Origin of the sequence: Halorubrum halophilum (assembly GCF_000739595.1) — an archaeon.
GTDB classification, from domain to species: Archaea; Halobacteriota; Halobacteria; order Halobacteriales; family Haloferacaceae; genus Halorubrum; species Halorubrum halophilum.
On the sequence record NZ_BBJP01000005.1, the window covers coordinates 55359 to 110006 of the forward strand.

Below are 54648 nucleotides of genomic sequence, written 5' to 3' on the forward strand. Positions count from 1 at the left end.
CATCGCCAGCCCGTCGACCCGGATCCGCTCGGCGAGCGCGGAGAGGTGCGGGGAGGTGTAGAGGCCGACGGAGAGCCCGGACTCGCGCAGGATCGACTCGGTCATGCGCGCGGTGCTTCCCTTCCCGTTCGAGCCGGCGACCTGCACGAACGACACGTCCTCCTCCGGGTTCCCGAGGTGGTCGAGCAGCGCCGCCACGCGCTCGGTCCCCGGCTTCACCGAGAAGCGGCGGAGGTCGAAGAGGAACGCCGCCGCCTCGTGGTAGTGCATACGCCGTGGGTCGGCTCGCCGTCGCTTAGGCGTAACGGACCGGGACGATCGCGGATTCCGCGGCTCCCCTCGACTTCCCGCCCGCCCGGAAGAGCAACCCTTACGCGCGCGGCACCCCGACCGAGTAGCATGAACGAGACTGCGGCCGCGTCGGCGTCCGCGGCCGAGGACGGAGAGACGGATCGCGGCACGACCGACGCCGCGGGTGTCGACGCCGCCACCGACTCCTCTCCGGTCGTCGTCGGCGAGGGCGTCCGCAAGTCGTACGGCGAGGTCGCCGCGCTCGACGGCGTCGACGTCCGGGTCGAACCCGGCGAGGTGTTCGGGCTCATCGGTCCCAACGGCGCGGGGAAGACGACGCTGGTCCGCGCGCTGACGGGGACGACCGAGGCCGAGGGCAAACTTCGGGTGTTCGGGGCCTCGCCGCGCGAGGTCGACCCGCAGCGGATCGGGCTGCTCCCGCAGTCGTTCGATCCGCCGGAGCGGCTCACAGCGTCCGAACTGGTCGACTACTACGGCGGGCTGTACGACGCGGCCCGCGACACCGAGCCCGTCCTCCGGGACGTGGGGATGGCCGACGACGCCGACGCATGGTACGAGACGCTCTCGGGCGGGCAGCAGCGTCGGACCTGCGTCGCCACCGCCATCGTCAACGACCCCGACCTCCTCTTCCTCGACGAGCCGACCACGGGGATCGACCCGGCCGGCCGGCGGTCGATCCACCGGCTGATCGAGCGGCTCGCGGGCGACGGGACCACCGTCTTCCTCACGAGCCACGCGATGGACGAGGTCGAGCGACTGGCCGACCGCGTCGCGCTCCTCCGTGACGGCGCGGTCGTCGCGGTCGGCGCCCCTGACGAACTCATCGCCGAACACGGCGGCGAGCCGAGCCTGGAAGTCGCGCTCGACGGCCCCGCCGACGAGGCGGACGCCGAGTCGGTCCGAGATGCGCTTTCGGACGGGGCTGCGGGTGCGTCCTCGCCTGCAGTCGAGTCCACCCGCGAGGGCCTCCGGATCGGGGGCGTCCGACCCGAGGAGATCGGCGACGCGGTCGACGCGCTGGAGGCTGCCGGGGTCGCCTTCGAGTCGCTCGCGTGGTCCGAACCCTCGCTGGAGGACGTGTACCTCCGGCTCACGGGCGAGGAGTACTCGCCGCGGTCCGGTGAGTTCGGTGAGACCGCACCTGACGGGGGGGACCGATGACCCGCGTCGGGCGGATCGCGACCGAGGCGAGCGCGGCGTCGCGGTCGTTCCTCCGCCGACGGACGGCGGTGTTCTTCACCTTCTTCTTCCCAGTCATCCTCGTGCTGATCTTCGGCGCGCTGGTCCAGACGCAGCCGACCGGGGGCGGGCTGTTCGCGGAGCCCGCCGGCTACTACGTCCCCGGCTATCTCGCTGTCGTCGTCCTCTTTACGCCGCTGTCGCGCGTCGGCTCCGAGATCGCTCGCCACCGCGACGGCGGCCGGTTCGAGAAGCTGGCGACGACGCCGCTCTCGCGCGCCGAGTGGCTGCTCGCGCACACGCTGGTCAACGTCGCGATCATCGGCGCGGCGAGCCTGCTCATCCTCGCGCTCGTGGTGGTCGTGACCGACGCGAAGCCGGTCGTCTCGCCAGCCTTGGCGGCGCTCCCCGTCTTCGTCGCCGTCGCCGTCGCGCTCTTCTGCGGGCTCGGCGCGCTGCTCGGCGCGCTCGCGGACTCGCAGGACGGCGTGATCGCCGCGAGCAACACGGTCGCGCTCCCACTGCTCTTCCTCTCCGAGACGTTCGTCTCGCCCGGCTTGCTGCCGGAGTGGTTCCTGCCGGCGGTCGCGGCTTCGCCGCTGACCTACTTCGCGCGCGGGACGCGAGCGATCGTCTACGAGCCGGGGCCGTGGGTCGGCGATCTGGCGGTGCTCTCGGTCCTCGCCGCCGTGTTCCTCGCGCTGGGGGCGTACGCGGTTCCGCGGACGGACTGAGTGGTCGGGTGGTAGAGGGACGAGAGTAGAGGGACGAGAGCGGAGTGGCGCGCGGTCGTCGGGACGCGGACGCCGGGATATTCCGGGGTTTAGACGCGGATTCCCGGCCCCCGAAACGGAAGCCGGTCATTTATATCGCCCGACGCCATCTCCGTCAACGAGAGAAGCGTGCCCACCGTTCAATTCACCTGCTCGGACTGCACGCAGACGATCGAGGTCAACGACGAGATGCGGGAGACGATCCTCGACACCGGCTGTCCGGTCTGTACGACCCCGGCCAGCGAAGACGACTTCGACGACGAGTAGCGGCTTTACCGTCGATATGCGGGTGAGCCTGTACTCGATCATTTATAAGCGATCGACGATTCTGCGGTGACCGCCTCCAAAGCTCTAGCCGCTTGCTTATAAACAGCTGCTGGCAGATCGGCGGTGAACACTTCCAAAGCCCCAGCCGGTGAGGCGGGCGCACGCTCGCTGCGCGCTTCGGTCGCTCGCGCTGCTCGCTCCCTGCAGTGCTTACGTCACCTGCGCCCGCCTCGCCGGCTGCCCCTTTGAGTCCCACCCCGCACGGCACCGCCCCGCACCTCACGCCTCCCCAGCCTCGTCGGTCGTCCTCCGCGTTGCTCCGGACGACCGACTCCAGCGAGAGACCTTCGGTCTCTCTCTACTCGCGCCCTTATCAGGGCGCTCGGAGGCGCGCAGGGCGAGAGCGAAGCTCTCGCTTGCAGCCGGCGCGTAGCGCCGGCGACGCCGACCGCACATCTGCTTATAAGTGTTCGTCTGCGATCACGAGAGAATCTCGACCTCGTACCCGTCGGCTTCGAGCGCGTCGACGATGTCGGCGGCGTGCTCGGCGTCGTCGGTCTCCAGTTCGAGTTCGAGTTCGGCGGCGTTGACGGCAACGTCCCGCGAGGTGCGGTCGTGGTGGACTGCATACACGTTCGCGCCGGTGCGGGCGACGATGCTGGAGACGCGCTCCAGTTCGCCGGGTCGGTCCTTCAGGTCGATCGTGATCTTGAGGTATCGGCCCATCTGGACCAGTCCCCGCCGGATCACGGTGCCGAGGCGGTTGAGGTCGATGTTGCCGCCGCAGAGCGCGGCGACGATCGTCTCGTCCTCGTCGTACTCGAACGCCTCCGAGAGGACGGCCGCGAGCGCGACCGCGCCGGCCCCCTCGACGAGCGTCTTCGAGCGCTCTAAGAGGAGCGTGAGCGCGAGGGCTATCTCGCGGTCGTCGACCGTGACGACCTCGTCGACGTACTCGGCCATTACCTCAAAGGTCTGCTCGCCGACAGATCGGGTGGCGATCCCGTCGGCGATCGTGTCGACGCTGTCGATCTCGCGGACCGCTCCGGCCTCCAGCGACTTCGCGGCCGAGGCCGCGCCCTCGGCCTGCACGCCGACGACCCGCACGTCCGGGAGCTGTTCTTTGATCGCGACCGCGACCCCCGAGATGAGCCCGCCGCCGCCGATCGGGACGACGACCGTGTCGAGGTCGGGGCAGTCGTCGACGATCTCGAGGCCGAGTGTCCCCTGCCCAGCCATCACCACGGGGTCGTCGAACGCGTGGACATAGGTCCGGCCCTCCTCGCGTTCGAGCTCGTGGGCGTACGCCTGCGCTTCGTCGTAGTCGACGCCCTCCAGCCGGACACTGGCGCCGTACCCGCGCGTGGCCTTCACCTTCGAGACGGGCGCGAACTTCGGCATCACGACGGTGGCGTCGACGCCCGCGCGGTCGGCCGCGAGGGCGACGCCCTGCGCGTGGTTGCCCGCGCTCGCGGTGACCACGCCGGCCTCGCGCTCGCTCTCGGAGAGCGTGGCGATCCGGTTCATCGCGCCGCGGATCTTGAACGCGCCGGTGCGCTGGAAGTTCTCCAATTTGAGGTGCACGTCCGCGCCGCTCATCTCGGAGAAGGTCCGCGACCGCTCTAAGGGCGTGTGCCGGGCGGCGTCGCCGACGCGCTCGCGCGCCTCGCGAACGTCGGAGAGACTGATCATACGCTGGTGTCGCCGCGCCGGGAGCTAATTGGTTCCGGTCCGTTCCGTTTCGCCACCGAACAACGCGAACGAGACCGCGCCTCGATCGAGCCGCGGGCTCGTCGTCTGTGAAGGGGGGAATGCACGCGTGTGACGTGCAAGTAGAACGAAACGTGCCGAATACAAAAAGGTAGGGCTAGCGGAGTGAAAGTGAAAACGCACGACTGCGGCGCCGTCATCGCTCCGTCAGACGGGATCTCAGGGGGTCAGGCGTACTCGGACCTCTTCTCGTTCGAGGTAGCGATCGACTCGATCGGCGAACCCGAGACCGTCGCCGTCGTCCTCACCCGGCCACGCCGCGTCCGCGTCGAGTCGGTCGGGATCGCCGACGTACACCGCCGCCTTCTCCGGGTGCCCGTCTGGCGCGTCGAGGGGGATCGCTACCCGCAGATACAGTCCCGCTCCGACGCCCTCGTACTCGTCGAGGGCGTCCAGCTCCTCCGTGCGGAGGAGCCGTCCGGCGGTCTCACCGCCCGGTGCGAGCGTCGGGTACTGCCCCTCGACGAGGTGAAGTCCGAACAGCGTCGCCGGCCCGACGTACACGTACGAGCCGAGCACCTCGGCGACCCGCTCCGGCTCGGTCAACGTCCCGTACACGAAAACGTCCATACTGTGTGTGTGTGTGTCGTTCACATGTTTCAACGTTCGGGCGCCGGGTCGGGTACGGACCTCAACCCAAACGATTTTGGCCGTTCCGCCGGTGGCAACTGGCATGTGGCGACCCCGCGGCCACCGACTCGTCGCGGGAGTCGGGGTTTTCCTGCTATTCGCCGCGACGGTCCACCACGGGACCGAAATCGGCTCCGTCACCCGCTCGGCCGGGCCGCTGCTCGCGCTGGCGCTCGACGGCGGGATCGCCGTCGGCGTCGTCTACGCCGGGTCCCGGATCGCCGCGCTGGAGTTCGCACCCGCTGAAGAGTACCGTATCGCCCGGTGGACGGTCGCCGGCGCGCTCATCGCCATCGGCGCAATCGGTGCGACGCTCTTCGTTCGCGCGTTCGAGGGACGCCCGCTCGTCGAGCCCGCGTTCCCGCTTCTGGTCGCCGCGGGCGCCGGCGCGCTCGCCGGCACGGTCGCGGGCTACTACGCGGTCCGGAGCGCGGGCGAGGCGCGACGCGCGCGGGACGCGACCCGCGCCGTCGCCTTCGTGAACCACCTCCTCCGTCACGACCTCCGAAACGACCTCTCCGCGATCCGCGGGTACGCCGACCTCTTGGACGGGGAAACGGATTCCCACGGCCCGGCAGAGCGGCTCCCAGACGCCGACGCTGACTCCGGTTCCGACTCCGCGTCGTCGCCGTCGGCCGTCATCGCGCGGAAGGCGGACGAGGGCTCGACCGGGTCGAGGCGACGGGCGCGGTCGCGGACGCCCTCCTCGGGCGGGCGTCGCTCCGGCGTATCGACCTCGCCGAGACGACTGGGGACGTGCTGGCCGGGACCGCCGATCACCCCGGAGTGACCGTCGACGCCGACATCGCCGAGGCGGCTCCGGTCAGGGCCAACGAGGGGCTGCGATCGGCCGTCGACAACCTCGTCGAGAACGCGATCGAACACGCCGGCCCAGAGGTCACCGTCCGCGACGGCGACGAGCGAGTCACGCTGACGGTCGCTGACGACGGCCCCGGGATCCCGCCCGAGCGCCGCGACTCGCTTCTCGACGAAGGCGGCGTGACCGGGCTCGATCGCGGCGACGACGGTTCGGATGAGGGCGATACCGGGGACGGCGCGGTCGGCGGCCTCCAAATCGTCTCGACGCTCGTCGACCGCTACGGCGGCGACCTCGCGATCGGTGAGTCCGACCTCGGCGGGGCGCGGATCCAAGTCACACTCCCGCGGGCGGAGCCGAGATAGGGATCGTGAGCGGCCTCGGCGAGCGAGCGCTTCGCGGAGCGGCGAGCCGACTGCGTCCGGCGGGGGCCGCCGGCTCCGACACGTAAAAATCCCGGCCGCCCCTCCGCGGTGACACATGGACCTCCCGCGGCTGCGGCGCGTCTGGACGCGCGTCTTCTCGCTCGCGTGGCCGGTCATGGCGGAGCAGACGTTCCGCACCGCGATGCGGACGACCGACGTCCTCGTCACCGCGCTGTTCTCGCCGGCGGCCGTGGTCGCGATCGGGCTCGCCGACCTCTACGCCCGGTTTCCACTCCGGATCGGGCTCGGCCTCGGGGGCGGCGCGATCGCGCTCTCCTCCCAGGACACCGGCGCGGGCGCGACCGACACCCGCGACGAGGCGGTGACGCAGGCGGTCCTCGTCGGCGCACTCGCTGGGATCCCCTTCGCGCTCTTCGGGCTCCTCTTCGGCGAGTACGCGATCGACGTGTTCGGGCGGCTCGTCGGCGAGCAAACCTCGCCGGAGGTCGTCGCCCTCGGCTCGACGTACCTCGCGATCGTTTTCGCGACCGCCCCCGCGCGCCACGTCGCCCTGGTCGCCGCCCGCGCGCTCCAGGGGACCGGCGACACCCGCACCCCGATGTACGTCAACGTCGCCGCCAACTCCGTCAACATCGCGGGCTCGGTCGCTCTCGGGCTCGGCCTGTTCGGCCTCCCGCGGCTGGAGGTCGTCGGCGTCGGCCTCGCGACCGCCGGCGCCAACGTGCTCACGGCCGGGCTCCTCTGTCTCGCCATTCGGGGCCCTTGGACCGAGGCGTCGTTCGCGCGTCCCCGGGACCTCACGATCGCGAGCCAACTCCTCCGAGTGAGCACGCCCCGCGTGCTCGAAGGATTCGGCTCGGAGATCGCCGAGTTCCCCTTCAACGCGCTCTTGCTCGGCTTCGGCGAGGCGGTCAACGCCGGGTTCCAGATCGGGCGGCGGGTGTACCAGCAGGTGACCGGCCCGCTCTCGCGCGGGTATAACGTCGCCGCCTCGGTGCTCGTCGGCCAGTCGCTCGGCGCCGGCGACCCGGAGGAGGCTCGGTTCAACGGGTGGGCTGTCGCCGGGCTAGGCGTGTTCACGGTCGGGTCGATCGGGATCGCTCTAGTCGCGCTCGCGCCCCGACTCGTCCCGCTCTTCACCGACGACGGCCCCACGGTCGCGTACGCGGTCGACTTCGCCCGCGTCTACGGGCTCGCCGGCGCCGCCTTGGTCTGCTTCTCCGCGCTCTCCGGGGCGCTGCAGGGGGCGAGCGAGACCCGGATCCCGCTCGTCGCTCGCGTGTCCGGCATGTTCAGCCTCTTCCTCGGGGCGTCGTGGCTGCTCGGACGCACGGCCGGATTCGGTCCGCAGGGCGCGTACGTCGGCGTGTCCCTCGCGTACGCGTGGATGGCGCTCGTCGTCGCCGTCGGCTTCCGGTACTCTGGATGGGCCGACCGCGCCGCGGAGATGATGGCGGAACGGGGGATCGACGGCGCGAGCGACACGTCGCAGTCGAACGGTTCGTCGCCAGACGACGGTCCATCGACGGACGATCCGGCTCCCGACCGCGCATCGGAGTGACCGACCGAATCGCTCGGGCTTTTAAGTATGAGACGGTCGAATCGGTCCGCATGGACCTGTCAGCCGCGGTCTCCGCTACTGCGTCGACCCTCCGGCGGCGACCCGCCGACCTCCTCCCGTTTTATTTCCTCGGCACGGCGGTCCCCGTCGTCGCCCGGATGGGGCTCTTCGTCGCGCTCGCCGGAACGTACCTCCACTACGAGCTGACCGGTCGGCTCGACGACGCGCGCCAAGCGCTCGCCGAACTGGACCTGACGCCGCCCGACACGCAGGACCCCGAGGCGGTCCAGGCGTGGGTCGACAGCGCGGCGCCGGCGCTCGAACCGCTCGCGTCGCCGACCGCGATCCTCCTCGTGGCCGCCGGCACGGTCGTGACGCTCCTCTTGGCGCTCCTGACGTACGCCGCCGTCTCCGCCGGACAGATGTCCGCGGTCGCGGGTCGGGTCCGCGGCGGGCGCGGGCTCACGGCCGGAATCGCCGGCGTGCGAGGGCGCTGGCTCACGTTCCTCGGCCTCTACGTCGCCGAGTTCCTGCTGTGGGTGGGGATGTCGCTGCTCGCCGCGCTCGCAATCGGCGGCGCGTTCCTCGTCAGCCCCTTCCTCGGTGCCGTCGTCGCGCTGCTCGCGCTGCTCGTCGGGCTGATCGTCCTGCTCCTCGTCCGCGCGGTGTTCGCGTTCGCCCCGGCTGCGGTCGTCGTTGACGACGCGGGCGTGGTCGGCGCCGTCGAGGGAGCCGGCGGGTTCATCCGAGCGAACCCCGTCGACGCTCTCGCGTACCTCGTCGTCGCCGTCGGCGTGCTCGTGGCGGTCTCCTCGGCCGCATCTGCGCTCGCGTTTGTCGGGGGCGGAGCCGCCGTCGCGCTCGCCAGTGCGGTCGTCGCCGCTCCCGCCCTCGATCTGCTCAAAACAGTCTTGTACGGCGACCACCGCGGGGTAGTCGCGCCCGTCGAGCCGGTCGACACCCGGCTCCGCGACCAGTTCGTCGGGGGCGTCCGCCGCGGCTGGCGGGAGATGACCGGGTTCGTCCGGCGAACCCCCGGCCTGCACGCGGTCGCGATCCTCGTCGGCGTCGGATTCGGCGCGATCGGCTGGCTCGCCGTCGACCCCTTCGTCGGCGCGGTCACCACGTCCATCGAGTCGCGGCTGGTCGGCCACCTCCCGCCGACGGCCGCGCTCAACTTCTTCGGGAACAACTGGTCGGTCGCGATAGCGACCTCGTTCGGCGGCGTCGCGCTCGTGGTCCCCGCGCTCTCGTCGATCGCGTTCAACGGTCTCGCGCTCGGCGCCACCGCGGCGTTGGAGGAGAACCTCGCCGCGCTGCTCGCGTTCGTCGTTCCCCACGGGATCCTCGAAATCCCCGCGCTGTTCGTCTCCGGCGCGCTGGGGATCCACCTCGGGATCGTCTCGTGGCGGGCGTTCCGCGGCCGCCTGTCCCGAGAGGCGTTCGCCGACGCGCTGGAGAACGCCTTTTGGGCACTGATGGGCGTCGGCGTGTTACTCGCGGTCGCCGGCGTCATCGAGGGATTCGTCAGCCCCTACTACTGGCAGCCGTTTCTCTAGGCGACGACCGCTCCCGATCTGTCTCCGTCCGTTTTCCGCGCCTTCCACTCCCGCCCGTACGTTCAAGTCTCTCCGCCTCGAATCCTGACCTGTATGACGCGACGCGATCCATTCACCGAGATAGAGGACCTGATCGAACGGATGGGGCGGGAGTTCGAGGAGCTCGGCGGCACGCTCGACACGCCTGGGCCCGGCGTCCCCGGATACCCCGCCCGCCGCGACGTCGCCGTCGACCTGATCGAGGGCGACGAGGAGATCACCGTGCTCGCCGACCTCCCCGGCTTCGACGCCGACGAGATCGAGGTGGAACTCCACGACGACGCGCTCTCGATCGCCGCCACCCGCGAGGAGACGCGGGACGCGGAGGCGACCGTCGGCGAGAGCGATCCGGATGCTGATGATGCGGCGGGCGAAGGGGACGTTCGCTATCACCGGCGCGAGCGCCGCCGCCGCGCGGTGTCGCGCCGGATTCCGATCCCCGAGCCGGTCGAACGCGACGGCACGACCGCCTCGTACGACGACGGCGTACTCACCGTCACCCTTCCCAAGCGGTCGTCGCCGGACGACGCCGGTCATAGCATCGACGTGAACTGACCGGCCGGAGATCGGGTTCTCTCGTCGTCGTTTCGTACCTCTGGAGTCGGCTGCCACGGGCTATCAGCTATCCTGTTGTCTTTAATACCACAGATCACGTCCCTATGGGTGATCATCATGAACAGAACCAACCCCTTCGACGAGATCGAGCAGTTCCTCGGCCGCGCCTCCCTCGGCGGCGACCGCGCGTGGGGGCGTGACCTCCGGACCACCGATATCGACGTGGCCGAGTACGACGACGAGTTCGTCGTCGTGGCCGACCTCCCGGGATACGACCGCGAGGACATCGACGTACGGGCGACGGAGGGGCGGCTCACGATCACCGCCGAGCGCGACGCGGAGCGCGAGGACGGAGAGAGCGAGGACGCGGACCGACGGTATCTCCGACGCGAGCGGCGTCACGAGTCGACCACCCGGTCCGTCGACCTTCCGAGACCCGTCGTTGACGAGGCCGCGAGCGCGACGTACCGCCACGGCGTGCTCACGGTCACGCTCCCGAAGGCCGTCGAAGAGGCGGACGACGGCCACCCGATCGACGTGGCGTAGGGTCCGAGTCCGGTTTTTTTCACTCCCCCCGACGTTCTCCCTCCCCGCCGACACCTTCTCCACGCGCCCCGTGCTACACGAACACATGGCCGACGCCGACCACGAGACGGCGCGCCGCGAACTCGTCGCCGGGCTCCGTCGCCGGCTTGACGTCGACGACCGAACGCTCGCGGCGCTCGAGTCGGTGCCGCGCCACGCGTTCGTCCCAGAGCGCCTACAGTCCCGCGCCTACGCCGACCGGCCGCTCCCGATCGGCCACGATCAGACGATCAGCGCGCCGCACATGGTCGCGGTCATGACCGACCTGCTCGACGTGGAACCCGGCGACAGGGTGTTCGAGGTCGGCACGGGCTGCGGCTACCACGCCGCCGTCGTCGCCGAAGTCGCCGGTCCGGAGAACGTCTACAGTGTCGAGTACGTCCCGGAGCTGGCCGAGGCGGCCCGCGACCGGCTCCGGCGGCTCGGGTACGACGTGACTGTCCGCGCCGGCGACGGGCGGACGGCGTTCCCCGACGAAGCGCCCTTCGACGCCGCGTACCTGACCTGTGCGCCGACTGACGGGGTTCCCGATCCGATTGTCGACCGCGTGCGGACGGGCGGTCGGATCGTCGCGCCGGTCGGTCGCGCCGGCGCACAGCGGCTCGTTAGACTGACAGTCGGGGATGATGGCGTCGACCGCGAGAACCACGGGGGCGTCCGGTTCGTTCCGATGCAGTGAGGGACGGTGCGGTGTGGTGACTGTTGCGATGACGAGCAGTGCGACGCCGAGCGAGCGCTTTTAGAGGGCCGAGCACCGAGTCGGGCTATGGACGAGGCGTCGCTTCGGGCCGACATGATCGAGGGGCTCGAACACCAGATCGGCGAGACGCTGGACGAGCCCGTGCTGGCGGCGCTCCAGCGCGTCTCCCGGGACCCGTTCGTCGACGACGCTCCGACGACCGGGGGCGAGACCGGCCGGGGTAGCGGGGGCGGCGGGAACGGAGACCGGTCGCTCGAGCTCGCGACCGTCGTGCGGCTGATCTCCGCGCTCGACGTCGCCGAGGGCGACGAGGTGCTCGTCGTGGGTGCCGGCGTCGGCTATTCGGTCGCGCTGCTCGCCGAGATCGCGGGCGCGAAGCGCGTCCACGCAGTTGACATCGACCGCGAGGCAGTCGCGATCGCTCGCTCGAACCTCTCGACGGCCGGATACGACGCCGTCCTCGTCGACCGACGCGACGGGGCGAACGGGCTGCCCGAGTACGCTCCATACGACCGGATCCTCCTCGAAGCCGGCGTCGTTGAGCCGCCGCGCGCGCTCCGCGAGCAGCTCGCCGACGGGGGTCGGATCGTCTATCCCCGCGGGACAGCGGTCCAGACGCTCGCCGCGATCGAACCCTCTCCGGACGGAACCGCGTCCGACGGCGTCACCGCCGACGCGGCCGACGACGATGACGCACCGTCCGGGTTCCGGACCGTCGAGACGGCCGGTCCGGCGCGGCTCCAGCCGATGCTCGTCGACGGAGAGCAGCGCGGCGTCGAGCGAAACCGCACGCACCGTGAGGACGCCGAGCGCGCCGAGCAAGGGCACTTCGCGCGGCACGGCTGGGAGCAGGACTGGATCGACTGGGACGACCGGCTGTAAACTACCCTACTCGCTCACGGCGTTGCCGTTCGCTTTGTTGAGGATGGGGCTTTCGCGTGGACTCCCGTTCTGGCCATCGCTGGCAGGTTCGTAATCACCATTCACGTTCAATGTCCCGCGATTCAAGCGCACGTTTACGGGTGCGCCTCCGCTCGACGACGTTTGCGCCGAGCGGAGATGCTTCAGGCCGATGTTCTTCGCCGCGTTGTAGTCTGCATGGGGAGAGTATTCGCACTTGAGACACTCAAACTCGTCCTGTCTGTTCGAAGCGGGGCGGTTGTCCTCGTGAGTGAACCCGCACTTGGAACACCGCTGGCTCGTGTACGCAGGACTTACTTGTTCGACCGAGATCCCGACGATTTCGGCTTTGTAGTCGACGTACTCGAACAGCCGTCGGAACGCCCATGCGTGGAACTTCTTGGCGTTCGGCATCCGCTCACGAATACCGGTCAGGTTCTCGAACGCGATCACGTCACAGTCGTATTCGACGGCTTCTGCGACGAGTTCTTTCGAGACGGTGTGTAAGAAGTGGTCGTAGCGCCCCGTCTCGGTACGTCCGACTGACTGGATGGTTTCGTGGGCGGCCCGCGTCCCACCTGTTGGAGCGAGCCGCGCCGCTTCTCGAACTCGCGGTGCCAATGGTTCAGCTCTGCGCCGTTCCAGAATGTCCCTGTCGAGGTGACGGCGACGTGTTCGATGCCGAGGTCAACGCCGAGGACTGTGCTGTGCTCAGCGGTGCCATCGTCGGCAGTCTCGGACTCCATGTCCGCCTTTGTGCGGACGTGAAGGTAGAACTCGCCGTCGCGGTAGTGGAGTTCTGCACCCGTCACTTCGTAATCGTCGTTGAACAGATACTCCGAGTGGGGCGTCTCGCGGTCCTCGTCGGGGAGAACGTACCTTGCGGTGATACGTCCCTCAACGGTCGAGAGCGTCGCGTGGTCGTCGTTGAACGTGGCACAGCGTTTGTCGTAGACGAGCGTGGGAGCGGAGAAGCGCGGCTTCCCCGCGTAGTCGCCCTGTTTCCAGCGCGCGACGACGCTCTGGACAGCGTCGGCAGCCTTGTTGCGGGCGTTCTGGACGAGATTCGCTTGGAGCCGTGTCTCGGCTCGCACGTCGTCGTAGGTCTCGCGTTGGAGTTGGGCTTTGCTCGTGGTCTTGTACTCGTCTTGCCACGCGTGATCGACGACGTAGTTGGCGGCCCACAGGAACTCGGAGATGGTCTCGTGGAGGAGGTCGGCGTCGCTGTCGGCCACGTCGAGTTTGACGGGGACCGTGCGACGTACCTCCATCCGTATTTCAGATGTTCCTCTTACTTTTTATATTAGTAACGATTCGGTGGGAGCCAGTAAGCCATTGACCGAGGAGCGTGCCATCGCAGGTTGAGTTTCTTCCCGATCTACTCGCTCCCTTCGGTCGCTCCTTGAGGTCGGGGGCTCCATCTTGAATTGTGCTGATCACTCCGCGACCACCAGCACTGATCACTCCGCGACGACCAGCACCTCCGTGTTCCCGCGCTCGTCGACGTAGTCCCCTTCCGCCGGCGGTTTCACCTCGACGGTGAGAGTCCCGTCCGGTTGATTCGGCCCGAGTTTCGGATCGACATCGATCGTTGCGGTCCCGTCTGAATCGGTTGTTCCGGTAGCCACGCCGTCGATCTGTGCCGATCCGCTCCGTACGATCACCGTCGCGTCCGCGACGCGAGAGCCGTCGGGGTCGACGACGGCGACGTCGAGCGACTGCTCGCCCGGCGTCGTCACCTCCGGCTGCGGCTGCGCGTCGAGTTCCGTCGCGGCCAGCCCGTCGATGTCGCCGATCATCCCCATCATCACGCTGAGGCTCGCGACGCCGACGACGAGGGCGATGACCAGCCTGACTGGCAGCCCCTCGATCGCCCGACGATCCGAGCGAAACGATCGGTCGTTCGCTGTGCGTCCGTCCCGTTTCGAGTGCGGCATACCGCCGGTGGCCGCGGTATCACTGATAAACGGCCGGATGGATCGATGGGCCGTCTCGCCCCGACCCTTTTGTGCGATACCGCGGCTACCGCGCCTATGCACGTGCTCGGACGCGACTCCGACTCGGACGCTGGGGTCGCCCCTGATGGGACTGTCCCTGCCGACACGAGCGGCGAGACTGACACCGAACGGCCCCCGACCGTCCGGCTCGGGTCGTTCCTCGCGCGCGACGGCAGCGCCGGGGCACCGGTCGACGTGGACGCGGACGGCCCGCACGCCGGCGTCGTCTTCGGCAAGCGGGGAACCGGGAAGTCGTACACGCTCGGTGTCCTCGCGGAAGGGCTCGCCGCGTCGCGCGGCGTCGCGCCGGTCGTGATCGATCCGATGGGCGTCTTCGGGGGGCTCCGGGCGGCCGGCGGACGGGTGGTCGAGCCGCGGATCCCCCCGGTAGCGATTCCTCCGCAGACATGGCCGGACCTGCTCGGACTCGATCCGGCGAGCGGGCCGGGGAGCCTGCTGTGGCGCGTCGTCGCTGACGCTCTCGACGCCCCCGACGGGGGCGGCTCGGAGGGGTCAAGCGGGTCGCCATCGCTCGCGGCGTTCCGCGATCGGGTCCAAGGCGCGGACGCGCCCGCGGCGGACCGCCGAGCGGCCGCGAACCACCTGCGTCTCGCCGAATCGTGGGGCGTGTTCGACGCGGACGCTTCACCCGTCACCCAGCTCGTCGGCGACGGGGTCCCGACGATGCTCGATCTCGCCGGAACTCCCGAGGCCGCCGCGGCCGCGGTCGTCAGGGCGGTCGCTCGCGGGCTCTACGACGCCCGGATCGGCGGCGATCTCGATCGACTCCCGTGGCTGCTCATTGACGAGGCGCACGCCTTCTTCGGCGGCGTCGCCGACCCCGCGCTCCGGACGCTGTTGACGCGCGGACGCGCGCCCGGCGTCTCGCTCGTCTGCGCGACGCAGCGCCCCGGCGCGCTGCCGAGTGTCGCCGTCTCGCAGTCGGACCTGATCGTCGCCCATCGGCTCACCGCCGAGCGCGACCTCGATCGGCTCGCCGAGGCGGAAGCGACCTACCTCGCCGGCGACCTCGCCTCGCGACTCCCGACCGGGACCGGCGAGGCGCTCGTCGTCGACGACGCGACGGAGACGGCCCATACTGTTCGGATCCGAGAGCGCAGGACCCCGCACGGTGGCGGGAGTCCCCGCGCCAGTAGAACCGCCGCCGCGGAGTCCGAAGACCCAATATAAGCGCCGATAACACCCCGGTATGGAACGGACGCCGCTGGGGTTCCTCCTCGTCGCGCTCGGTGGGTTCATCGGCGCCGTGGCCAGACACGGAATCGACCTCGTCGTCGTCGACGCGATCGGGGCCGGAACGCTCCTTGCGAACATTCTCGGCTCGTTCGCACTCGGGCTGCTGCTCACGCGTGCCGCGCGCCGTCGGACGCGCCTGTTCGTCGGAACCGGCGCGCTCTCCTCGTTCACCACCTACAGCACTTTCGTCGGCGACGCCGTGGCGCTCGGCACTACGGTCGGCGCCGTCTACGTCGCCGCGAGCTACGTCGCTGGGTTCACGGCCGCGGCGGCCGGCCTGTTCGTCGGGAGGCGAGTGTGAGCGATCCCTTGTTTGCGTCCATCCTCGTCGGTCTCGGTGGCTCGGTCGGCGCCGTGGGTCGACACGCGGTTGGCCTCCGTATCCAGGATCGCCGGTCTGTCGTGGTCGTCAACGCGCTCGGGAGCCTTGCGCTCGGTGCCCTCCTCGCTGCACCGATCGGCTCGGAGGCAACCCTCTTTGCCGCCGTCGGGTTCTGCGGCGCCTTCACGACGTTCTCCTCATTCGCCGTCGAGACGGTCTCCACCGCGGCCGACGGCGAGGGGCGAACTGCCGCCAGATTTGCGGCCGCGAACCTAGCGGCCGCGCTGCTCGCGTTCCTTGTCGGCGCGGCGCTCGGAGGCGGAGTTGCCTGATCACAGCACAGGGAACGACAGGTACAGGCGGGTTCGGACCATACTGCTTCACGTGACCGACGACGCCGAGGACCGAGTCCATGTCGAGGATCAGATCGACGCTGACGGATCCACAGTCGACGCCTCCCCCGGCGATGCTCCGCCCGACAACCCCGATAATCTCGATAAACCCAATGACACCGACGTTCCGGTAGACTTCGGGAACCTCTCACTCCCGCAGCGCGCGTTCGTCGCGGCCGTCCAGAACCCGACTCGCGGGGTCGTGATCGTCGGCCTGCTCGCGTTCGCGTTCTCGTTTTACGTCGCCTTCTGGCTGGTCTTCCCGCGGGTCGCGGCGTTTCTGTCGGCCATCGGCGCCGTCTTGTTCGGGATCGTCGCGCTCGTGTACCTCGTCTCGGACCGGCTCTCGCGGTAGGTCGTTCTCTCAGTCTCGGCTTCTTTCGCGTCCCTCTGCCGCTTCACGGGTGCGGCTCGTAGAACTCCCTGAGCGGCACCCCGAATGCTGGCGCGAGCGTCGCCACCGCGTCGCCGACCAGCACGTCGCGCTCGGCGAACTCCCGTTCCACCTGCGCACCGAGCGCCACGTCGCCGGCTGTGTCGCTTTCGAGGTACTCACGGACCGTCGTGAACTCCCGTTCGCGTTCGACGACGTACCGATCGCCGTCGATGAACGGGCCGTAGGTCTCCGGATCGACATCGTCGGCGTACGACTCGTAGAAGCTCGCGGCGTGTTTCCGCACCGCGACCGGCGGCCCCTCGTGGCGCACCACGGACGGCCGCTCTGCGACCTCCAGTTCGGCGTACAGCGCGGCGCGCTTGGCTTCATCTCCGTCGGCCTTCGGACCCTCTCCGTCCGTCATCGCCCGCGCGCGGAGCACGTCGAAACCGCGCTCGTTCAGCCCCCGAATGATCCCGTCGAGCGATCGCCGGAGCTGCGGCCACAGTTGGTCGTCGACCACGTCAGGCGCGTCGAACACGACCGCCACCGGGGTCGTTTTTCGTCGGTCGAGATGGTCGCGAACGTCCGTGGGATCGAGGGGAGTCAGTTCTTCAGACTCGAACAGCCCCTCTCTCGGTGCCGCGAGCAGTTCGCGGGCGTAGTGCTGGAACCGCGCGAGATTCGCCGCCGAGAGGACGGCCGCGACGTTCCGCGTCGGATCGGTCGGATCGACCACGACGAGCGGATCGTCGAAGGTTCGCTCGGCGTGCCCTTCCGGGTCGAACTCCACGGGCGGGTGCCAGCTCCGCGCGGACTCCACGAGGGGGACGAACCCGCCCAGCTCAAGGACGAGCAGCTCGGTCAGGTACCCCGAGAACCCCTCGGTGCGGAGGTCGCTGCCGTACGCGCCGATCCCCTTCAGAAACGCCTTCGCGAGCACCACGTCGTCGGCGAGGTCGTCGTCCAGCCGCGCGGAGAGGTACGCATCGTGGAACGGGGTCCGGTCGACGGCGGAGACGAGGTCCCCGGCGGTCTCCACGTCGTGACAGGGGACCAGATCCACGTCGAATCCCTCGTAGGTGCCCTTCACGTAGGGGTGTTCGGCGTACTCCTCGTGGCCGTCAGGGAGGACGGCGTGGCCGACGGCGAGCCCGTACTCCTCAAGCTGTTCGCGGTCGAGGTCGGCGTCGAACCGCACGAAAAGGTCGATGTCGCGGTCGCCGGAGACCCACGTACCGCGAGCGGTCGACCCCACCTGCACCACGTCGGCGTCGACCGGGAGGTCGGCGATCGCCTCGCGCGTCCGGTCGGCGAGCGTCGCGGCGACCGCTCGCAGGTGCTCGCGCTCCGCGGGCTCGGGGATCACCCTGTCGCGAACGCGCGACAGCACCGCCTCGAGATCGTCCATGGAGTCGGCTTCTCGCGGTCCGGCCGAAAACGTGTCGGTCACCGGGCGAGCGATGTGCTCTGGGAGGCGATCGGGAGACTGCGGCCCGGCGAGATCGGGGCGCGGTAACTGATCGCACCCGAGTCGGGCGGAAACGAAAGCCCTATCAAAACGAATCGAGTACCCTGAATCGAGCCGAAGTAGCTCAGTTGGTAGAGCGCCTCGCTGTTAACGAGGCGGTCCCAGGTTCGAGTCCTGGCTTCGGCGCCTCTCCGTTTCTACACCTCCTAGCGTTAGGTGTCGCTTCTGCGCCGTCGTCGATCGTCCCACCGCGGCGTCACGGTTCCGTCCGGCGATCGCGTGGATTCGGTACGCTAAAGGGTTCGTCTCGTTTACCCCGAATTACGGGCCTTTAGCTTAGTCCGGTTAAAGCGACTCGCTCATAACGAGTTGATCGCCGGTTCGAATCCGGCAAGGCCCATCTTCTCACTCCAACAGCTCGACGAGATCGTTCACGTCCTCGACGACGGCGTCGGCCCCGTTTTCGGCGAACTTCCGACGCCCTTCCTCTCCCGTTAACCCCCCAGTGAGGACGCCGATCCCGTAGTAGACGCGGGTCGCGTCCTCGTCGTCGGCGTTGCGCGCGGTCCGCACGTCGTCGAGGGTGTCGCCGGCGAAGGCGACGCGCTCGGCGTCGAACCGCTCCGCGAGTTCGACGAGCGCCCGCGGATGGGGCTTCCCCTCCTCCCAGTCGTCCATCGTGAACCGGCGGTCGTCGGGTACGTCGAGGCCGACGCGCTCCAAGGCAATCTCCGCCTCGGCGGCGGGTCGCCCCGTCAACACGCCCACGTCGAACCGCTCGGTCAGGGCGGCGATCGTCGCCGGGTCGACCAGCGTCGGCTCGTCGTGGATGTATCCCGGCGCCGACAGCGGGGGCGCGCCGCCCTCCAGCTCGCGGTACAGGTCCTCGCCAAGGTACAGCGCCTGAAACGTCTCGCGGAGGCGGTCGGTGTCCCACTGGTCGCGGACTCGCGCCTGCGCGACGCGCGGGAGGTCGCCGACGACCTCCTTCGCGGCGTCGAGCCCGCCGCCGCCCTCGGCGACCCGGTCGGTGAATGTCTCGACGTTCATCTTGAGCCCCTCGCGGCGGGCGAGCACGTAGAGGGCGGCCGCGTCCGTCAGCTCCCAGTCGTTGTTGAACCCGCCGGCGTCCTTGAACGACTGGACCGCGTCGCGATCGATCGTCTTGTCACACACCCGTTCGACGGACTCGATGATCGCCCGCCGGTAGGAGTCCGCCACGTCGACCAACACCCCGTCGATGTCGAGGACGACTGCGTCGACCTGCATACCCGTACGCCGGCAGGAGCGGGAAAGAACGTTCGGGTTCTCGCCGAATCGGCCGGGTTCGTTCGGTCCCAGTGGCTCACGCGGGACCGGACGACGACTTCCCGCCCTCGTCGTCTCGAGCGACGTACAGCGCGGTCCCCTCCACGGAGCGTCGTCGAACAGGGACGACCGGCTCCTCGAACCCGAGGGTGGTGAACACGCAGACTGCGCCGAGTCGGTCGGCAAGGGAGACTGTCGGCCGCTGGAGTTCGGCCGGGAGGTTACACGCGTACACCGCGTCCGTGGCGACGCGGCCGTCCGCGTCGGCGATCGGTCCGATTCCGCTTTCGTCCGCCCCCTCCGCGAGCGCGAGCACGTCTCCCTGACAGGCCCGAAGTGAGCCCTCGATCGTCTCGTCTCGGGTGTCTCGTGCGACCGCCTGCGCCCGGTCTCCCGGCTCGATGTCGACGGCGACGACGCGGCAGCCCCGCTCCGCGAGCGCTCTCGCGACCGCCGGCCGGTCACCGACGCCGACCTCGACGAGGCGGTCGTACTCCGCGAGTTCGTCCACGATCGCGCGACGGATGGGTGAGACCACGGCGCGGGCTTTATGATTGCGGCGGTCATAAGCGGTTCCATGCTCGTGGACATCGTCCCAGTCGGGGAGGTCACCCCCCGCGTGAAACGCGAGGCCTCCGCCGCGCTCCGCTCCGTATACGACTGCGACGTGACCGTCCACGACGACCAGCCGATCCCGGATACGGCCTACGACGAGGGCCGCGATCAGTACCGGGCCGAAGACCTGATCGAGACCGTCGGCCGCGTCGGCGGCGGCGAGAAGAACATCGGGATCACCCCGCGCGACCTCTACTACCGCCGCCGGAACTACGTGTTCGGGCTCGCGTACCTCAACGGCAGCGGCTCCGTCATCTCGACGCACCGGCTCCGAACCTCCTCCGACGGGGGCGTCTCCACCAAGCCCGCAGTCGACGTGTTCTCGGACCGCGTCCGGAAAGAGGTCGTCCACGAGATCGGCCACACGCTCGGCTTGGAACACTGCGACAACAGCAAATGCGTCATGTCCTTCTCGCCGACCGTCCGCGAAGTCGACGTGAAAGAGGAGAACCTCTGCGGCTCCTGTTCGCGGCTCGTTCGGTAGGGCTCTGTCGGTCGGAACGGCTCGTTTCTCGCCGGTAGACGTAAACCGCATCCTGTCCAACTACCGCGTATGGCCGCAAAGCCGGAGTACCGCGACCGGCCGGACGTCGAGGTCGCGCTGTTGGACGCGCTCGTCGACCGCGGCGACGAGGGGATGACGGTGCTGGAGCTGCGCGCGGCCGTCGACGCCGACATCGACGCCGTCGAAGAGGCGCTGTCGGCGCTGAAGGCCGACTCGCTCATCACCGTCGAGAGCGAGGAGCGGGTGCGCGTGTACCCCCACGACCGCGTCGTCCCCGATCCCGACGAGCAGCTGGAGAACGGCTCAGATAGCCTCGTCGACGCCATCCGCGATCGGCTCGGGCTGTAGCGACCGCGGGTTCGAGCGACCCGCGTGGGAGCGACCGCCCGCGCCTACCGAAGCCAGCGACCTTTTGCCGCTCCCCCGACTCCCTTCGGGTATGACTCTCGTCTCCGACACCCATGGCGCCCACGGCGCGGTGTACCGCGACCGCGGCGGCCGACAAGTGGTCGATCACTACCGGAAACCCGAGCGCGTCGGCAAGGCCGTCCGCAACGTCGTCGGCGCGATCGAGATGGGGTACGGCGTGCTCGCGATCACGGGCGAGGACCGCGTCGAGTTCGTCGACAACGCCGTCTCCAACCGGGTCCCGGACGAGGACGGGCAGGGCGTGTACGCGCTCCTGCTCGATCCGCAGGGCGGCATCGAGACGGACATGTACGTGTACAACGCGAACGAGCGCCTCCTCGTCTTCCTCCCGCCGGAGCGGGCTGAGGCGGTCGCCGAGGACTGGGCGGGCAAGGTGTTCATCCAGGACGTGGCGATCGACGACATCTCCGACGAGCTCGGCGTCTTCGGCGTCCACGGCCCCAAGTCGACCGAGAAGATCGCCTCGGTGCTCGGCGGGCCGGGCGCGCCCGAGAAACCGCTCTCGTTCGTCCGCGGATCGATGGTCGATGCCGGCGTCACCGTGATCGCGAGCGACGCGCCCCTCGGCGAGGAGGGGTACGAGGTCGTCTGCGCGGCCGAGGACTCCGAGGAAGTGCTTGACACCCTACTCAACCGCGGGCTCAACGCGGCCCCGTTCGGCTACCGGACGTGGGACGCGCTCTCCGCCGAGGCCGGCACCCCCCTCTTCGAGTACGAACTCGAGGGAACGGTGCCGAACGTCCTCGGGCTCCGCAACGCCCTGGACTTCGACAAGGGGTGTTACGTCGGGCAGGAGGTCGTCTCCCGCGTCGAGAACCAGGGGCGTCCGAGCAGGCGGCTCGTCGGGCTCGACCTCGACGGCCTCGCCGACGCGACCGCCGAGATCGACGGCGACGCCGACCCGGAGGGGTACGACGAGGTCCTGCCGTCCCCCGGCGCGGCCGTCTTCGCGGGCGACGAGGCGGTCGGCGAGGTGACCCGCGCGGCGGTCGGTCCCGCTTCGGGAGAGCCGATCGCGCTGGCGCTCGTCCGGTTCGACGCCGACCTCGCCGACGCCGACGTGACTGTGCGCGTCGACGGCGAGGAGGTCGCAGCGACGCGCGCCGACCTCCCGTTCCCGTCGGTCAGGGGGAGCGCGCAGTCCGCGCGGCTGCCGACGTACCCGGGCGACGAGTAGTCCCTGCCGTTGCTGTTGCGGTCGGCGCGTGCCGCCGAGCGCCCGCAGGGCGCGAGGAGCACGCGCGAGGGACGCGGCGAACGCGAGCGGCGAAGCCGCGAGTCGTGAGCCGCGAGGCTGGGGAGGCGTGAGGCTGCGGTGCTGTGCGGTCGGGTGGGACTCAAAGGGGCAGCCGCGAGGGCGACGCTTGACGACGCAAGCACCGCAGACCGCGAACACCGTGAGCGGTCGAGGAGCGCAGCGAGTCACGCGAGCCGTCGCGGCTGGGGCTTTGGAGTTGTTTACCACCGATCCGCTTGCAACTGTCAGTTATAAACAAACACCGCCGCCAAATAATCCAGTTACTCGTTACAGCACGAACTGTACGGCGGTGTACACGCCGAACCCGAGCGCCAGCGACCCGACGAGCGACGCGACCCACGCGAACACCGTGTACCCCATCTTCGCCCGGCTCACGCCCGCGTCGCCCGCGGCGTAGCCCGCGCCCACGATCGCGGAGACGATGATCTCGTTGAACGAGACGGGGATCCCGAACGCGACGGCGATCTGCGCGATCGCGAACGACGGGATGAGCGCCGAGATCGACCGCCGCGGTCCCATCGAGGCGTAGTCCTGCGAGATCGCTTTGATCATCCGCGGCGCGCCGGTCCACGACCCGACGAGCAGCCCCGCGCCGCCGCCGACGAGCAGGGCCCACAGCGGGACTCCAACGTCGCTGAAGATCGGGACGAGCGGACCGATCGCGAGCCCGACCTGCGAGCCGCCGGCCGAAAACGCGACGAGCCCGCCCATCGCGAGGAGGAACCGGCGCTGGGCGCCCTCGCGGTCCCGGCCGAGATCGGCGTACACCGCGACCGCGACGACCGCGGCGATCGCGACCGTGACGAGCGCGCTCCCGAGCTCGCCGACACTGAGCCCGGCCCCGAGCGCCTCCGACAGCGACGCTTGCTCGCCCGCCGGACCGAGCAGCGCGAATCCGACGTTCGCCACGATCGCGCCGACGAGACCGGCGAGCGCGGCGGTGAGGGGTCGTTCGGGAAGCGTTTCGCCGATGAGGAGCCGCGCGACGCCGTAGGCGACGCCGCCGCCGACGAACGGGGTGAGCACCCACAGCGTGAGGATCTCGGAGTACTTCGGCCACGCCGGGTCGCCGCCCATCGCGAGCCCGACGCCGACGACCGCGCCGGTGACGGTGAAGGCGGTCGCGATCGGGTAGCCGGCGAACACCCCGATCGCGACGAGCGCGGCCGCGGTGAGCAGCGCGACGATGGCCGCGCCGGCGGTGAGGGTAACGCCGCCGATCAGTTCGGTCCCCACCGCCTCCGTCACGTTCGCGCCCTGCAGGATCGCGCCCAGCAGGCCCAGCACGCCGACGACGAGACCCGCGCGCATCACGGAGATGGCGTTGGCGCCGACCGCCGGAGCGAACGGTGTCGACCCGGAGGAGCCGGCGCCGATCGACCACGCCATGAAGAGACTGGCCGCGGCGGCGACGCCGAGGGTGGCGACGGTTGCGACGACCATGTTACCGCTGCCCGTCGTCGTACCCTTCGCGCAGCCCCGTCAGGGTGCGCCGGACCAGTAGAAACGCGAAGAAGAAGAACCCGAGCAAGACGAGGAGGATCACGACGAACAACGGTTCGACCGGGAGCATACACTCGAATCCGTCGGCACGGTGTTAGGCGTTTCGGCAGCCGGGTCGTCCGCCGGTTCCGGTCGTCGCCTCCGGCCGCCGATGTCGTGGTCGTCCTCGTCTCGTCTGTCGATGACTAAAACGCGCTTTTGTCCATAAGCTACCTATAAGCTATCACCGGCGCAAGATGTCGATGCGACCCCCGCTTCGGCCCTCTCCCCGCGATCGGTCACGACTGGCGAGCCGCGACGGCACACGACACCCGTTCGCTCGGTTCTCTGCCCGCGTCTCTCCCTCTCCCCTCCCCACCCTGCCTTCCGGCGTGACCGACGGAGCGGGGCGTCGCGGTCGCCCGCCGGTCCTGCCCCACCCCTCCCGGTTCGGCGGGCGTCACCCTTCCACCCCTGATTCAGGGATCGATCCGGAACTCCTCGAAGACCTCGCCGTCCGGTGTGACGAGTCGTCCGTTCAGCGCGTCCTCGCCCTCGTCGGCCGGTTCGAGTTCCGCGTGCCCCGGTCGGTTCCCGCGCGGCTGCGCGTGGCTCCCGGGGTTCAGAATCGGAAGCGCGCCCGAGTCGTCGAACCGGGGGCGGTGGCTGTGTCCGCAGATCACGGCGTCGGCGTCGCGCTCTCGGCCGAGCATCACGAGCCCCGTGTCGCCGCTGCGGTGGCGGTGCGTGACGGTGAACCGGACGCCGGCGTACTCGGCGGTCAGCACTTCTGGGAGTCGGTCGCGGATCGCCGCGTCGGCGTTGTTGCCGTAGACGGCTCGGAGGGTTCGGGAAACCGACTGAAAGGCGTCGAGCACCGGCTCGCGGTAGAAGTCGCCTGCGTGAACGACGAGGTCGGCCTCGCGGACCGCCTCCGCGGTCCGGCCCTGCAGCTTCGTCTCCTCGCGCGAGTGGGTGTCCGAGACGACGACGAGCATATCCACAGGTCGGTGCGCGCCCGGCTTAAAAAGCGCGCCACGGGACGGCGATCCAGGTTTATAAATGAACGCGTCGCGGTGGCGTGCGCCTGCGAGTGCCCGAAGGGCGCGAGCAGCCCGCGCGAGGTCGCCGGCGCTGTGCGCCGGCTGCCAGAGGGACCGAAGGTCCCTCGCTGGAGTCGGTCGCCCGAGCGAAGCGACGGGCGACCGACGAGGCTGGGGAGGTGTGAGGCTGCGGTCCCGCGAGCAACGCGAGCGGGAGCACGGAAGTCGCAGCCCGCGCAGCGAAGCGAGCAGGAACGTCTTCCGGCGGTGCGGTTGCGGGCGGGACTCAAAGGGGCAGCCGTGAGGCGGACGCAGGCGACGGAAGCACTGCAAGGAGCGAACGGAGTGAGCGACTGAAGCGCGCAGCGAGCGTGCGACCGCCTCACGGCTGGGGCTTTGGAGGTCTTCACCGTCGATCTGCGATCAGCCATTTATAAGCGGGCGGATGGGGCTTTGGAAGTGTTCTGTTGTCGATCCACAGTCACACCAGTATGACCGAGCGGCTGGGGCCTTGGAGGTGTTCACCGTCGATCAGCCAGCAACAACTCCTTATAAATAACCGACACCCAAGTTCGTCTATTCCTCTAACGAAAGCGACGCGAGCAGCGACTCCAGCTGCACCTGCTCGTTCGCGCCCTCGGCGATCCGGTAGTCGGCCTCGCCGATCCGCTCCATCAGCGCGACCGCCTCGCGCTCGCTCAGGTCGAACTCCCAGACGGAGCGGTGGAGCTGGTCGATCACGTCGCCGCCGGCCATTCCCGTCTCCGTCAGAAGTGTGTCGAGCGTCGCCCGCGCCCGCGAGAAGTCCCCCTCCAGCGCGTTCGTCACCATCGACTCGATCTCCTCGGGTCGCGCGGTCGCCGTGATCGCGTACACCGCCTCCTCGTCGACCACGTCGCCGGTCGTCGCCGCCGCCTGCAGGGAGTTGATCGCGCGGCGCATGTCGCCGTCCGCGGCGTACACGAGGGCGTCGACCCCTGCGTCGGTCACCTCGATCCCCTCAGCGGCCGCGATCTCGCGGGTCTGCGCGGCGACCGCCTCGTCCGAGAGCGGCGAGAAGCGAAAGACGGCGCAGCGCGACTGGATCGGGTCGATGATCTTCGACGAGTAGTTACACGAGAGGATAAAGCGCGTGTTGTCGGAGAACTGCTCCATCGTCCGGCGTAATGCTGACTGAGCGTCATCTGTGAGGCTGTCTGCCTCATCAAGAAACACGATCCGGAAGTCGCCGCCGAACGACGAGCGCGCGAATCCCTTGATCCGGTCGCGCACCACGTCGATTCCGCGCTGGTCGGAGGCGTTGAGTTCGAGGAAGTTCCCGCGCCAGTTGTCGTCGCCGTACACCTGGCGAGCGATGGCGGTGGCGGCGGTGGTGTTGTGCATCACCGTCGGATTCTCTCCGGCGACGTAGTTCCGCGTTCCCGGAACCGTCAGATCGTAGACGCGCTCGTCGGTATCCACACGCTCGACCGTTTCTACCTCGTCGTACAGCAGATCGGCGTTTGCGATCCGAGACGCCTTATCGAGGAGTTCGACGGTCTCCAGCGATAACCGATCCGCGGCGACCTCTCTGAGACGATCTGCGACCGTTTCGAGACGGGTGAGCGACGTCAGCGTCGAATCGTCCGAGCGAAGGAGATTCGTGAGATCTGGCGTCTCTATCCGGAGGCCATCCACGACTTCGGCGTACTCCACGCCGAGTAGATCAATACACTCGCTCAGCTCGGTCTCCACGTGATCGATCCGGACGTCTTCGACCGGCTGATCCAGCTCTCCGAGGATTCGTACCGCCCGATGCGCCCGCGGTGTCCGACGACCGTCGCTATATTCCAGAAGGCGGTCCGAGCGCGCACCGACTACCTCAGATACCTGCTTTCTGGTTTCTATCGGAGCTAGTTCCTCACGGCTCTCGACCCATCTCGTCGGGACGGTCGTCGCTGCTTCGAGTTCCGGTCGGATCGATTCGAGGCGTTCGAGCGCCAGTTGCGTGTCTTCGATCCGTTTCGTTGCGGCGTCGATCACGCCGTCTAGAACTGCACAGTAGCGCTCTCTTCCGGGAGACTCCGGGTTGAGGCTCTTGGGTAGATGCTCGGTGATCGGGATATCGAGCCGCCGACAGAGATCCCGAAGAACGGTCTGTGTCGGGATCGTGTCGTAGTTGGGGTTCGCCTTCTTTCCCGCATGCTCGTCAAGCCGATCGGACTTGTGAGTGATGGTGAATCCGATCGCATCCCTGAACCGTCGAAGATTCTGCGCTCCCGAAATATACAGCGCGTGGTACGTCCGTTCGACATCACACCCGTTGGTCGCAGATTTCTTGAGTTCTTTCCGTCGAGAGGAGATACCGAACGTCGTGAGGAGGTACGAAAGCAGGGTGATGTGATCCGGGTTTCGCTGCGTTAGTTCGATTATTCCGTTAGCGCTGACGTGCGCCTCGGCGTCGAACATCGCACGCAGGAACTCGGCTCGCGCGTCTGTTCCGGCTGTGACAAGATTCGAGCCGATACCCTTCTCGCCGCTCGCGCTCGCGAACGCGTCGAACACCGATTCCAGATAGTGAGTCAGCGTTCGGGAACCGATCGCGACGTAGGGGACGTCTTTCTGTATCCCTCGCCTCGTTTCCACGTCGAACACTGCGTGTGCGGTCGATTCGAACGCGTTGAGGAGCGCGTCGTCGGTGTTGTAGAATTTGATCCGTCCGCCGTCGATACGGGCTTCGCTGATCGCGAGGCCGACGAATCGCGCGAGCTCCGGCGTCACGTCTGTCGGTGGGATAATCGATCGAGACCGACGGCCTTGTCTGACGTATTCGATCGCTTCGACGCCGTTCACCCAACTGTCCACGCCGTCGACTGTCGCGCGAAGCGTTGATAACGGGACCGTCCGATCAAGATCCAGCCCATCTGCGGTCTCGGTATCGAGCGTCACCTCTGTCCGCTCCGGGTTCATTTCGTCGTACCACCGTAGCGTCGGTTCCGTGGTCGAATCAGCCGTTGGCGTCGGCAGTCGATTTGGCCGAGCGATCCGATCGCCGTCCGACAGCTCCTCGGCCGGAACCCACTCGAACCCCTCGTGGGTAATGACTCGGAGCTTATGTTCCGGAGTCACCCGGAACTCGGCGCCGTCACGAGTCGTTACTTCGACGAGTTCCTCCGCACGCTTTCCGAACACATGCGACGGCTCGACGTACTCGAAGTCGTTCCGGTCCGTCATCGTCGCGACCCGAAGCTCATCCTCGGATTCCTCGAAACCGTCCGTATCACCGACCACGTCTTCTATCGGCCTCACTCCGGAGTCGGTCAAGACGGGTGTCTCACCGGTCACACACTTCCCGACGCCGGCCGGTCCGCTGAAGAGAAGGTGGGGGATGTCGTCCTGCTCGATGTAGCTCTGGAGCCGCTCGACGATCGCCTCCTGTCCGTGGATGTCGTCGAGCGACTGCGGCCGGTACTTCTCGATCCAGATCTCCCGGCCGGTCGCGGTCGCAGCCGTCTGCTCGTCGGCCTCGCTCATGCCGGATCGGAGGGTCGGCGGGGTGATAAACGCCCCGAGACAGGGTCGACGACGGTCGTCTCGCGGAGTCCGTCGACGCGTCTCGCGGCCCCGCGAGGACCGCCGACACGCGCCTCGCGCCTACGCGAACTCGTCGATCAGCTCGGGCACCACGTCGAACAGGTCGCCGACGATCCCGTAGTCGGCGATGTCGAAGATGGGCGCGTTCGGGTCCGTGTTGATCGCGATGATCGTGTCCGACCCCTTCATGCCGGCGACGTGCTGGACCGCGCCGGAGATCCCGACCGCGATGTACACGTCCGGCGTGACGACCTTCCCCGACTGCCCGACCTGTCGGTTCTTCGGGAGCCAGCCGTTGTCGACGATCGGCCGCGACGCGGAGAGGGTCGCGCCGAGCGCGTCGGCCAGCTCCTCGACGAGTTCGAGGTTCTCCTCCTCCTCGATCCCGCGACCGACGGAGACCAGCACGTCGGCGTCGGCGATATCGACGTCGCCGCTGCCGACCTCCTCGAAGCCCGTGACGCGGGCGCCGGACTCGGGGTGATCGACCTCGACCGACTCGACGGTGGCGTCGCCGACCCCCTCCGCGGGCGCCCACTCGCCGCCCCGGACGGTGAGGACGAAGCGGTCGCCGGCCACGTCGACGGTCGTTTCCACCTTCGAGCCGTACATCTCGCGGGTGACGGTCAGCCCGTCGTCGTACTCGAAGCCGATCGCGTCGGTCACCAGCGGGAGGTCGTGCGCCTCGGCGACGGCGGGCGCGTAGTCCAGCCCGTTGACCGAGTTCGGGATCACGACGGTGCCGGCGTCGGTCTCCTCCAGCAGCGCTCCGACCGCCGACTGGTAGACGTTGTGGTCGAACTCCTCGCCGTTCCCGACCGCGTGGACCGCGTCCACGCCCTCGCGGTTCAGGTCCTCGGCGAACCGATCGAGATCACCGCCGATCGCCGCGACGTGGAGGTCGCCGTCCCGCGCGTCGGCGAGTTCGCGGCCGGCCGTGATCGCCTCGTACGAAACGTCGCGAAGCTCTCCGCGCCGGTGTTCCGCGACGACGAGCACGCTCATCACGCGCTCACCCCCTTCTCGCGGAGGACTTCGGCGAGGCGCGACGCGCTCTCGCCGGCGTCGCCCTCGATCATCTCGGCGTCCGACTCGCTCTCCGGCTCGTACATCGAGGCGATCGTCAGCGCGCTCTCGACGTCGTCGGCCGACAGCCCGAGGTCGGACAGATCCGTCGCGTCGATCTCCTTGCGCTGGGCCTGCCGGATGCCGCGCAGGCTCGCGTACCGCGGCTCATTGAGCCCGGTCTGGACGGTCAACACGGCGGGGAGGTCGACGTCGGTCAGTTCCTCGACGCCGCCCTCCAACTCGCGGTGGACGTGCGCGACGCCGGCGTCGGCGTCGACTTCGAGGTCGTTGACGACGGCGGCGTGCTCGAAGCCGATACGCTCGGCGAGCGCGACGCCGGTCGCGCCGAACCCGGTGTCCGCGGCCTGCACGCCGCCGAGCACCAGGTCGGGCTCCTCCGCTTCGACGACCGCCTCGAACGTCGTGACCTTCGCGGCCACGTCGGAAAAGCCCGCCTCGAAGGCGTCGTCCCAGACCCGCACGGCGCGGTCGGCGCCCTTCGCGAGCGCCATCCGGATCGTCTCCTCGGCGCGCTCCGGACCGATGGTGACGGCGACGACCTCATCCGCGATCCCCGCTTCGGCGAGCTGTACCGCCGCCTCGATCGCGTAATCGTCCCACTCGTTGAGGTCGTACTCGAGGTCTGACGCCGCGATGTCGGTGCCCTCGATCGCGAAGTCGTCGTCCGGCTCCGCGACCTCCTTGACTGTCACCAGAACTTTCATGATCGATACTCCGTCGTTCGGCCTGTAAGAGCTTTCGGAACGCCGCACCGCGGGCTCGCGGTTTCCGCCGCCCGCGCGGTCTCTCGCCGTCGGGATCGGATCCCGGATCAGCGGTCGTCTCTGGTCTCGTCGTCCCCGTCGTCTTCCTCGCCGTCGTCCGGGATCGAAATCAGATTCTCACGGCCCAGCCGAAGCTTCTCCACGCGCCCCGAATCGGCCATCGCTGAGAGCAGCTGCGACACCTTCGCGTCCGACCACCCCGTCTCCGCGACGATGTCCGCCTGCCGCATCCGACCGCCGCTGTCCTCGAGGAGGCGCTCGACGCGTTCCTCGTCGGACAGCAGCGAGAGGTCCTCTCCGCCGTCTTCTTCTCCTCCCTCGCCGTTGTCCGCCTCCGACCCGCCGCTCGCCGGACCCGGGCTGCCGGCGTCGCCGACTTCGCCGGCTGCGGGGCCGTGCCGCCCGCGATCGGCCGCTTCTCCGTCGTCGCTGTCGACCGCCCCCCCGCCGGCGATCTTGTCCGCCACGGCCCCGGGACTCCCGTCTATCCGCCGGTAGCCGACGATGCTCCCGGCGATGAGCACTGCCGCGACGACGATCGCGGCGGTGAGCAGCGTCCACGGTGGACCGATCGTGCCCGCGGATCCGTAGACGATCACGACGGGATCGCCCTCCTCGAACATCTGCGGTCCCTCGATGATGACGTCACCGTCTGAAAGCCGCGTCACGGCCGTGCTCGGCGTCCCCGTGACGGCGTATCCCTCCGGCGTCGCCACCTCGAGGGTTTGCCCCTCCTCTAGCGAGACCAGCCAGGTTCTGTCGTCCGGTATGGTCAGCGCGTCACCCAACACCAGGTTCTCGCCGTCTTCTTCGAGGAACGCGGTCCAGACGAACGTCAGTCGGAGTTCGCCGACCGCCGTCGCCTCGGCGTCCGCAACGTCGAACGACGACGGATCGTCGTGGACGACAACTTCCCGATCGACGTCTTCGATCTGCATCGTCCGATCGGTGTTCCGACTGGCCTCGCGGGCGAATCCCTCAAACATCGCGGCGTCGGGCCCGATATCGCCGTCGAGGAACCTGTCGCCGGCCGCGTTGAACGCCGTGCGGTCGCTCTCGTCGGCGAGCGCGTACCTGACCGACACGGTCCACTGGGCGTTGCTGTCCGGCGTCGGCTCGATCCGGATCCGCGTTGCCGTGGCCGGGTCGAACTGCTCTTCGATCTGTCCGACAGTCGACGAATCGACGGATGACAGGTCGACGGTCGCCGAATCGGCGTCAAGGGAGGGCGAAGACGAGGGGGAGGGCGCGCCTCCCGTCACGGGCGCGACGCTGCTCGCGGCGAGCGCGACGATCACCAGCCCGACGAGGAGGGCGCGATACGGGGCGTTCCGCATACAGATCAGCGCACTCAGGCGCCGGGCAAAACGCTTTCCATCGTTCGTTTTGCCCCGCGACGGACTCGTGACCACCGGGCCGACCGCGGACCGTGACGGGTCTCGTCGGCTCGTTGAGGTGGATTTTTTATATCCCGGCGCGAACCGAACTGGTATGAGAGCCCTCCCGATCTCCCTCGCGGTGCTGCTTCTGCTCGCGCCGATCGCCGGTGCGATGTCGCCGGCAGCCGTCGCGGGGGAAGTCGCCGACCCCGCGACTGCGACGGGTTCGATCGCCGAGGAGACCGGCTCGGTCGCCGGCGGTCTCGACTCGACCACCGACGGTGATCTCGACCGCCCGCAGGTCGACTCGGAGAATCTCACCTTCCGGACGCTGTCAACGCCGAGCGGCGTCGACACGCGCTTCGGATCCGGGATCCGCGGCGCGAATCTCGGCTCGTCGGTCGAGTTCGCGGTCGACGAGACCGACGCCGCCATGGAGACCGCGACGGTCGTCCAGCGGATCGAGGCCGCCGAGACGAGCGCGGAACGCCAGCGCCGGATCCTCGCCGCGATCAATCGCGTCGAGCGCGACGAGGTGACGCTCAACAGCCGACAGGCCGAAGTGTTCAGCGCCCACGCCGACGGGAACCTCTCCGACCGGGAGCTCCTCGACGAGCTCGTTCGCATCGCCGCGACCGCCCGCGAGTACGACGCACGGCTCGAAGAGCTCGACGCGCTGGCCGAGGAGACCGACGGCTTCAGCTCCCCGGCCCGGCTCGACGAGCTCCAGGTCGCGCTACAGGTGTACGAGGGTCCCGTCCGCGACTACGTGCTCTCGGCCGCGCGCGGCGAGGTGTCGGCCACCGAGGTGTACGTCGAGTCGAGCGAACAGTCGATCGTGTTAGCGACGATCGTCGACGGCCAGTACGTCCGCGAGGTCTCCCGTCTTGACCGCTGGGACCGCGGGGGCGCCCCGATCGGCAACGACGAGGCGATCAACGCCACTTCCGAAGCCTACCCCGAGACGGCGTCGCTCCGCGAGCCCGACGCGTTCGGCGCCGGGTCGGTCCAGCGGATCACTATCCCCCACGAGTTCGGGCTCCTGCGCACCTTCGTCAGCGGCGGGACGAGACAGGTGTTCGTGGAACACCAGCGCATCGATCTCGACGCGTTCCCCGACACTGACCCCGTCACTGGGAATGGCGACGGCTTCACCGTCACCGTCGACCGCAGCTACGCCGGCGGCCCGGTGACGGTGACCGTCCGCGACGAGGAGACCGGATCGCCCGTTCCCGACGTCACCGTCACGAAGAGCGTCGGAGACGACGATAGTCAAGCGATCGGCACCACCGACGCGGACGGCGTGGTCCGGACGCTCTCGCCCGCGGAGTCCTACCGCGTGACCGTCGTCGACGAGCCCCGTGCGATCTTCATCGACGACCTCGAACCCATCTCGACGCCGCGCCCGGTCGACGACGAGTAGGCGCTCGTCGCTCGCCCGGACGTTTTTCCCGGATCCCGCGGCAGGTCCCCCGTGCCGACCGACACCGACTCGTCGATCGAGACGACGTCACCGACAGAACCGAGACCGACCACCGGTGGATCCGACCGCGCGCTCGCGCCGGTCGCGGGCGTGTTGTTGCTCGCCATCACCGTCGTGCTCGCGGGCGGCGTCGTGACCGCGGCCCTCGGCGCGCCGCCCGAGCCGGCGCCGACGACCGCCCTGTCGCTGTCGGCGACCGACGACCGGATCACGGTCACGCACCGCGGCGGCGACGTGCTTAACGCGACCGAGTTGGGGGTCCACGTACGCGTCGACGGCGAGCCGCTCGCCCGGCAGCCGCCGGTCCCGTTCTTCTCCGCAGCGGGGTTCCGTCCCGGACCGACGGGCGCGTTCAACGCCGCGACCGACGGCGACTGGCGCGTCGGCGGGTCGGCGTCGTTCCGGGTCGCGGGGACCAACGACCCGACCCTCGAACCCGGCCGAACGGTCACAGTCGATATCTCGGTCGACGGACGCCCGGTCGCGACGCTGGAGACGGTCGTCGAGTCGGGGTAGGAAGAAGAGGAGAGAGAACCGTCTGAACGCCGCGTCGCTACTCTTCCGGGATCCGAGCGACCGTCGTGATCGCGCGGGGACTCCGCGGCGTCGACTGTTGGATGTGATGTTCGTACGTCTCGTAGCCGGCCGCCTCGAACATCCGGTCGGCCTCGTCCTCGTCGTAGAAGAGCATGATCGCGTCGGCGACCCGCTGGAGGACGGGGTTATGCGGGTAGTCGGGCCCGACGACGAGCACCTGTCCCCCCGGCTTCGCGACGCGGCGGAGTTCTCGGAGCCCCTCGATCGGGTTGGGCCAGTACTCGATCGACCCCGAGGACCAGACGATGTCGAACGTGTCGTCGCGGAACGGGAGCCGCTCGGCGTCGCCGCGGTAGAAGTTCACGCGGTCGCGTTTCCCGAACTTCTCGAACGCCTTCTCCATCTGGTGGACGCTCTGGTCGAGCCCGTGGATGTCGTCGGCGTGTTCGAGGAGGCCCTCCGTGGCGAACCCGGTGCCGCAGCCCACGTCGAGGACTTTCGGATCGTCGCCGAACTCCAGCCACGAGAGCGCCTCCGCGCGCATCTCCTCGGTCCAGGTAAACCGGTTGACCTGGTCGTACACCTTCGAGAGATACTTGTAGAACAGGCGGGCGTTCGACTTGTTCTCGAGGATCCCCATTTACCGCTCGGTTGGGTCGCCCGCACCATAACGACACGGATCCGATGCGGTCGGTATCCGTCGTGCCCTCGACGCGCCCGCCCGTTCCGACCGGCTTTTCCGCTCGCCGCCCGACCGTCGGGTATGGAACCGACGACGAGCGGCCGCTTCCGCGTCCACGACCGCCGCCCGCGTCCCGACATCGACGGGACCGGCCCGTCCGACCCCCCCGAGGAGTTCGTCCTCGTCGAGTATCCCGAAGAGTCGATCGACCCGACCGCTCCCGACGCCGAGGACCGGTTCGACCCGTTGTACGCCGCCGCGGAGGGGTACGAGGGAGCCCTCGCTGACCGCGTGGCGTCGCTGGATCCCGGGTTCGTCGTCGACGCGACGCTGGCGTGGACGGACGGGTCGGCCCGATTCGCCGATGTCGAAGTGGTCCGCGAGAGCCGCTTCCGCTTCGCTGACGACGTGGAGGGGATGTTCGAGGCCGCCGTCGACGCGTGGGACCAGATCCGGTCCGAGGGCGAGGCGGTCGGCTCGATCACCACCCGCTCGAACGACGGCGAGCCGAACGGCGCGCTGTACCTGTTCGCGGACGCGCCGGGAAGCGACGCGTTCACCGATCTCCGGGCGGGCCGGATCCCCGTCGAACCCCTCGTCGCGCGCGTCAACGAGTCGCGCGAGGACGACGGCCCCCGCGAGGTGTTCGTCCTCCGACCCGCAGCGCACGACTTCGTCGCCGTCTACGTCGTCTTCGACCGCGAGGGCGTGCTGGCGCAGACGGTGCGCGACACCTACGACCTCGGTCCGGGGCTCGCGGCGGGCCTCGACGACGGCGCGCTGGACGCGGCCAAGGCGGGATCGGACGGCGACGGAGATGGTTCTGGCGATGAAGGCGGCCTCAGCGACGGCGACGAGGACGGCTTCGACGCGCTCGACCGGCTGTAGCTGCGGTTCGCTATCTTTGTCGCGCCGTCCCCGTTCACAGCCAGTCGGCCTCCGGGTCGACCTTTCCTTCCGGAGTCTCGCCGTTGAGCACGGCGGCCACGTCGGCGGCAGCGCTCCGGTTTAAGTCGTCTCGCGCCTCCTCGCTGTACCACGCCGCGTGTGGCGTGACTATCGTGTCGTCACGCCCCACGAGCGGGTCGTCCTCGGGCGGCTCCTCGGCGAGCACGTCGAGGCCGGCGCCCTTGATCGCTCCCGACTCCAGCGCGTCGAGTAGTGCGTCGGCGTCGACGACCGGTCCCCTACTCACGTTGACGACCACCGAGTCCTCGTCGAGCCGGCCGAGCGCGTCGGCGTCGACCATTCCTCGGGTCGCGTCCGTCAGCGGCGCGTAGACGCCGACGTGGTCGGCGCGGTCGAACAGCTCGTCGAACGACGCCTTCTCGACGCCGTACTCCGCCATCTCGTCGGCCTCCACGAACGGATCGTAGGCGACGAGGTCGGCGTCGAACCCGGCGAGCTGTTCGGCCGCGCGACGCGCGATCGGGCCGAACGAGACGAACCCGATCGTCGACGCGCTCACCCGGCGGATCGGCCGCCCGGTCTCCCAGCTCCACGCGCCGCCGGCGACGCCGCCGTCGTACTCTTTCAGCGACCGGAGGCAGGCGAGAAGCAGCGAGACCGAGTGGGTCGCCACCTCGTCGGTGCAGTAGTCGGGAACGCGGGTGACGGTGACGCCGCGCTCGGCGGCGGCCTCGACGTCGACGTTGTCCACGCCGACTGCCGACCGGACGACCACCCGGAGGTCCAGCGCGTCGAGCGCCTCGGCGGTGACCGGCGTGTCGATGTCGGTCACCACCGCGTCGGCGCCCGCCGCCGCCTCGATCAGGTTCTCGGTCGATCCGAGTTCGGCGACCGCGATCTCGACGGGCGCGTCGACCGCGTCGTCGAGGACCTCGCGGTACGTCTGCGGGTCGATCATCGGGAACGCCGACAGCACGACTCTGGCCATATCGGTCCCTTCGTCCTTCCCCCACTTGACGGCTTTCTCGCGTTGTCAACTCCTGAGACACGCATTTTCGATCGTGATCGTCATCCGATGTCGGAGCCGGCCCGCCGTACTCTCGCCTCCGAATTCCGATCGTACTCTCGCCTCTGAATTCCGATGGCTCTTTGCGCGCGCGCTCGCAAGAGCGCCCGTGAGCGACGACAGTTCGGCCGACCGATCGACCAAGCCGCCGATGCTCGTGCTCTTGGAGTCGCTGGCGTTCTACCGGAACGTCCGCGTCGGGCTCGCCGTCGGCGCGCTCTTCGCGGTCCTCCTGTACGCGGTCCGGACGCTGGAGCTGCTCGGTCCGGTGATCGACACCCGTGACTACCCGCTGTTCGGTCCCGACGTGTGGTTTCTGCTGCTGGCGTTCGTTCTGGCGGCGACCTTCGCGCTGCTCGTCGCGATCGCGCTCACCGTCGCCGAGGCGGTACGGGGAGCGCGGGACGTGACCGGGGAGAACGGCGAGTAGAAGACCCGAGAGGCGCGGCGGTCAGTCGGCGGTACAGGAGGCGTCGCACTCGTCGCCGGTGAACTCCTGTGCGGGCTCGGTGAGCTTGTAGAGGTTCTGCCGGGCGTCCGCGAAGTAGACGTCCTCGTCGACGATGTCGATCCCTTCCAGCCGTTCGAGCGCGTAGCGGACGGTCCGAGCCGACAGCATCGACTCTTGGACGATCCCCTTTTGCGTCAACGGCCCGTTGTACTCGAGCACCTTGAAGACGAGCTTGGCGCTCGGCGGGAGGTCGTCGAGGCCCTCCGTTTGGGTTCCTTCCATCGTCACGAACTGAGACCGCACATCGGCATAAATGTTGATGCGTCTCCGCGTTCAAACGGGCGTTTCGCCGCCCAAACCAGCTGTTCTTGCCGGTTATTGCCGCAGTATGCGGTAATATATTCTGGCAAATCCCCGGCAGACTGACCAGTCAGTCAGCGACGGTGCTCGCGCGCGCTTCCCCGGCGGTCGTCTGCGGGGATCGATCTCGGACGGTACCTCGGCGGAACGAACGGCTTTTCACCTGTGCTCGCGGATCCGTTGGTATGAGCGACGACTCGGGGATAACGGGCCATACCCGAAGCGTGGTCGTCACGACGATCTGCTGTCTCGCGGGGATCGCCGCCGGCGTCGTCTCGGCCGCGTACGTCGGGACGGAGCCGGTCGACGCGGCCAGCACCACGATTGTGCTGGTGATGGGCGCGTTCGTGCTCGCCCAGTACCCGCTGTACAAGGCGATCGGCGTCGGCGACTTCGGGGCCAAGGACAACCTCTACGTGGCGTTTCTGACGTTCACGCTGTGGTTCATCAGCTACACCGTGCTCGCGACGTCCGGCGTCGAACTGGTGGTCTGAGATGGCGGACGACAGCATCGCCGTGGTCGACCTCGATCGGTGTCAGCCTGACCGGTGTAACTACGAGTGTATGAAGGACTGCCCGCCCAACCGGACGGGCAAGGAGTGCATCACGAAGCGCGGCGAGGACGCCGCCGAGGGCGACCCGGACCAGATCCACATCTCCGAGGAGATCTGTCTCGGCGAGACCTGCGGTATCTGCGTCAACTCGTGCCCGTTCGACGCGATCGAGATCATCAATCTCCCCTCCGAACTCGACGACGAGCCGGTCCACCGCTACGGCGACAACGCCTTCTCGCTGTACGGGCTCCCGACCCCGGAGCCGGGCAACGTCACCGGCATCCTCGGCCCGAACGGGATCGGGAAGTCGACGGCTGTCCACGCGCTCGCCGGCGAGATGGTCCCGAACCTCGGCGACCACGCGGCCGACGGCGACTGGGAGCGCGTCCTCGACCGCTTCCGCGGCACCGGGTTACAGAACTACCTCGCATCGCTGAAGGAGGGCGACGTGACGGTCGCGCGCAAGCCGCAGTACGTCGACCAGATCCCGAACCAGTTCGACGGCAACACCCGAGAACTGCTGGAGCGCACAGATGAGCGCGGCGCGCTCGACGAGCTGATCGACCGGCTCAACATCCGGCCGGTGATGGACCAGCCGATCGACTCCATCTCCGGCGGCGAGCTCCAGCGCGTCGCCATCGCGGCGTGTCTCGCCCGCGACGCCGACTTCTACTTCCTCGACGAGATCACGCCGTACCTCGACATCGGCCAGCGGATGGTCGTTGCCCGGCTCATCCGCGAGCTCGCGGACGACGACGCCGCCGAGCGCTCGATGCTCGTCGTCGAGCACGACCTCGCCATCCTCGACCTTCTCGCCGACACCCTCCACGTCGCGTACGGGGAGCCGGGGGCGTACGGGGTCATCACCGACCCCAAGTCGGTCCGCAACGGGATCAACGAGTACCTGAAGGGCTACCTCGACAACGAGAACATGCGGATCCGACCGTCCGCGATCACCTTCGAGGAGCACGCCCCGCGGGTCTCCTCGCGGAGCGAGACGCTGATCGAGTACCCCGAGCTCACGAAGTCCTACGGTGAGGGCGAGTTCGAACTGCACGTCGAGGGCGGCGAGATCAACCGCTCCGAGGTGCTCGGCGTGGTCGGGCCGAACGGGATCGGGAAGTCGACGCTCGCGAAGCTGTTCGCGGGGTCGCTGGAGCCGGACGAGGGCGAGCTCGACTTCGCGCTCGACATCGCGTACAAGCCGCAGTACATCGACATCGACCAACCGATGCGCGTCGACGCGTTCCTCGCGTCGATCACCGACGAGTTCGGCAGCTCCTACTGGAACACGGAGATCGCTCAGCCGCTCCAGCTCGACCGCGTGATGGAACAGAACCTCTCCGACCTCTCGGGTGGAGAGCGCCAGCGCGTCGCCATCGCGGCGTGTCTCTCTGAGGACGCGGACCTGTACCTCCTCGACGAGCCTTCCGCGCACCTCGACGTGGAACAGCGGGTGCGCGCGACGACGGCGATCCGCCGGTACGCGGAGAACCACGACGCGACCGTGATGGTGATCGACCACGACATCTACATGATCGACCTCCTCGCTGACCGCCTGATGGTGTTCGACGGCGAGCCGGCCGAGCGCGGGCACGCGACCCCGCCCCAGGAGATGCGCGAGGGGATGAACGAGTTCCTCGCGGACCTCGACATCACCTTCCGCCGCGACGAGCGGACGGGTCGCCCCCGGATCAACAAGCCGGGCTCGCAGCTCGACAGTCAGCAGAAGCGCGACGGCGAGTACTACTACTCCGGCTAGTCGCTCGGACCGACCGCTCCGGTCACGGGAGGTCGTTCGCCCCCCGGTTCATTTCCCCATAGCGATGGCCTCGCGGTCGTTACGGTCCGTATACTAAACCCTCTTTAGCGCATCCCAACCGCGAATGCAGTTGGTCTTCACCGAGTCGTCGCCGAGTAGCGGCTGTCACTCCGTCACGTCGTCTCTCGCCCTATGAACCGGTCACAACTCCTGTCGGCGCTGATCGCGCTGCTGGCGATCACGTCGTTGAGCGTCGCGTCGACGACGCTGGAGACGAGCCTGACGACCGATCCGGACGACGAGATAAACCCGGACTGGGGTAGCCTGCCGATAGGGCAGGGCGACGCGGCGGCGATTCAGGAGTCGATCGAGAGCGGGGGCGGGGAGAGCGACGCCGAGACCGTTAGCGGTTCCGCCGGCGGTGCGGTCGCGGTCGATGAACGCTCGCTCCTCGACCGCCTGATAGGGCTGTTGAGTCGGCTCTTCCGCGTCCTCCTGCCGGTTGTGGCGGTTCTGACACTGGCCGCGCTGGCGTATCGGTACCGGGACGTTCTGGCCGACCGCTTCGGGCGCGACTCCCGAACGACCCCCGCCGCCGAGGCGCGACCGGCGGCCGGACGCTGGCCCGGGACGCCCCCCGAACACGACGTGGACCGGGCTTGGGTGGAGGTGATACGTCGGCTGAACCCGGATCGGCCCGAGACGACGACCCCGGACGAGTGCCGGGCCCTCGCTCGCGTTCGAGGCGTCGATCGCGACGCCGTCGAGCCGATCGTCTCCGCGTTCGAGAACGTGCACTACGGCGGATACTCGGTCGAGACCGAGATCGGCCGGGCTCGCGAGGGGCTCCGCGCGCTGGAGGGCGGTGTGAAGTGAGCGACCCGACCGATGCGGACACACGCCGAGTCGACGCGGAGAGGCTGATCGCCCGCCTCGGTCGTGTGACTCGCGCCCTGCTTCTCTTGGTAGGGGTCGCGACGCTCGGCCTCGGACTGCTCGTCGCCTTCGATCCGGAGACGGAGGGCGTGCTCCGGATCGACGCGGCGATCGAAGCCCTCGGGAGCGACTACGTGGTGCTGGCGGTGTTCGGCCTTCTGGCGGTCGGACTCGCGTTGCTCCTCGTGGCGGTACGCCGCGTCCGCGGCGTCAGCGAGGCGACCCCCCCGGCCGTCGAGGGCGTTCTGACGGCGACGTATCCCGGCGCGTCGTTCGACCGCGCCGGTGGCGGGCGACTGCGTCGGTTCTTCTCCACCCGGTCGACAACCGACCGTCGCGATCGGATCCGGGAGGCGGCGATCCGGGCGACGACGCGCGCGGAGGGTTGTTCGCGGACCGACGCCGGACGTCGCGTCGACGAGGGAACGTGGACGAGCGACCCTGTCGCCGGGGCTTACCTCTCCGCGTCGGGGCGCGGGGTCTCGGGCGGTACCCGCTCCGGCTGGGGGGTCGCCCGCGGCGGCGAGCCGGCCGACCGAACCGTCGACGCCATCTTGGCGAAGACGCCCGGCGAGCGATCGGCGGTCCGGGACAGTGATCGGGCCGAGGACGAGAGTCTGAACGGGGCGACCGTTCGGAATTCGGATCGGGATACCGACCGGAATTCCGAACGGGACACAGTTCCGAATCCGGATCGGGACGCGAACGCGCGGCCGAACACTGACCGGGACGCGGATCGGGACACCGACCGAGTTTCGAACCGCGGTTCTGACGGGCGGTGGACAACGCAGGAGAGGGCCCAATGACGCACGGCATCGCCGCCCTCCGTCGCTGGCTCGACAGCTCAGAGCGTCCCGAACGGACCGCGGTCGACAGGAGGGCTCAACGGGGGTCTGTGGCCAGAACCGACGGCGGCGTCACAGTCGACCCGGCGTCCGGCGCGAGCCGATCGTCATCGGTTCGGTGGACCGGTCGTTGGCGCGGGATCGCCGCCGTCGCGCTTCTCGCGGTGGCGATCGGTCTCCTCGCGAAACGACCCTCGCTGTTGCTGGTCGGCGCTCTCGCCGGCGCGTACGCCGCCTACCCGCGTCTCACCGCGATTCCCGACCCCGACCTATCCATCCGACGGGAGATAGATCCGGCGTCGCCGGCGGACGGCGAGCGGGTGTCCGTGCGGACGACGGTCACGAACGAGGGAGACGCGCTCGCCGACGTCCGGATCGTCGACGGGACCCCGGCGATGCTCTCGGTTTCGGGCGGATCGCCGCGACGCGCGACGGCGCTACTTCCGGGCGGCGAGGCGACGATACGCTACGAACTCCGGGCGCGCCCGGGTCGCCACGCCTTCCGGCCGGCGACCGTGCTCTGTCGCGACGCGAGCGGGTCGGTGGAGGTCGAACGCTCGCTCCCCGCGGCGGACTCCTTCGAGTGCGAAGCGGCGGTTCCGGACGTCCCGCTGCGCGGACAGAGCAGTCACCATCCGGGTCCGCTGGTCACCGACGAGGGGGGCGAGGGGATCGAGTTTCACTCCGTCGAGACGTACCAGCGCGGGGATCCCGCGAACCGAATCGACTGGCGTCGATACGCGCGGACCGGCGAACTCACCTCGATGGAGTTCCGCACCGAACGGCTCGCGGAGGTGGTGGTGTGCGTGGACGCGCGACCCGCGTCGTACCGGGCCGCGGCCGCGACCGAACCCCACGGCGTCGCGCTCGCCGTCGACGCCGCCGGCCGCATCGGCGACGCGCTGTTCGACGCGAATCACCGGGTCGGCCTGGCCGGGTTCGGACGGCACGTCTGCGTGCTTCCGGCCCGGAGCGGTCGCGACCACGTCAGCCGGTTCCACCGTCGGCTGGCGACGGATCCGGCCTTCGAGCTGGATCCGCCGGAGACGGCCCGCACGGCCGAGCGGGATGGCGGAACGGTCCCGTCCCGACTCGTCACCGGAGACGGTCCGAACGGCGATGGCCTCGGTGACGACGAAGTCGACGGGGCCGACGGGGCCGTCTCGGTCGACACCCAGCTGTCCAGAATACGGGCCGAGTTCGGGTCGAACACGCAGGTCGTGTTGATCACGCCGCTGTGCGACGACGAGGCCTCCCGCATCGCCCAGCGGTTCGAGGGCGGTGGGACCGCCGTCACGGTCGTCAGTCCCGACGTCACCGCGGCGGAGACCGCGGGGGGGAGGCTCGCTCGACTGGAGCGGGCGAACCGGCTGAGCGTGCTCCGGAACGCGGGCATCCCCGTCGTCGACTGGGCATCGACCCAGTCGCTGGGCGCGGCAATGACCGCCATCGAGGGGAGGGGCCGATGACGGCGTCAGACGCGCCGGGATCGGAGGCGACGTCCGACGGGACGAGACCGACGACAGCGCCCGACGCGACGGGATCGACGACAGCGCCCGACGCGACGAGACCGACGACAGCGCCGGACGGGGCGACCCCTCGGTTCGTTCGTCGACCGACAGTCGCGAGCGGCGTCATCGCCCTCGTCGCCGGGAGCGTCGCCGTGGCCCTCGTTGCCGACGCGTCCCTCCAGCGGGAGATCCTTCGGCTGGCCGTCGTCGGCGTCCTCGCCTTCGGGATCGGAGGACGACTCGTTCGTCGCGGCGTGACGGCCTTCGGGGCGCTGGGTGCGCTGGTCGCGCTCGGCGGAGGGATCGCCGTTCTCGTCGCGACGGGACAGGCGGTCACGCGGCTCCCGCAGGTCACTCATCGGATCGAGTTGCTGCCCGGGATCGTGGGGCTGTGGATGCTTTCCGCGGCGCTCGCGCCGGTTCGGTTCCGGTGGAGCCGGGCCCTGATAGACGTCGGCACCGGCCTCGTGTTCCTCGGCGTGCTCGTGACGGGGGTAACACGGGGGGCGGGCACCACCGCGCTCCTGCTCGCGACGCTCGCGACGATCCTCGCGTGGGACGCGGCCGAGAACGCGGTGTCCGTCGGCGGCCAGATCGGTGTTCAGCGCGGCGCGAGGACCGTTCGGGCCGAACTCGCTCACGCGGGGGTCGCCGCGGGCGTCGGCGCGGGCGCCATCGCGGTCGTGCTCGGGGTGGCCCGTCTCGGTATCGACGGCCTCCCGTTCGGCGCGCTCGTCGCGCTCGTCGTCGGCAGCGTGATCTTGGTCTTCGGCTCCAACCGGTGACACTCAGGGGCGCAGCTGCGGCACCGGCAGATCCGAGAGGATATCGTCGACGATCTCCGTCGTCGAGACGCCCGAAACGCGCGCGTCGGGGGTCACCACTATCCGGTGGGCCAACACGGGCGTCGCCATCGCCTTCACGTCGTCCGGCGTCGCGTAAGCCCGACCCGTGAGCGCGGCGTGGGTTCGCACGACCTCGAAGAACCGCTGGATTCCCCGCGGCGACACGCCCGTGTTCACGCGCTCGTCCGTTCGCGTCGCGCGGGCGACGTCGACGAGGTACTGCCGAACCCCGTTCTCCACGCGGATCGACTCCGGAACGCGCCGGAGCTGCGTGAGCGTGTCGAGCGAGCAGACCGTCCCGACCGACGGCGAGGAGGCCTGACGACCCGCGCGGCGGTCGATCAGTTCGAGTTCGCCGGCTCGGTCGGGGTAGCCGAGGCTGGTCTTGACGATGAACCGGTCCTTCTGGGCGGCCGGGAGCTCGAAGGTCCCGTCCATCTCGACGGGGTTCTGCGTGGCGATGACGACGAACGGGTCGGGGAGTGGGTGAGTCTCGCCGTCGACGGTGACCTGCCCTTCCTCCATCGCCTCGAGGAGCGCCGCCTGGGTCTTCGGCGGGGCTCGGTTGATCTCGTCCGCGAGTACGACGTTCGCGAACACCGGCCCGGGCTGGAACTCGAAGCTCCGGGCTTTCTCGTCGAAGACGTTCGAGCCGATGACGTCGGACGGCAGCAGGTCGGGGGTGAACTGGACGCGCGAGAAGGAGACGTCGACCGCGTCCGCGAACGACCGCGCCGTGAGCGTCTTTCCGGTTCCCGGGACGTCTTCAAGCAGGACGTGGCCGTCGGAGAGCAACCCGACGAGAATCGTCTTCAGCGTCGACCGCTCGGTGACCACGGCCGCGGCGATCTCGTCGAGGATCTCGTCGCTCCGTCGCTGCACAGTCGCAGGATCCATACCGATCGGACCGGCGTCGACCCGTTGGTTATAGCCCTCCTAAACGCGGATTTGGTCGTCGTAACCCGCTTTTCGGTTCCGTTAATAACCCGTTTTCAGACGGATTCCCTGTCCGAAACGGCCGGTCGCTGAAGCGTGCTTCGTGATCGATAGCGGGAGTGGCTGTTGCAGATCGATGGCGCCGATACGGTATTTATAAGCAGTAAGCGACGGCGACGATCGATTATAAAATCGGTGTGGTGGCGCGCCCCGGTGAGCGGCCCACTGGACCGCTCATCGACGGTGTGAGGTCGCCGGCGCTGTGCGCCGGCTGCCAGAGGGATCTTCGGTCCCTCGCTGGAGTCGCTGGCCGCGAGTCGTCGTGGCTGGGGCTTCGGAGGCGTTCACGGACGATCTGACCGAAATTGCTTATAAATACCTCCCAGTGACACGCCGTTCCTACTTATAAACGATCGCTCAACCACACTGAGACACGTCCCCCCGCGTTCCGCGAATCGGTGTTGACGGCCGCCCTCTACACGTCCGCGGATCCGCCGTACCGAAGCGATTAAGCACGGAAGCCGCAAACGACGGAGTATGCAACACCTCATCATTCGCGGCGACCCCGGGATCCGGCGGGACGCGGTGATCGAGTACGAGGGCGAGGAGCTGGTGTGCTTCGGGATCAACGTCCAGGGCGGCTGGCACGGCCCGGACGAGCCGCAGCTCTGGTGTACCGTCGGCACCGAAGACGAGCGCGAGGCCTACGACAAACGCGAGTACGTCCCGCACTGGCTCGACGTCGACACGGTCGACGCCGAGGACCTCGACGTGATCAAAGCGAAGGGCGAGCTGTCGGTCTAGCGGCGGCGTTCTTCTGCGATTTCGACGTTTCCTACAGCGGCGGGTCGTCCAGCCACGCCTCGATCGCGCCGGCCATTGCGCCGCGGCGGTGGATCGTTCTCTTCTCGGGGTCGACCACGGTGCTCTCCGTGCCGGGCGTCTCGCCGCCGTCGACGACGACTGCGACCCCCTCGCGGATCCGGTCGTCGAGGTCGTCGAGGCGTGTGACGCTCCCGCGCCCGGAGACGTTCGCGCTCGTCGCGGTGAGCGGGCCGGTCTCGGAGAGCAGGTCGCGGGCGAGGTCGTGGTCCGGCACCCGGATCCCGACCCGGTCGCGTCCGGCGGTGAGCGCGTCGGGGACCGCGTCGCCGCGCTCGACGATCACGGTCACAGGCCCGGGGAGGAACGCCCGGGCGAACGCGACCGCGAACTCGGTGGGTTCGGTGTGGCGGAGCGCGGCGTCGACGCTCGGAACCCCGAGCGAGAGCGGTTTCGAGCGCTCTCGGCTCTTCAGCTCGAACACCCGTTCGACGGCGTCGGGGTCGAGGGCGTCGCCGCCGAGCCCGTACACCGTCTCGGTGGGGTAGACCACGAGGTCGCCGTCGGTGACCGCCTCGGCGGCTCGTCGGAGGGCGTCGCTGTCCCGTGTCACAGGGTTCGGTTCGTGACGGCCGCGAAAAAGGGTGACGAGTGGGGGCGAAGCGTGCGGGCCGCCGGAAGTGTCGGGCGCCGTCCCGGAATCAGTCGACGAGTCGCTCGACCGCGTCGTCGATGGCCTCGGCGTCGGGGAACTCGGGATGTTCGCTCGCGACCCACGCGAACTCGACACTGCGGTCGGCGTCGAGCAGGAAGACGGCCGGGCGGGTCTCGGTGATCCCGGTCATGCCGTCGATGTCATGCGCGAGGCCGTACTCCTCGATCACGCCCGCGCCGGGGTCGGAAAAGGTTCGGATCCCGTCTCCCCGCTCGGCGAGCAGGCGCTTGTGGGCGTACGGCGTCGAGATCGACAGGCCGAGGATATCAAGGTCGTCGGCCCAGCCGTGGTCGTCGACCGTGTTGTAGAGGTACGTCGCCTGAAAGGCGCCGTTCATCGGGTGGAACAGCAGGAGGGTCGGCCCGTCGACGACATCGCCGAGCGCGCGGTCCTCCCAGTACTCCTCGTCGACGAGCGGTCGGGTGAAGTCGGGTGCCGTGTCGCCCTCGGCGACGTGGTCGATCTCCGGCAGCGAGACGACGTCGAAGTCAGGCATCTCAGGCACCCCCTTCGGCGTAGGTTCCCTTCAGGTACTCCACGATGTTCGCGCTCTCGGACATGGTCACGCCCGTCTCGCGGTCGACGATCGCCGGCACGCTGCGGGCACCGGAGACGCGCTTGACGACGTTGCGCTCGGAGTGCATCGGCTCGACGTACCGCGACCGGTACTCCACGTCGAGCTCGTTCAGGGTGCGGACGACACGCTCGCAGAAGGGACACGCCTGCAGTCGGTACAGGGTGATCGCTGGTTCGCTCATGTCCCGTCGTTCGCCGGCGAGACAGGTAATCGTGTCGCCGTCGGTACTCGAGACGCCCGAGCGGGCTCGCCGTGGCAGCCGTCGTCGGGGGTGTCCGAAGGGAACGCTTTAATCGCGGGGAGACGGAACACAAACGAATATGGGCTTGTCGTCTAGCGTGCCGGTGGCCGACCTCCTCCAGATACCGATCCCCGGTAACGGCGTCGTGACCGCGCTCGGCGTCGCCGCGATTCTCGTCTTGGTCGGGCTGTCGGCGTTCTTCTCCTCGTCGGAGATCGCGATGTTCTCGCTGCCGCAACACCGCATCGACAGCCTCGTCGACGAGGGCGTCCCGGGGGCGGAGACGATCCGCGACATGAAGCAGAACCCCCATCGCCTGTTGGTGACGATCCTCGTCGGCAACAACATCGTCAACGTGGCGATGACCTCCATCGCCACCGCGCTGTTCGGGATCTACCTCTCGCGGGGGGAGTCGGTGCTGGCGACGACGTTCGGGATCACGACGCTCGTGCTGATCTTCGGCGAGAGCGCGCCGAAGTCCTACGCCGTCGAGAACACAGAGTCGTGGGCGCTCCGGATCGCCCGCCCGCTGAAGCTCTCGGAGTACGCGCTCTACCCGCTCGTCGTCCTCTTCGACTACATCGTCAAAGGGGTCAACAAGGTCATCGGCGGCTCGGCCGCCATCGAGTCGACGTACGTGACCCGCGACGAGATCCAAGACATCATCGAGACCGGCGAGCGCGAGGGCGTCATCGAGGAGGAGGAACGCGAGATGCTCGACCGCATCTTCCGCTTCAACAACACCATCGCCAAGGAGGTGATGACGCCCCGTCTCGACGTCACCGCGGTCGCGAAGGAGTCCTCCGTCGAGGAGGCGATCGAGAAGTGCATCCAGGCGGACCACGAGCGCGTCCCCGTCTACGAGGGGAACCTCGACAACATTATCGGCGTGGTGACCGTCCGCGATCTGGTGCGCGAACTCCGCTACTCCGAGGGCGAGCCCTCGCTGGAGCGCGTCGTGAAGCCGACGCTGCACGTCCCCGAGTCGAAGAACGCCGACGAGCTACTCGCGGAGATGCAGGAGAACCGCCTCCAGATGGTCACCGTCATCGACGAGTTCGGGACCACGGAGGGGATCATCACCCTCGAAGACATGGTCGAGGAGATCGTCGGCGAAATCTTAGAGGGCGACGAGGAGGCTCCGGTGGAGTTCTTAGAGGACAACGTCGCCGTCGTGCAGGGCGAGGTGAACATCGACGAGGTCAACGAGATGCTCGGGATCGACCTCCCCGAGGGCGAGGAGTTCGAGACGCTCGCCGGCTTCGTGTTCAACCGCGCCGGGCGCCTCGTCGAGGAGGGCGAGGAGATCGAGTTCGACGGGATCCGGATCCGGATCGAGCGCGTCGACAACACCCGGATCATGTCGGCGCGCGTCACCGTGCTCGACGCCGAAGCGGTGGCCGAGTCCATCGAGGAGGACGAGGCGGCGGAGTCGAGTGACGGGCCCGAAGCGACCCCGAGCGACGCGGAGTGAACGCTGAGTGCGATCGGTGGGCGGTGGTGAGAGTCCCCCGGTAATTCGGTCGATCGCTTATAAGTTGCCAGTTTGTTTAAAAATAAATCGTCGCTCGCTTACCAGTCCGGGCCGAAGTCGGGGTCGATCTGGCGGTCGGTCCGGCCGAGGTCGTCGATCCGCTGGAGGTCCTCGTCGTCCAGTTCGAGCCCGAGGCTCGCCCAGTTGTCGCGGAGGTGGTCCTCGCCGGTCGCCTTCGGGATGGCGGTGACGCCCCTCTCGCGGAGCCACGCGAGGCTCACCTGCGCGGCGCTGACGCCGTGCTTTTCGGCGATGTCGCCGATCGTCGGGTCGTCGAGGATCTTCCCGCGGGCGAGCGGCGAGTAGCCGACGAGTTCGACGTCGTTGGCGTCGGCGTATTCGCGAAGCTCCTCCTGTCGGAGCAGCGGATGCATCTCCACCTGGTTCGCGAACGGCGTCTCACCGAGGGCGTCGGTCGCGGCGTCGAGGTGCTCCGGCTCGAAGTTCGAGACACCGATTCGGTCGATCAGGCCGTCGTCGCGGAGCTCCGCGAACGCGGGCAGCGTCTCCTCGGGGTCGTACTCGCCGGCCGGCCAGTGGACGTACAGCAGGTCGGCGTACTCGGTGTCGAGCTTCTGGAGGCTCTCGCGGGTCGACGCGGCCACGTCCTCGGGCGCGAGGTTGTCGAGCCACACCTTCGTCGCGAGGAACACGTCGTCGCGGTCGACGTCTGCGGCGGCGATTCCCTCGCCCACGGCGGCCTCGTTCCCGTAGGCCTGAGCCGTGTCGATGTGGCGGTATCCCGTCTCCAAGGCCGTTTTGACGGACTCGACGCACTGCGCGGGGTCGTCGTTCTCCCACGTCCCGAGCCCGAGCGCCGGCATCCCGTCGGCGGTCGGCACGTCGAAAGACTGCGGCTCCTGTGACATACGCAGCGGTAGTCGCGTGAGGGGAAAGTCGCTTGCGGTCCCGGCGGTCGATCGGGGGATCGTCTCCGCGGTTATCGGGAGACGAGAACCGACGAGATGCCTATATCCGCCGACGTTGTAGCTCGAACCAAGAGATGGTGAGCCGCTACGACAAACAGCTGATAGCGATGGCCGCCGTGCTGCTCGCCGGCGCGCTCGCGGGACTCCATCCGGCCGTAGCGTTTCAGCAGGGGCTCGCAGCGGGAAGCGCCGCGTCCACGCTGGTTCTGTACGAGGCCGTGTTCCGAAATCCGCCGACCGAACCGGCTCGACACCGGAACGCGGCCTTGGGTATCGTCGGACTCGGCTGGCTCGCCACCCTCGTACTGGCGCTTTGACACCCGGCCACCGCGATCGAGTACCTACTCCAGCAGCGCCCGCGAGGAGTTCGCCACGACGAGCAGGCTGGACGCGCCCATCGCGACCGCGGCGAACAGGGGATTGAGAAGACCGGTCACCGCGAGCGGGATGGCGACCGCGTTGTAACAGAACGCCCAGCCGATGTTCCCCTTCACGCGCCGGCCCGCGGCCCGCGAGAGCTCGAAGACGGTCGCCACGGAGCCGAGGTCGTCGTCGACGATCGCCACGTCGGCCGCGTCGGCCGCCATCGCGGTTCCCCCGCCGAGCGCGACGCCGAGGTCCGCCGCGGCGAGCGCGGGCGCGTCGTTGGTCCCGTCCCCGACCATCACCGTGAGCCCGCTCGCCTTCAGCCGCTCGACCGTCTCGGCTTTCCCCTCCGGCGGCACGCCCGCGAACACCGACGATATCGCGTCGTGCTCGCTGAAGACGGTCGCCGCGCGCTCGTCGTCGCCCGTCAGCACGACGACCTCGACGCCCGAGTCGGCGAGCTCGGTCACGGTCTCCGCCCACCCCTCGCGCAGCTCGTCGCCGACCACGACGACTCCCGCCGCGGCGCCGTCGCGGCCGACGGCGACCGGGACGCGACCCACGTCGCGGGCCGCCGCGACCGCCTCGCGGATCCCGGCGGAGACTTCCCACCCGCGCTCGTCGAACAGGTCCGGGTGGCCGACGACGACTTCGACGCCGTCGACGACGCCGGAGACGCCGCGGGCGTGGCTCTCGAAGTCCGTGACTGCGAGGGCGTCGTCGGCGTCCGGTTCGTCGACCGTCTCCGCCGACTCCACCTCCCCGCCGTCGGCGACCGCAGGCGACGCGCCGCCGGAGTCCGACGCGGATTCGGGGGAGCCGAACGCGCCGTCGCTCCCGCGCGCCGCGGCGATCGCCTGCCCGACCGGGTGCGCCGAGCGCTCCTCCAGCGCGGCGGCGAGCCGGAGGAGGTCGTCGTCGAGATCCGTCGAGACCACCCGCATCTCGCCGGTGGTGAGCGTCCCCGTCTTGTCGAAGACGACGGTGTCGGCGCCACGGAGTCGCTCGAAGACGGTGTCGTCGAAGATCACGATGGAGCGTTCGAGCGCGTCGCGGATCCCGGCGGCGACCGCGAGCGGGGTCGCGAGCCCGAGCGCGCACGGACACGAGACGATGAGCACCGTGAGCCCGACGAGCATCGCCTCCGTCATCCCGTTACCGAGCGCGAGGTTGGCCCCCGCGGCGAGGAGCGCGACCGCGAGCACGACCGGGACGAACACCGTCGCGAGCCGGTCGGCGAGCTTCTGGACGCCGTGGTTCCCGCTCTGGAGGTCCCAGACGAGCTCGGCGACGCGGTCGAGGCTGGAGGTCGCGTCCGGGCCGACCTCGACCGTCAGCGACCCGTCCGCGACCACGGAGCCGCCGACCACGGCGTCGCCGGGCGTCTTCCGGACCGGCATCGACTCGCCCGTGACGACCGACTCGTCGACCGCGGCGTCGCCAGCGACCGCATCGCCGTCGACCGGGACCCGATCGCCGGCGCGCACGAGCAGCCGGTCACCGGGCGCGAGGTCGTCGATGGCGACCTCTTCGGTCTCGGCCCCGACGCCGCCCGCGCTCCCGTCGCCGTCCGCCCCCTCGCCGTCACCGACCAGCCGCCGAGCGCTGTCGACCTGCACCGCGGTGAGATCGGAGAGGAGCTCGGTCGCCCGCTTCTTGATCGAGTCCTCGTAGTGGTTGCCGACGGTGACGATCACGATGATCGCAACGGTCACGTCGTAGTAGATCGACGGCGACTCGACGAAGATCACCGCGAGCGTGCTGTAGACGTACGCGCTGACCGCCGCGATCGCGACGAGGAGGTCCATGTTCGGCGACCGCGTCTTCGCGCTGACGTACGCCCCTCTGAGTATCGGCTTCCCCGTGACGAACAGGACCACCGTCGTCAGCACGCCGATCACGATGAAGAAGTACGTCCCCGACGAGGAGGCCATCGCCTGGTTGAGGTACTCCAGGGTCCGCTCGTTGTAGAAGGGGAACGCGAAGTACGTCGGGTAGATGATGACGATGTACTGGAGCATCACCGCCATCCCGACGAGCACGCCGGCCGCGAGGCGCGCCGTCGCCATGTTGTCCGCCTGTCGGCGCGAGAAGGCGTCGTCCCGGTCGTACGCGCTGTAGCCGAGCCCGCTCACCGCCTCGGAGAGGTCGTCGGTGGTGACGGCGTCGGGGTCGTGGTCGATCCGCACTGTGTCCGTGACGTAGCTCGCGCTGGCGGCGCTGACGCCCTCGGTCTCGGTCGCGACCGTCTCGATGAACGCCTCGCAGGTGGCGCAGTGCATCCCGTCGACTTCGAGGAACGTCGCCTCGTGGTCGGCGGGGACCGCGTCGCCGCCGGCACCGCCGCCGGTCTCGTCATCGTTCCCCTGCCGCCGCTCGCGCACCGCCTCGGCGTCGACGTCGACATCGCCGAGCGTCTCGTACACGTCTCGGCAGCCGGTACAGCAGAAGCGGTTGCCCTCGTCGTCGACCACGTCGACGCCGTCGGTCGGGAGCTCACAGAGGGTGCAACCGGGCGCCTCGTCGTCGGTCCGGTCGGCGGGCGCCGACGCGTCCATTCTCACATCCCCCCCGCCATCCCGGCGTCGAGCGGGTTCCAGAAGGGCAGGCTCGGGTGCGGCACGTGGACGCCGACCGCCATCAGTCCGTGCGCGAACAGGACGTAGCCGAGCGCCACGAAGGCGACGCCGAGCAGGCGGTGGACCCGGCGACGGTGGACCGCGTCGACGCCCTCGATGACGGTCCCGTAGAGGAAGACCGCGGGCATCGTGCCGACCCCGAGCGCGCCGAGTGCGAGCGCGCCGCTGACGGCGGAGCCGCTGGCGAACGCGTAGAGGTACGCCGGGTAGAGGATCGGACACGGGAGCAGCCCGTGGACCGCGCCGAGCCCGACGATTCCGGGGCCGTTGGCGAGGCGGTCGACGTGGCCGGTGAGCCAGCCGGTGACGCGGTCGAGGCCGGGGAGGTGGATCCCGCCGGTCGCGCCACCGAGTGCGTACCGGACGCCGACTACGATTACGGCCGCGCCGACGCCGAGGCCGACGACGCCGCGGACCGCCTCCGCCGCGCCGGTCAGCGTCGCGGTCGTGACGAGAACGGCCCCGCCGAGCGCGCCTAGCGCCGCGCCGATAGTGGCATAGCTCGTCGCGCGGCCGAGGTTGAACAGCGCGTGCTGGCGGACCTCGTAGGTCGTCAGGTGGCTCCCGCGGCGGTCATCCGTCGCGCCGGCAGTAGGCGATCCGCCGTCGGCGCGCTCGCTCCCCTCGCGCATCCGGCCGGCGTACACCGTGACCAGCGGGCCGCACATCCCGATGCAGTGGGCGCCGCCGAGCAGCCCGATAGCGAGGAACAGAAGCACGTCGGTCCCGAGGAGCGTCGAGATGTCCATGAGGGTTGGTTACCGAGTGTTGGCGTCGCGGGCGCTAATGGGTTTCGTCGGGCGGGACGCCGGCACGTCGGGTCGGTGTCGGCGCATCACTCCTCCACGAACACGGTCGCGTACATCCCGCCGGTCTCGTGCGGGATGCAGACGTAGTCGTAGCGGCCGGGGACCTCGAAGGTGTGCGAGAATCGGTCGCCGCTCTCCAGCGCGCCGCCGAAGTCGGAGGGCCACGCCTCGCGGGCGCTCTCCTCGTCGTCGAAGCCGCCGGAGGCGAAGTAGTCGGCCGCGTCGGGGATCCCGCCCCCGTAGGCGGTGACGGTGTGCCTCCGTACGCTCGTGTTCTCCCAGACGACGGTGTCGCCGACGGAGACGGTCAGCTCCGCCGGACGATACGCGTCGGCGACCATTCCCACGTCGTAACCGGGGTCGCCGCCGACGGCCGAACAGCCGGCGAGGGCGGTCGTCGCCGCGACGCCCCCGGCCGCGCCCAGCCGTCGGAGGAACCGTCTGCGGTGCATATCTTATCTGGGGGCCTGAGCGGTTTCAATATCGCGGTCGACCCCGCCGAGTGAGAATATCCCGCCTGCGGACGGCGCGACCGCGATTACGCGGTGTCTCGCCGGCGACACCGCAGCCGGTCCCCCGAATCGGGCGGCGATCGCCGGAGCGCGGAAGCGATCGTTCACCGCCGGGAGACGAGCAACACACTCGGCATACTCCGGTTCGGAGTCGAGGTTTGTCGGTGAAAACCTAACTGGTTAGGTTGGTCTATTTAGTTGGGTCGTTGCGTAGGTGTGGGTGTTGCATGATCCGAACAGCAGCGGCTGACGCGTTCGCGCAGGGAATCGTCCCGCTTGAGATGACCCAAACCGAGATCTTCGAGTACATTCAGGCCGATCAGCTCCTGAGTGCGTCGCTCTGGGTGAATATTGCCCTCGCGGGCCTGTCGATCCTCCTCTTCGTCTATATGGGGCGGAACGTAGAGGATCCCCGCGCTCAGTTGATTTTCGTCGCCACGCTGATGGTGCCGCTCGTCTCGATCTCCAGCTACACGGGACTCGTGTCCGGAATCACTGTCGGCTTCCTCGAGATGCCGGCCGGCCACGCGCTGGCCGGGGCCGGGACCGGACCGGAAGGCGGCGTGTTCACTCCGTGGGGGCGGTACCTCACGTGGGCGCTGTCGACGCCGATGATCCTCATCGCACTCGGCCTCCTCGCCGGGTCGAACGTGACGAAGCTGTTCACGGCCGTCACGGCCGACATCGGGATGTGTATCACGGGCCTCGCGGCCGCGCTGACCACGTCCTCCTACCTGCTGCGCTGGGTCTGGTACGGTATCAGCTGCGCGTTCTTCGCCGTCGTCCTCTACATCCTGCTCGTCGAGTGGGCAGAGGACGCCGAGATCGCCGGCACCGCCGAGATATTCAACACGCTGAAGATCCTCACCGTCGTCCTCTGGCTCGGTTACCCGATCGTCTGGGGGCTCGGCGCCGAGGGGCTCGCGGTGATCCAGTCGCCCGCCGTCACCTCGTGGGCCTACAGCGGGATGGACATCATCGCGAAGTACCTCTTCGCGTTCCTCCTGCTGCGCTGGGTCGCCGACAACGAGAGCACGGTCGCCGGCATGGCGCCGAGCCTCGGCTCGGCCTCCCGCGGCGGCGCGGCGCCGGCCGACGACTGACGACGCGGTCGCGTTCGCTCTTTCGCGGATTCTTTTTCGCCCCGTCTCGACGCTCTCAGCCGCCGGCACGGCGGACGAGAGAACAGAGCTAAACCCGCGGCGGCGGTGGAGAGACACATGAAACAGGCCATCGTCGCCCGCACCGACATCGGCATGGGCGAGGGGAAACTCGCCGCGCAGGTCGCGCACGCGTCGCTGTCGGCGTACCAGGACGCCGGCCGACGCGTCCGG

General features: G+C 69.0%; 58 protein-coding genes, 2 tRNA genes and 1 pseudogene (2 of these 61 running past the window's edge). 35 read left to right on the top strand and 26 right to left on the bottom strand.

Going from position 1 to position 54648, the window contains the following annotated elements:
* Positions 1–270: the 5' portion of a dihydropteroate synthase gene (folP, locus tag ACP96_RS01570; RefSeq protein WP_050031862.1), read on the bottom strand. It extends 2394 nt beyond the left edge of the window; 270 of the gene's 2664 nt are visible here — the first part of the coding sequence; its start codon is at positions 268–270; its stop codon lies off the left edge, out of view.
* A gap of 129 nt (positions 271–399) precedes the next feature.
* Between folP and ACP96_RS01575 the strand changes: the two genes are divergently transcribed.
* From ACP96_RS01575 to ACP96_RS18360, 3 genes are all read left to right on the top strand, one after another.
* Complete coding sequence (locus ACP96_RS01575) at positions 400–1473, top strand: ABC transporter ATP-binding protein (protein ID WP_050027126.1); 1074 nt, start codon at positions 400–402, stop codon at positions 1471–1473.
* Positions 1470–2225, top strand: a complete 756-nt coding sequence (locus ACP96_RS01580) for an ABC transporter permease (protein ID WP_050027128.1) — start codon at positions 1470–1472, stop codon at positions 2223–2225. The genes ACP96_RS01575 and ACP96_RS01580 overlap by 4 nt, the downstream gene beginning before the upstream one ends.
* Positions 2226–2393: 168 nt before the next feature.
* On the top strand, positions 2394–2531 hold the full coding sequence (locus ACP96_RS18360) for a DUF7560 family zinc ribbon protein (RefSeq protein ID WP_152663391.1): 138 nt from the start codon (positions 2394–2396) through the stop codon (positions 2529–2531).
* Positions 2532–3011: 480 nt separating this feature from the next.
* On the opposite strand, the gene ilvA is transcribed toward ACP96_RS18360, so the two are convergent.
* Both ilvA and ACP96_RS01590 read right to left on the bottom strand, forming a co-directional pair.
* On the bottom strand, positions 3012–4223 hold the full coding sequence (gene ilvA / locus ACP96_RS01585; protein WP_050027168.1) for a threonine ammonia-lyase: 1212 nt from the start codon (positions 4221–4223) through the stop codon (positions 3012–3014).
* Between the two features lie 237 nt (positions 4224–4460).
* The gene (locus tag ACP96_RS01590; protein ID WP_050031863.1) at positions 4461–4871 is read right to left on the bottom strand and encodes a gamma-glutamylcyclotransferase family protein; all 411 of its coding nucleotides are present in this window, start codon (positions 4869–4871) and stop codon (positions 4461–4463) included.
* Positions 4872–4974: 103 nt separating this feature from the next.
* On the opposite strand from ACP96_RS01590, the gene ACP96_RS01595 reads away from it, so the two are divergent.
* From ACP96_RS01595 to ACP96_RS01630, 8 genes are all read left to right on the top strand, one after another.
* Positions 4975–5721: a hypothetical protein gene (locus ACP96_RS01595; protein ID WP_050031865.1), complete on the top strand. Its 747-nt coding sequence runs from the start codon at positions 4975–4977 to the stop codon at positions 5719–5721.
* The gene (locus ACP96_RS01600) at positions 5688–6113 is read left to right on the top strand and encodes a sensor histidine kinase (protein ID WP_050031867.1); all 426 of its coding nucleotides are present in this window, start codon (positions 5688–5690) and stop codon (positions 6111–6113) included. The genes ACP96_RS01595 and ACP96_RS01600 overlap by 34 nt, the downstream gene beginning before the upstream one ends.
* A 115-nt stretch (positions 6114–6228) precedes the next feature.
* Positions 6229–7695 carry an MATE family efflux transporter gene (locus ACP96_RS01605; RefSeq protein ID WP_050026302.1) on the top strand — a complete coding sequence of 489 codons (1467 nt, stop codon included), beginning with the start codon at positions 6229–6231 and terminating at the stop codon, positions 7693–7695.
* 50 nt (positions 7696–7745) lie between these two features.
* A complete protein-coding gene (locus ACP96_RS01610; protein WP_050031868.1) occupies positions 7746–9254 on the top strand; it encodes a stage II sporulation protein M in 1509 nt (502 codons plus the stop codon).
* Between the two features lie 93 nt (positions 9255–9347).
* The gene (locus ACP96_RS01615) at positions 9348–9848 is read left to right on the top strand and encodes an Hsp20/alpha crystallin family protein (protein WP_050031869.1); all 501 of its coding nucleotides are present in this window, start codon (positions 9348–9350) and stop codon (positions 9846–9848) included.
* Between the two features lie 117 nt (positions 9849–9965).
* Positions 9966–10394 (top strand): Hsp20/alpha crystallin family protein, encoded by a 429-nt coding sequence (locus ACP96_RS01620; RefSeq protein ID WP_050031912.1) that lies wholly within the window; start codon positions 9966–9968, stop codon positions 10392–10394.
* A gap of 85 nt (positions 10395–10479) precedes the next feature.
* A complete protein-coding gene (locus ACP96_RS01625) occupies positions 10480–11112 on the top strand; it encodes a protein-L-isoaspartate(D-aspartate) O-methyltransferase (protein WP_050031870.1) in 633 nt (210 codons plus the stop codon).
* Positions 11113–11199: 87 nt separating this feature from the next.
* Positions 11200–12015, top strand: coding sequence for a protein-L-isoaspartate O-methyltransferase family protein (locus ACP96_RS01630; protein WP_050031871.1), 816 nt, complete (start codon positions 11200–11202; stop codon positions 12013–12015).
* A gap of 6 nt (positions 12016–12021) precedes the next feature.
* Here ACP96_RS01630 and ACP96_RS19080 read toward each other — a convergent pair.
* Positions 12022–13304: pseudogene (locus ACP96_RS19080) on the bottom strand (RNA-guided endonuclease InsQ/TnpB family protein).
* Positions 13305–13493: 189 nt separating this feature from the next.
* Positions 13494–13970 carry a DUF7382 domain-containing protein gene (locus ACP96_RS01640; protein ID WP_050026292.1) on the bottom strand — a complete coding sequence of 159 codons (477 nt, stop codon included), beginning with the start codon at positions 13968–13970 and terminating at the stop codon, positions 13494–13496.
* 96 nt (positions 13971–14066) lie between these two features.
* Between ACP96_RS01640 and ACP96_RS01645 the strand changes: the two genes are divergently transcribed.
* Genes ACP96_RS01645 through ACP96_RS01660 form a run of 4 tightly spaced genes read left to right on the top strand, consistent with a single transcriptional unit; the run spans position 14067 to position 16356 of the window.
* On the top strand, positions 14067–15221 hold the full coding sequence (locus tag ACP96_RS01645; protein ID WP_050031873.1) for an ATP-binding protein: 1155 nt from the start codon (positions 14067–14069) through the stop codon (positions 15219–15221).
* A gap of 19 nt (positions 15222–15240) precedes the next feature.
* Entirely contained in the window at positions 15241–15588 is a 348-nt protein-coding gene (locus ACP96_RS01650) for a fluoride efflux transporter FluC (protein WP_050031874.1), read from the top strand.
* Positions 15585–15941, top strand: a complete 357-nt coding sequence (locus tag ACP96_RS01655) for a fluoride efflux transporter FluC (RefSeq protein ID WP_050026290.1) — start codon at positions 15585–15587, stop codon at positions 15939–15941. The genes ACP96_RS01650 and ACP96_RS01655 overlap by 4 nt, the downstream gene beginning before the upstream one ends.
* 52 nt (positions 15942–15993) lie before the next feature.
* Positions 15994–16356 (top strand): hypothetical protein, encoded by a 363-nt coding sequence (locus ACP96_RS01660; protein WP_050026288.1) that lies wholly within the window; start codon positions 15994–15996, stop codon positions 16354–16356.
* Positions 16357–16399: 43 nt separating this feature from the next.
* On the opposite strand, the gene cca is transcribed toward ACP96_RS01660, so the two are convergent.
* Positions 16400–17788: a CCA tRNA nucleotidyltransferase gene (gene cca, locus ACP96_RS01665; protein WP_050026286.1), complete on the bottom strand. Its 1389-nt coding sequence runs from the start codon at positions 17786–17788 to the stop codon at positions 16400–16402.
* A gap of 173 nt (positions 17789–17961) precedes the next feature.
* On the opposite strand from cca, the gene ACP96_RS01670 reads away from it, so the two are divergent.
* Both ACP96_RS01670 and ACP96_RS01675 read left to right on the top strand, forming a co-directional pair.
* Positions 17962–18034, top strand: a tRNA-Asn gene (locus tag ACP96_RS01670).
* Positions 18035–18173: 139 nt separating this feature from the next.
* A tRNA-Ile gene (locus tag ACP96_RS01675) sits at positions 18174–18248 on the top strand.
* A 5-nt stretch (positions 18249–18253) separates the two neighbouring features.
* On the opposite strand, the gene ACP96_RS01680 is transcribed toward ACP96_RS01675, so the two are convergent.
* Both ACP96_RS01680 and ACP96_RS01685 read right to left on the bottom strand, forming a co-directional pair.
* Positions 18254–19117 (bottom strand): TIGR01548 family HAD-type hydrolase, encoded by an 864-nt coding sequence (locus ACP96_RS01680; protein ID WP_050031875.1) that lies wholly within the window; start codon positions 19115–19117, stop codon positions 18254–18256.
* Positions 19118–19193: 76 nt separating this feature from the next.
* The gene (locus ACP96_RS01685) at positions 19194–19694 is read right to left on the bottom strand and encodes a UPF0146 family protein (protein ID WP_050031876.1); all 501 of its coding nucleotides are present in this window, start codon (positions 19692–19694) and stop codon (positions 19194–19196) included.
* Positions 19695–19733: 39 nt separating this feature from the next.
* Here ACP96_RS01685 and ACP96_RS01690 point away from each other — a divergent pair, with 39 nt between their 5' ends.
* The 3 genes from ACP96_RS01690 (at position 19734) to ygfZ (ending at position 21882) form a co-directional block, all read left to right on the top strand.
* Complete coding sequence (locus ACP96_RS01690; protein ID WP_050031877.1) at positions 19734–20255, top strand: archaemetzincin family Zn-dependent metalloprotease; 522 nt, start codon at positions 19734–19736, stop codon at positions 20253–20255.
* A gap of 69 nt (positions 20256–20324) precedes the next feature.
* Positions 20325–20624 (top strand): DUF6432 family protein, encoded by a 300-nt coding sequence (locus tag ACP96_RS01695; RefSeq protein WP_050026279.1) that lies wholly within the window; start codon positions 20325–20327, stop codon positions 20622–20624.
* A 91-nt stretch (positions 20625–20715) separates the two neighbouring features.
* Positions 20716–21882: a CAF17-like 4Fe-4S cluster assembly/insertion protein YgfZ gene (ygfZ, locus tag ACP96_RS01700; protein WP_050031878.1), complete on the top strand. Its 1167-nt coding sequence runs from the start codon at positions 20716–20718 to the stop codon at positions 21880–21882.
* A gap of 348 nt (positions 21883–22230) precedes the next feature.
* On the opposite strand, the gene ACP96_RS01705 is transcribed toward ygfZ, so the two are convergent.
* The 7 genes from ACP96_RS01705 to ACP96_RS01730 form a co-directional block, all read right to left on the bottom strand.
* Positions 22231–23406: an inorganic phosphate transporter gene (locus ACP96_RS01705; RefSeq protein WP_050031879.1), complete on the bottom strand. Its 1176-nt coding sequence runs from the start codon at positions 23404–23406 to the stop codon at positions 22231–22233.
* A 1-nt stretch (position 23407) separates the two neighbouring features.
* Positions 23408–23536, bottom strand: a complete 129-nt coding sequence (locus tag ACP96_RS19695; RefSeq protein WP_268762310.1) for a DUF7859 family protein — start codon at positions 23534–23536, stop codon at positions 23408–23410.
* A 388-nt stretch (positions 23537–23924) separates the two neighbouring features.
* Complete coding sequence (locus ACP96_RS01710) at positions 23925–24443, bottom strand: metallophosphoesterase (RefSeq protein ID WP_050031881.1); 519 nt, start codon at positions 24441–24443, stop codon at positions 23925–23927.
* Between the two features lie 621 nt (positions 24444–25064).
* Positions 25065–28001, bottom strand: coding sequence for a replication factor C small subunit (locus ACP96_RS01715; RefSeq protein ID WP_050031882.1), 2937 nt, complete (start codon positions 27999–28001; stop codon positions 25065–25067).
* 120 nt (positions 28002–28121) lie between these two features.
* Positions 28122–29069 (bottom strand): electron transfer flavoprotein subunit alpha/FixB family protein, encoded by a 948-nt coding sequence (locus ACP96_RS01720; RefSeq protein ID WP_152663380.1) that lies wholly within the window; start codon positions 29067–29069, stop codon positions 28122–28124.
* Positions 29066–29854, bottom strand: coding sequence for an electron transfer flavoprotein subunit beta/FixA family protein (locus ACP96_RS01725; protein ID WP_050026803.1), 789 nt, complete (start codon positions 29852–29854; stop codon positions 29066–29068). The genes ACP96_RS01720 and ACP96_RS01725 overlap by 4 nt, the downstream gene beginning before the upstream one ends.
* Positions 29855–29961: 107 nt before the next feature.
* Positions 29962–31251 carry a helix-turn-helix transcriptional regulator gene (locus tag ACP96_RS01730; RefSeq protein ID WP_050031883.1) on the bottom strand — a complete coding sequence of 430 codons (1290 nt, stop codon included), beginning with the start codon at positions 31249–31251 and terminating at the stop codon, positions 29962–29964.
* 154 nt (positions 31252–31405) lie between these two features.
* Between ACP96_RS01730 and ACP96_RS01735 the strand changes: the two genes are divergently transcribed.
* Together ACP96_RS01735 and ACP96_RS01740 are read left to right on the top strand one after the other, a co-directional pair.
* A complete protein-coding gene (locus ACP96_RS01735) occupies positions 31406–32716 on the top strand; it encodes an Ig-like domain-containing protein (RefSeq protein WP_050031884.1) in 1311 nt (436 codons plus the stop codon).
* A gap of 75 nt (positions 32717–32791) precedes the next feature.
* Positions 32792–33292 carry a type IV pilin N-terminal domain-containing protein gene (locus ACP96_RS01740; protein ID WP_050025992.1) on the top strand — a complete coding sequence of 167 codons (501 nt, stop codon included), beginning with the start codon at positions 32792–32794 and terminating at the stop codon, positions 33290–33292.
* Positions 33293–33329: 37 nt separating this feature from the next.
* Here the strand turns inward: ACP96_RS01740 and ACP96_RS01745 are convergent, their stop codons facing one another.
* Positions 33330–33953 (bottom strand): methyltransferase domain-containing protein, encoded by a 624-nt coding sequence (locus ACP96_RS01745; RefSeq protein WP_050025963.1) that lies wholly within the window; start codon positions 33951–33953, stop codon positions 33330–33332.
* Between the two features lie 123 nt (positions 33954–34076).
* Between ACP96_RS01745 and ACP96_RS01750 the strand changes: the two genes are divergently transcribed.
* A complete protein-coding gene (locus ACP96_RS01750) occupies positions 34077–34883 on the top strand; it encodes a DUF6663 family protein (protein WP_050031885.1) in 807 nt (268 codons plus the stop codon).
* Between the two features lie 34 nt (positions 34884–34917).
* Here the strand turns inward: ACP96_RS01750 and ACP96_RS01755 are convergent, their stop codons facing one another.
* Complete coding sequence (locus ACP96_RS01755) at positions 34918–35892, bottom strand: C-terminal binding protein (protein WP_050031886.1); 975 nt, start codon at positions 35890–35892, stop codon at positions 34918–34920.
* 187 nt (positions 35893–36079) lie between these two features.
* On the opposite strand from ACP96_RS01755, the gene ACP96_RS01760 reads away from it, so the two are divergent.
* A complete protein-coding gene (locus tag ACP96_RS01760; protein WP_449272132.1) occupies positions 36080–36400 on the top strand; it encodes a DUF7536 family protein in 321 nt (106 codons plus the stop codon).
* 21 nt (positions 36401–36421) lie between these two features.
* On the opposite strand, the gene ACP96_RS01765 is transcribed toward ACP96_RS01760, so the two are convergent.
* Positions 36422–36703 carry a MarR family transcriptional regulator gene (locus tag ACP96_RS01765; protein ID WP_050025998.1) on the bottom strand — a complete coding sequence of 94 codons (282 nt, stop codon included), beginning with the start codon at positions 36701–36703 and terminating at the stop codon, positions 36422–36424.
* Positions 36704–36966: 263 nt separating this feature from the next.
* Here ACP96_RS01765 and ACP96_RS01770 point away from each other — a divergent pair, with 263 nt between their 5' ends.
* The 6 genes from ACP96_RS01770 (at position 36967) to ACP96_RS01795 (ending at position 43174) form a co-directional block, all read left to right on the top strand.
* Positions 36967–37275, top strand: a complete 309-nt coding sequence (locus ACP96_RS01770) for an EMC6-like membrane protein (RefSeq protein ID WP_050025966.1) — start codon at positions 36967–36969, stop codon at positions 37273–37275.
* Between the two features lies 1 nt (position 37276).
* Positions 37277–39097: a ribosome biogenesis/translation initiation ATPase RLI gene (locus ACP96_RS01775; protein ID WP_050031888.1), complete on the top strand. Its 1821-nt coding sequence runs from the start codon at positions 37277–37279 to the stop codon at positions 39095–39097.
* Positions 39098–39289: 192 nt separating this feature from the next.
* The gene (locus ACP96_RS01780; protein ID WP_050031889.1) at positions 39290–39973 is read left to right on the top strand and encodes a DUF4129 domain-containing protein; all 684 of its coding nucleotides are present in this window, start codon (positions 39290–39292) and stop codon (positions 39971–39973) included.
* Positions 39970–40839: a DUF7269 family protein gene (locus tag ACP96_RS01785; RefSeq protein WP_050025971.1), complete on the top strand. Its 870-nt coding sequence runs from the start codon at positions 39970–39972 to the stop codon at positions 40837–40839. Before ACP96_RS01780 ends, ACP96_RS01785 begins: the two co-directional genes overlap by 4 nt.
* A complete protein-coding gene (locus tag ACP96_RS01790; RefSeq protein WP_050031890.1) occupies positions 40836–42347 on the top strand; it encodes a DUF58 domain-containing protein in 1512 nt (503 codons plus the stop codon). The genes ACP96_RS01785 and ACP96_RS01790 overlap by 4 nt, the downstream gene beginning before the upstream one ends.
* Positions 42344–43174 carry a DUF7519 family protein gene (locus ACP96_RS01795; RefSeq protein WP_237561590.1) on the top strand — a complete coding sequence of 277 codons (831 nt, stop codon included), beginning with the start codon at positions 42344–42346 and terminating at the stop codon, positions 43172–43174. The genes ACP96_RS01790 and ACP96_RS01795 overlap by 4 nt, the downstream gene beginning before the upstream one ends.
* A 3-nt stretch (positions 43175–43177) precedes the next feature.
* Here ACP96_RS01795 and ACP96_RS01800 read toward each other — a convergent pair whose 3' ends face one another.
* Entirely contained in the window at positions 43178–44131 is a 954-nt protein-coding gene (locus tag ACP96_RS01800) for an AAA family ATPase (protein WP_050025974.1), read from the bottom strand.
* A gap of 576 nt (positions 44132–44707) precedes the next feature.
* On the opposite strand from ACP96_RS01800, the gene ACP96_RS01805 reads away from it, so the two are divergent.
* On the top strand, positions 44708–44974 hold the full coding sequence (locus ACP96_RS01805; RefSeq protein ID WP_050025976.1) for an HAH_0734 family protein: 267 nt from the start codon (positions 44708–44710) through the stop codon (positions 44972–44974).
* Positions 44975–45005: 31 nt separating this feature from the next.
* On the opposite strand, the gene ACP96_RS01810 is transcribed toward ACP96_RS01805, so the two are convergent.
* The 3 genes from ACP96_RS01810 to ACP96_RS01820 form a co-directional block, all read right to left on the bottom strand.
* Positions 45006–45605, bottom strand: a complete 600-nt coding sequence (locus ACP96_RS01810; RefSeq protein WP_050025978.1) for an L-threonylcarbamoyladenylate synthase — start codon at positions 45603–45605, stop codon at positions 45006–45008.
* 88 nt (positions 45606–45693) lie between these two features.
* Positions 45694–46203, bottom strand: coding sequence for a redoxin domain-containing protein (locus tag ACP96_RS01815; protein WP_050025981.1), 510 nt, complete (start codon positions 46201–46203; stop codon positions 45694–45696).
* A gap of 1 nt (position 46204) precedes the next feature.
* Positions 46205–46465, bottom strand: coding sequence for a glutaredoxin family protein (locus tag ACP96_RS01820; protein ID WP_050025983.1), 261 nt, complete (start codon positions 46463–46465; stop codon positions 46205–46207).
* A 139-nt stretch (positions 46466–46604) separates the two neighbouring features.
* Between ACP96_RS01820 and ACP96_RS01825 the strand changes: the two genes are divergently transcribed.
* Positions 46605–47999 (top strand): hemolysin family protein, encoded by a 1395-nt coding sequence (locus ACP96_RS01825; protein WP_050025984.1) that lies wholly within the window; start codon positions 46605–46607, stop codon positions 47997–47999.
* A gap of 98 nt (positions 48000–48097) precedes the next feature.
* Here the strand turns inward: ACP96_RS01825 and ACP96_RS01830 are convergent, their stop codons facing one another.
* On the bottom strand, positions 48098–48883 hold the full coding sequence (locus ACP96_RS01830) for an aldo/keto reductase (protein ID WP_050026000.1): 786 nt from the start codon (positions 48881–48883) through the stop codon (positions 48098–48100).
* Between the two features lie 179 nt (positions 48884–49062).
* On the opposite strand from ACP96_RS01830, the gene ACP96_RS01835 reads away from it, so the two are divergent.
* Positions 49063–49305 (top strand): hypothetical protein, encoded by a 243-nt coding sequence (locus tag ACP96_RS01835; protein ID WP_050031891.1) that lies wholly within the window; start codon positions 49063–49065, stop codon positions 49303–49305.
* A 24-nt stretch (positions 49306–49329) separates the two neighbouring features.
* Here ACP96_RS01835 and ACP96_RS01840 read toward each other — a convergent pair whose 3' ends face one another.
* The 3 genes from ACP96_RS01840 to ACP96_RS01850 form a co-directional block, all read right to left on the bottom strand.
* Positions 49330–51912, bottom strand: a complete 2583-nt coding sequence (locus ACP96_RS01840) for a heavy metal translocating P-type ATPase (protein ID WP_050031892.1) — start codon at positions 51910–51912, stop codon at positions 49330–49332.
* Between the two features lie 2 nt (positions 51913–51914).
* Positions 51915–52742, bottom strand: coding sequence for a sulfite exporter TauE/SafE family protein (locus tag ACP96_RS01845; protein ID WP_050031893.1), 828 nt, complete (start codon positions 52740–52742; stop codon positions 51915–51917).
* Between the two features lie 86 nt (positions 52743–52828).
* Positions 52829–53254: a plastocyanin/azurin family copper-binding protein gene (locus ACP96_RS01850; RefSeq protein WP_050026777.1), complete on the bottom strand. Its 426-nt coding sequence runs from the start codon at positions 53252–53254 to the stop codon at positions 52829–52831.
* 341 nt (positions 53255–53595) lie between these two features.
* Here ACP96_RS01850 and ACP96_RS01855 point away from each other — a divergent pair, with 341 nt between their 5' ends.
* Together ACP96_RS01855 and pth2 are read left to right on the top strand one after the other, a co-directional pair.
* A complete protein-coding gene (locus ACP96_RS01855) occupies positions 53596–54417 on the top strand; it encodes a bacteriorhodopsin (RefSeq protein WP_050026789.1) in 822 nt (273 codons plus the stop codon).
* A 117-nt stretch (positions 54418–54534) separates the two neighbouring features.
* A protein-coding gene (pth2, locus tag ACP96_RS01860; protein ID WP_012659808.1) for a peptidyl-tRNA hydrolase Pth2 crosses the window boundary here: on the top strand, positions 54535–54648 show its start. 225 nt of this gene lie beyond the right edge of the window; 114 of the gene's 339 nt are visible here — the first part of the coding sequence; its start codon is at positions 54535–54537; the stop codon falls past the right edge of the window.

Coding starts and splice junctions, on each gene's coding strand:
- ACP96_RS01575 (WP_050027126.1), top strand. CDS start 400: ATGAACGAGACTGCGGCCGCGTCGGCGTCCGCGGCCGAGGACGGAGAG.
- ACP96_RS01580 (WP_050027128.1), top strand. CDS start 1,470: ATGACCCGCGTCGGGCGGATCGCGACCGAGGCGAGCGCGGCGTCGCGG.
- ilvA (WP_050027168.1), bottom strand. CDS start 4,223: ATGATCAGTCTCTCCGACGTTCGCGAGGCGCGCGAGCGCGTCGGCGAC.
- ACP96_RS01590 (WP_050031863.1), bottom strand. CDS start 4,871: ATGGACGTTTTCGTGTACGGGACGTTGACCGAGCCGGAGCGGGTCGCC.
- ACP96_RS01595 (WP_050031865.1), top strand. CDS start 4,975: ATGTGGCGACCCCGCGGCCACCGACTCGTCGCGGGAGTCGGGGTTTTC.
- ACP96_RS01605 (WP_050026302.1), top strand. CDS start 6,229: ATGGACCTCCCGCGGCTGCGGCGCGTCTGGACGCGCGTCTTCTCGCTC.
- ACP96_RS01610 (WP_050031868.1), top strand. CDS start 7,746: ATGGACCTGTCAGCCGCGGTCTCCGCTACTGCGTCGACCCTCCGGCGG.
- ACP96_RS01615 (WP_050031869.1), top strand. CDS start 9,348: ATGACGCGACGCGATCCATTCACCGAGATAGAGGACCTGATCGAACGG.
- ACP96_RS01620 (WP_050031912.1), top strand. CDS start 9,966: ATGAACAGAACCAACCCCTTCGACGAGATCGAGCAGTTCCTCGGCCGC.
- ACP96_RS01625 (WP_050031870.1), top strand. CDS start 10,480: ATGGCCGACGCCGACCACGAGACGGCGCGCCGCGAACTCGTCGCCGGG.
- ACP96_RS01630 (WP_050031871.1), top strand. CDS start 11,200: ATGGACGAGGCGTCGCTTCGGGCCGACATGATCGAGGGGCTCGAACAC.
- ACP96_RS01640 (WP_050026292.1), bottom strand. CDS start 13,970: ATGCCGCACTCGAAACGGGACGGACGCACAGCGAACGACCGATCGTTT.
- ACP96_RS01645 (WP_050031873.1), top strand. CDS start 14,067: ATGCACGTGCTCGGACGCGACTCCGACTCGGACGCTGGGGTCGCCCCT.
- ACP96_RS01650 (WP_050031874.1), top strand. CDS start 15,241: ATGGAACGGACGCCGCTGGGGTTCCTCCTCGTCGCGCTCGGTGGGTTC.
- cca (WP_050026286.1), bottom strand. CDS start 17,788: ATGGACGATCTCGAGGCGGTGCTGTCGCGCGTTCGCGACAGGGTGATC.
- ACP96_RS01680 (WP_050031875.1), bottom strand. CDS start 19,117: ATGCAGGTCGACGCAGTCGTCCTCGACATCGACGGGGTGTTGGTCGAC.
- ACP96_RS01690 (WP_050031877.1), top strand. CDS start 19,734: ATGCTCGTGGACATCGTCCCAGTCGGGGAGGTCACCCCCCGCGTGAAA.
- ACP96_RS01695 (WP_050026279.1), top strand. CDS start 20,325: ATGGCCGCAAAGCCGGAGTACCGCGACCGGCCGGACGTCGAGGTCGCG.
- ygfZ (WP_050031878.1), top strand. CDS start 20,716: ATGACTCTCGTCTCCGACACCCATGGCGCCCACGGCGCGGTGTACCGC.
- ACP96_RS01705 (WP_050031879.1), bottom strand. CDS start 23,406: ATGGTCGTCGCAACCGTCGCCACCCTCGGCGTCGCCGCCGCGGCCAGT.
- ACP96_RS19695 (WP_268762310.1), bottom strand. CDS start 23,536: ATGCTCCCGGTCGAACCGTTGTTCGTCGTGATCCTCCTCGTCTTGCTC.
- ACP96_RS01710 (WP_050031881.1), bottom strand. CDS start 24,443: ATGCTCGTCGTCGTCTCGGACACCCACTCGCGCGAGGAGACGAAGCTG.
- ACP96_RS01715 (WP_050031882.1), bottom strand. CDS start 28,001: ATGAGCGAGGCCGACGAGCAGACGGCTGCGACCGCGACCGGCCGGGAG.
- ACP96_RS01725 (WP_050026803.1), bottom strand. CDS start 29,854: ATGAAAGTTCTGGTGACAGTCAAGGAGGTCGCGGAGCCGGACGACGAC.
- ACP96_RS01730 (WP_050031883.1), bottom strand. CDS start 31,251: ATGCGGAACGCCCCGTATCGCGCCCTCCTCGTCGGGCTGGTGATCGTC.
- ACP96_RS01735 (WP_050031884.1), top strand. CDS start 31,406: ATGAGAGCCCTCCCGATCTCCCTCGCGGTGCTGCTTCTGCTCGCGCCG.
- ACP96_RS01745 (WP_050025963.1), bottom strand. CDS start 33,953: ATGGGGATCCTCGAGAACAAGTCGAACGCCCGCCTGTTCTACAAGTAT.
- ACP96_RS01750 (WP_050031885.1), top strand. CDS start 34,077: ATGGAACCGACGACGAGCGGCCGCTTCCGCGTCCACGACCGCCGCCCG.
- ACP96_RS01755 (WP_050031886.1), bottom strand. CDS start 35,892: ATGGCCAGAGTCGTGCTGTCGGCGTTCCCGATGATCGACCCGCAGACG.
- ACP96_RS01765 (WP_050025998.1), bottom strand. CDS start 36,703: ATGGAAGGAACCCAAACGGAGGGCCTCGACGACCTCCCGCCGAGCGCC.
- ACP96_RS01770 (WP_050025966.1), top strand. CDS start 36,967: ATGAGCGACGACTCGGGGATAACGGGCCATACCCGAAGCGTGGTCGTC.
- ACP96_RS01775 (WP_050031888.1), top strand. CDS start 37,277: ATGGCGGACGACAGCATCGCCGTGGTCGACCTCGATCGGTGTCAGCCT.
- ACP96_RS01780 (WP_050031889.1), top strand. CDS start 39,290: ATGAACCGGTCACAACTCCTGTCGGCGCTGATCGCGCTGCTGGCGATC.
- ACP96_RS01790 (WP_050031890.1), top strand. CDS start 40,836: ATGACGCACGGCATCGCCGCCCTCCGTCGCTGGCTCGACAGCTCAGAG.
- ACP96_RS01795 (WP_237561590.1), top strand. CDS start 42,344: ATGACGGCGTCAGACGCGCCGGGATCGGAGGCGACGTCCGACGGGACG.
- ACP96_RS01800 (WP_050025974.1), bottom strand. CDS start 44,131: ATGGATCCTGCGACTGTGCAGCGACGGAGCGACGAGATCCTCGACGAG.
- ACP96_RS01805 (WP_050025976.1), top strand. CDS start 44,708: ATGCAACACCTCATCATTCGCGGCGACCCCGGGATCCGGCGGGACGCG.
- ACP96_RS01815 (WP_050025981.1), bottom strand. CDS start 46,203: ATGCCTGACTTCGACGTCGTCTCGCTGCCGGAGATCGACCACGTCGCC.
- ACP96_RS01820 (WP_050025983.1), bottom strand. CDS start 46,465: ATGAGCGAACCAGCGATCACCCTGTACCGACTGCAGGCGTGTCCCTTC.
- ACP96_RS01825 (WP_050025984.1), top strand. CDS start 46,605: ATGGGCTTGTCGTCTAGCGTGCCGGTGGCCGACCTCCTCCAGATACCG.
- ACP96_RS01830 (WP_050026000.1), bottom strand. CDS start 48,883: ATGCCGGCGCTCGGGCTCGGGACGTGGGAGAACGACGACCCCGCGCAG.
- ACP96_RS01835 (WP_050031891.1), top strand. CDS start 49,063: ATGGTGAGCCGCTACGACAAACAGCTGATAGCGATGGCCGCCGTGCTG.
- ACP96_RS01840 (WP_050031892.1), bottom strand. CDS start 51,912: ATGGACGCGTCGGCGCCCGCCGACCGGACCGACGACGAGGCGCCCGGT.
- ACP96_RS01845 (WP_050031893.1), bottom strand. CDS start 52,742: ATGGACATCTCGACGCTCCTCGGGACCGACGTGCTTCTGTTCCTCGCT.
- ACP96_RS01850 (WP_050026777.1), bottom strand. CDS start 53,254: ATGCACCGCAGACGGTTCCTCCGACGGCTGGGCGCGGCCGGGGGCGTC.
- ACP96_RS01855 (WP_050026789.1), top strand. CDS start 53,596: ATGACCCAAACCGAGATCTTCGAGTACATTCAGGCCGATCAGCTCCTG.